This is a genomic window from Pseudoalteromonas sp. SR44-8, assembly GCF_014163635.1.
In the GTDB taxonomy this organism is placed as follows: Bacteria; Pseudomonadota; Gammaproteobacteria; order Enterobacterales; family Alteromonadaceae; genus Pseudoalteromonas; species Pseudoalteromonas rhizosphaerae.
On the sequence record NZ_JACJDS010000017.1, the window covers coordinates 1 to 57671 of the forward strand.

The window sequence follows — 57671 nt, forward strand, 5'->3', positions numbered from 1 at the left end:
AAAACATGCTTGATGACAGGCCTGTTCGCACGTAAACTAAAAAGTATCTAAAAATGAAAGATTTGAGCGTATTGTGTCAAAGCCAACTTTAAGCCGCTACCCAATCACTGACCTCAAAGGCGTTGGTCCAAAGATGGCCGAGCGGCTAAAAAAACTCTGCATTAGCACAGTGCAAGATATGCTCTTTCATCTACCGCTTCGATATGAAGACCGCACCCGTATTTATGCTATCAGTGATTTAGCTGTGCATAGTCATGTCAGTATTGAAGCCACCATAGAAACCAGCCAAATTACCTTTGGTAAACGTAAAATGCTCGTTTGCCAAGTTAACGATGGTACTGGACGACTCACCCTGCGATTTTTTAATTTTACTGCAGCACAAAAGAATACCTTAAGTAGCGGTAAGGTGATCCGCTGTTTTGGCGAGGTACGACGTGGCAGAGTCGGTTATGAAATGACTCATCCTGAATACAGCCTCAGCGATACACCGAGCGAACAACCAACAGCAACCACACTAACGCCTGTTTACTCGACAACGGAAGGGTTAAAACAACTGTCGATCCGTGCATTAAGTGATCAGGCGATTGCATTACTTGAAAAATATCAGGTAGAAGAGTTATTGCCAGTGCAATTCCAACACGCTGGTATGGATTTAACTCAAGCACTGCTACTTTTACATCGCCCCGCTAATGATGTAGATATCACCGCATTAGAGCAAGGCCTGCACCCGGCTCAACAACGTTTAGTGTTTGAAGAGTTACTGGCGCAAAATTTGAGCTTATTAAAATTACGTCAACAAGGACAGCAAGTAAAAGCAGTTGCTCTGAACCCTATTAATCATCTGGAGCATGATTTTTTAGCGCAGCTCCCCTTTGCTCCAACCAACGCGCAAAACAAAGTCGTCGCTGAGATAAAAAACGATTTGCAGTCTCCTTATCCAATGATGCGCTTAGTACAAGGCGATGTTGGCTCAGGTAAAACTCTGGTTGCGGCACTGAGCGCCTTAACAGCTATCGCACAGGGCTATCAGGTGGCATTAATGGCACCCACCGAAATTCTGTCAGAACAACATGGCATTACTTTCGAAAATTGGTTTACGGCTTTAGGTATAACTACAGCATGGCTCGGTGGTAAAACCAAAGGAAAAGAACGCAGCGCAACGCTTGAAAAAATAGCATCAGGTGAAGCGCAAATGATTGTTGGGACTCATGCGTTATTTCAAGAGCAAGTAACATTTAATAACCTAGTGCTTATTATTATTGACGAACAACACCGCTTTGGCGTCCACCAGCGCTTATCGCTACGAGAAAAAGGCCGTTTTGGTGATTGCTATCCCCATCAACTGGTTATGACAGCAACACCGATCCCACGTACTTTGGCGATGACAGCTTATGCCGATTTAGAAACGTCCGTGATTGATGAGTTGCCACCAGGACGTACCCCAATTAAAACCATTGCACTACCTGATACGCGTCGTGATGAAATTATTGCTCGTGTAAAAACAGCCTGTACCGAGCAAGGTCGTCAAGTATATTGGGTATGCACCTTAATTGATGAATCGGAAGCATTGCAATGCCAAGCAGCAGAAGATAGCGCACTGCAGTTAACTCATGCACTGCCTGAGTTAACTATAGGATTAGTTCATGGCCGTATGAAAGCAGCAGAAAAGCAAGCTATTATGGGCGAGTTCAAAGCTGGAAAAATTCATATATTAGTGGCGACAACGGTCATTGAAGTCGGTGTAGATGTGCCGAATGCCAGTTTGATCATCATTGAGAATCCTGAACGGCTTGGCCTTGCACAATTACATCAGTTACGTGGTCGAGTTGGTCGTGGTGCAATCGCATCCCATTGTGTGCTTTTATACCACGCACCGCTGTCTCATACTGCACAAAAACGTTTGGCTGTTCTAAGAGATAGCAATGATGGTTTTGTAATTGCAGAACGTGATTTGGAAATTCGTGGTCCAGGTGAAGTGCTCGGCACTAAACAAACAGGCTTAGCGGAATTTAAAATTGCTGACTTAACCAGAGATAAGCACACACTCAACTTAGTCAGACCTATCGCACTACAAATGCTCCGCCAGTATCCTGAACAAGTAGAACAACTAATCAATCGCTGGCTTGCGGGTAAATCAGTGTATGCACAAGCTTAATAGTAAAAAGCCTTACTGTAATAAGTAAGGCTTTTTCAACAGTCTAAAGACTAAAACTTGTATTCCATGCCAACACCTAAGTAATCTTGATCAACATTGCTGTCCATATCAAAATTAGTGTAGAAGGCAAATAACGTGGTGTTTTTGCTCAAGGAGTGATCAACACCTGCAGAGATGGCAGACTTTTTATCACCCGCATCAAAATCCATTACTTGGTATTGAACTTTAAATGTATTGCTATCAAGGGTGTAAGCCGCATTAACTAAATAACCATCGGCATCACCGCTACCATCCACTTTTTCTTGGCTTTGGTACATTGCACCTAATTTAAAATCAGCTACTTTCCCTTGCACGGTAGCGCGTACAACATCATAACCATTAACTTCACTGTCGGCAGCAACTGATGCATAAACATTGCTTTTCTTCAGTCCAGCATCGCCATAAGTAAGTGCTAATGAATAACCGCTATCGCCATCACTGTCTTTTTCTGCAACGTAAGTTGCAAGCACTTTAAAGCCACTTAAATCCTTTGATGAATAAGTAACTGTATCACTAAGACGGTTTTCACCTTTAAATAAATTTTTGATATCACCTTCAAGGTTATCAAATAAATCCAACTTTCCTTGTGATTGCTTTAAAGCAGTATCATTACGGCCAATCACTAGTTGACCAAATCCACCTTTTAAACCAACGTATTGATTACGTGATGTAACCGTGTCTTTTGAATCATCAGAAACATTAACTTGAAATTCGAACTTATAAATAGCTTCTAAGCCATCACTGATGTTTTCAGAACCTTTAAAACCGATTCGCGATGCATTGCTTTTAATTTCGCTGAATGACCCTTCACCGTCATCCGAAGATTGCACAGAGACATTTGCTTTACCATACACATCAACATCAGCAAATGCAGAAAAAGATAAACCACTTAACACAGCTAGTAATAGGCTCGACTTTGCAAATTTCATATTATTTCCTCAATAAACGCAACAGACTAATTTTTAATTCGCTGCATTTTGCCTGCGGTAAATGACAGAAATATTACAACAGAAATATTTATGACTCATATTATTCATAAAAAGGAACAACAAAAGACATCAAATCAACACAAAACTGTCATATATAGCTTACTTAGCACTAAATTCACTGCTTATTGTTGGTGTTAATTCCAGTAATAAATTAACCAACGTCTCAAGCAAGGGTTTTTGTTCATTATCTCTGTGATAAGCGACAAAAATATCCCGAGAAGTATGTTCCACATCAGACACTCGATGTAGCTCCCCTTTATCTATATGGCTTTTCGCTAAAACTTCAGGAATAAATGCACTACCTCCACATTGTAGTATCAAATCTAATGCAATGCGTCCTGTGCTGGTACGAAAATATGGTGGAGTGTGGCCAGTAAATTGCCGTGCATGCCAAAGTGAGAAGGTAGTTCCCCAGTCAACATAGACATATTGATTATCAAAAAAGTTATCATTAGCAGCTCCTTCAAATGCACTGATAGGTATAATTGGCAAGGTGCAAATACGCTCAACTACTAATTCATCCACTTTTGGTGGATCAAATAAAATCGCTAGATCTAAGGTGCGCTCTAATAATAACCTTGTACTTTCTTGCTGTGCTTTAACTTCAGCCACCAGCGATACCCCTGGCATTGCAGAAACAATATTAGTGATACCAAACTGTAAAAAAGCATCCCAAATATTGGGCGTCCCTGCTAAACTTACTTGCTTATGCATATTATCAGCAAGAGCAACATCGACTTTAGCTCGTTGCATACCAGTAATAATCATTTGCGCATGGGGTAATAAGCGCTCCCCTGGTGCCGTCAATTGGATGTTATTACGTTGGCGGATAAATAAATTAACCCCTAGTCCTTGTTCTAATTGACGAATTCGAAAACTCACCGCAGACTGCGTAATGTAAAGGTTTTCAGCCGCTTTCCCAAAGTGACGAGTACGTACCACTTCGACAAAGGTTTTCAATAAATCTATATCCAATTATTTATCCTCACGATAAAAATTTTTTGTTTAATAAATTGCGCAACTTGATCCATACTCCAGCTTGAAAATAGGGTATGAGGAAACAGCCATGAGCAATGATATTTCACTACTTCGCCAAGCATTTGTAAGCCAACGTCAGTTTTATGATGATCAAAACTTTCCGCGCGGATTCGGCCGCAGCGGTAATTTTACCTTACTAGAAGCCAGTATCCTTGAACAACACGGTGTTGTTCTAAAAGGGTTATATAATAAAACCCTTGAACCACAAAATGAAATCCAAGAACAATTTTTTGCCGTTGTCTCTGGTAATCAAGAACCAACCAACGCAATTGAACGTGCGTGGATTAAATACCTAAAGCTAACGACGTGTAAAGCAAAGTTTCATACTCTGTTTGGGCGTTCTAAAATTTCAAGTCCTGCACCACAAAATCCAGACTACTATTCGGAGTCTGATAGTTTATAAAAGTAATGGTGTTATTTGCTTTTTCGTGTTTTAACAGTTACAACTTGTATAACTGAACAAACTTGGCGATGCCAAAAACAAGGTGTTACGTGACACGAAAAATACTCATCATTGAAGATACGCCAACTATAGCGCGAGTGCAAAAGCACATTGCAATTAAAGTTGGCTATGATGCAGATATAGCCTGTTCCTTAGCGCAAGCAAAAGAGTTAATTAGTAAAAATAACTATTTTTGCGCTGTAGTAGACTTTATTCTACCTGACGCACCACAAGGCGAGGCTGTACCCTGCACTATTGAAGCTCAAATTCCTACTATAGTAATGACCGGCAATATAGATGCAAAGACCCGTGATATCGTCGAAAAATATCCAATAATTGATTACATCACTAAAGAGAACAAGCAAGCCTACCATTATTTAGAAAAGCAACTACAGCGCTTACCTCGCAACGAAAACGTTAAAGTCTTAGTCGTCGATGACTCACCATCAGCACGACTACATATATGCAGCTTGCTTAAACGTCATAAATATCAAATATTACAAGCCTGTGATGGCATTGAAGCACTTGCTGTGCTCGAACAAACACCTGATATAGCAGTTATAATTGCAGATAACGAAATGCCTAACATGAATGGTGATGAGTTATGTGGTGAAATTCGTCGCTTATACAGTAATGATGAAAAAGCAATAATCGGTATTTCCGGCTCAAATGCAGCGCATCTTTCGGCGCGTTTTTTGAAAAATGGCGCAAACGACTATTTACGCAAACCATTTAATAACGAAGAATTTTATTGCCGTTTGAGCCAGAACGTTGACATGCTGGAACAAATTGCCACCATTCGCTTACAAGCGAACACTGACTATTTAACTAAACTACCTAATCGTCGCTACTTCTTTGAAGAAACCACAAAATCATTAAAACAACTGAAGAAAAAAGAGTTAATTCCCTCTTTAGCGATGCTCGATATTGACCATTTCAAAGCAATCAATGATACCTATGGCCACGATGCTGGTGATGAAGTACTAAAAGGACTTTCAATTTGTTTTGCAAAATACTTTACAAAAGACTTGGCGGCTCGTTTAGGTGGTGAAGAGTTTGCAGTGTATTTTAATGACACAAATAAAGATGAAGTATTAAAACGTCTGGATAATTTTCGTCACTTTGTTGAGCTCAATAGCCCTGAATTTAGCAAAGAAAAAATTCAATTTACGCTCTCTATTGGTTACGCACACGGGCCTGTTTATCAAATTGATGAATTATTAAAACAGGCCGATATTAAGCTTTATGAAGCCAAAGAAACTGGCCGCAATAAAGTCATTGCTTAAACAGGCTTAGTGGGTGCAGGGATATTTTCACGTTTACGCTTTTGTGATTGTCGATAGGAATCCCAACTAAAGATAGCCAGCGCACTCCAAATACAAGCAAATGTTACTATTCGTTCAGGACTAAATACTTCACCATAAAATACCACCGCCAACACAAACATTAAACTTGGCCCAATATATTGGAAAAACCCTAAGGTAGTATACTGCAATCGCTTGGCTGCACCTGTAAAGCAAAGTAGTGGCAGTGTGGTAATAACGCCTGCACTGATCAACAATACATTAGTATGCCAATCATTCGCTACGAAATCAGAGCTATTCGATGGCGCCATTAACCACCAATATACTAAAGCAACTGGCAATAATATTAATGCCTCTAGTAGTAACCCCGGCAATGATTCGATAGGTAACTTTTTACGAAGTAAGCCATACACCGCAAATGACCCTGCTAATGAAAGTGCGACCACCGGAAATGAGCCAAAACTAATAACTTGGATCACCACACCACATAACGCCAGAGCAACCGCTAGCGCTTGCCATTTGCGTAGTTTTTCACTTAAAAAAAGCATACCTAGCAGTACGTTTAATAACGGATTGATATAATAACCAAGACTTGCATCAAGCATATGATCATTATTAACCGCCCAAATAAATAGCCCCCAGTTAAAGCCAAGTAAGGTGGCCGTAATAACCAGCATAGCAATGAGTTTAGGGTGTTTAAGCACATGCTGTACTTTATGCCATTGCTTCATTACTGCAACGATGATGACGATGAATAATACCGACCAAACCACACGATGCATCAGTATTTCAAAAGCTGATATATGCTGTAGTAATTTAAAATAAATAGGTGCTAAGCCCCACATAAAAAAAGCCATACAGGCTAAAATAACACCTTTACGCTGTTCAGGATTAGTTGGCATAGATTGTTTCTGATGTAGATGAAAGGCCGCTAGTTTACCTGCCAGCTACGCTTTATCCAACTAAATAAGTTGCCGTGCCAAAAGCTATTTGAGTACCTTGTTCGTTATGGAGCTCCATCCGACATACGCATACTTTATTACCGGAGCGAATTAGCTTGGCACTAGCGGTAAATTCAAGTCCTTTGCCTGGACGCAAGTAATCAGTGCGCAAATCGATGGTGCCGAGCGTCGCTAGCTTGGTTTGAATACTAACTATATTAAGCTCAGTGAGCTTATCTATCATCGCCGCCGCAGCGAGCATCCCCCCCACATTATCAAGCACCGCAGAGATTACCCCACCGTGGAGAATTTTTTGAGCGGGATTACCAATAAAGACATCCTGCCAAGGAAAGCTTATTTGCGCTTGTTCCGCATCTAGTGATTTAACTTTTATTTGTAAAAACTGGTTAAACGGCATTTGCTCTACAAAAACTTTAGCAACTTGGTCAATTAATTGGGCTTTATTCATTATTATTATCCGCGACTTTATAACTGGTAAGATGAGTAAAGCACAACTAAAAAGAAAGTGCGATAAAAAGCACCTATGCAAGGTCGTCTAAAAGCTCTAAAATGTCCGCGATGAATACACCAAATCCCACAGCAAGCACCGTAGTGCGCAGTCCCGCAGCTATACTCAAACAAGTGTTTGGCTATAGCGAATTTCGTGATGGCCAAGAAACGGTGATCAATGCAGCCCTTAACGGCCAAGATTCGCTAGTATTGCTGCCAACTGGCGGCGGTAAATCAGTATGCTACCAAGTGCCCGCGCTTGCCTTAAGCGGTCTGACAGTCGTTATTTCGCCATTAATTTCCCTTATGCAAGATCAAGTATCACAATTGCAAGCGCTCGGGGTGAAAGCGGCGTATATCAATAACAGTTTAAACCGCGACGAACAGCAGCAAATATATCAACAACTGCACAATGGTTTGCTTAAGCTACTGTATGTTGCACCTGAAAAAGTGCTGCAACATGAATTTAAAGAGCGCTTAAGTCACCTTAATATTAGTTTATTTGCGATTGACGAAGCTCACTGTGTATCACATTGGGGTCATGATTTTCGCCCTCACTACTGCCGCTTAAGCGAACTAAAACAACGCTTTGCAGATGTGCCTATGATGGCGCTCACAGCGACAGCTGATAAAGCCACGCGGTTTGATATTGTCCAGCAGCTTGGTTTAAATGCCCCCTATATACACACTGGTAGTTTCGATCGACCAAATATTCGTTACACCATTGAAGAAAAATTCAAACCGCTGGCGCAATTACTTCGCTACTTAAAAGAACAACAAAATCAAAGTGGTATTATTTATTGCACCAGTCGAAAACGAGTTGATGAAATAGCTGAAAAGATCGCTGATGCGGGAATGAACGCAGCGGCTTACCATGCTGGTATGAGTAACGAGCAACGCCAATTTGTACAAACCGGTTTCGCCCGTGATGATATCCAAATTGTGGTGGCTACTGTAGCCTTTGGCATGGGCATCAATAAACCCAACGTCCGTTTTGTACTGCATTATGATATTCCCAAAAGTATCGAGTCTTACTATCAAGAAACTGGCCGTGCTGGCCGTGATGGCTTGGCCGCTGAAGCTATTATGTATTTTGATCCGGCCGATATTGGCCGTGTTAGGCGATTTTTTGAAGACATTGAAGATGAACAACGTCGTCGTGTCGAAGAGCAACGTTTTAACGCCATGGCCAGCTTCGCAGAAGCACAAACATGTCGTCGACAAATACTTCTTAACTATTTTAGTGAATATCAACGCGAACCGTGCGGTAACTGCGATATTTGCCTAAATCCACCAAAAAGTTTTGATGGTACTTTAGTGGCACAACAAGCCCTTTCGTGTGTGTATCGTGCCGAACAACGGTTTGGTTTAGGCTACATAGTTGAGCTACTGCGCGGAGCAAATACCAGCCGCATTAGGGATAACAATCACCACCAACTCAGCACTTATGGCATTGGTAAAGACCACAGTAGTGAATTTTGGCTCAGTATTTTACGCCAACTGATTCACCAAGGCTTACTGAGTCAAGATATCACCCAAGGCTCAGCACTGCGCTTAACCGAAGGAGCTCGCGCTATTTTGAAAGGTCAATACGCGCTGCAAATGGCTGAACCACGTCTGCAAGCGAAGCACGTATACCAAGACAAGCTCGCTCAGTTTAATTACGATAAAAAGCTATTTGCCAAACTACGTGCCTTACGTAAAGAGCTTGCCGATGCGGATGATGTGCCACCATATGTGGTGTTTAACGATAAAACCCTCGCAGAAATGGCGCAACTAATGCCAACCAATGACAGTGAATTTCTCAAAGTGTCAGGAGTTGGCTTTACTAAACTCAATAAGTACGGCAGCCCTTTTTTACACGCCATACGCGACTACTTAGCCCAGTCTTAAATAAAGAGAAAATTGATGACTCAGCTGCAACTAGATAATCAACATAATGCTATTATTATTATCCCCAGCGAAATGCCCAACGATGATGATTTCGAGCTTTGGGCGCAGTTATTTTTACATGGCCCAGAAATAGTAATTGGTGAATTTGCAGCGGGAGCGGATCGCCACCAATGCCGCTTTACGTATGCGCAGCAGAGCTTTAATTTAAACTTTGAACATTACAGTAACAGCATTTGGATTAATGGCGAAGGCATTGAAGCTGAGCATTTATTAGCAGCTTTAGCACACTATTTTCTTACACTATTGCAACAATGAGGTAGACTTATACACTAACTTAGTGTGTAGTGGGTAAACGCTAAAAACCCATAATCAAGGATTTCAATGGTGATAAATAACGCTTATGCACTTTTATTGTCTAGCTGTTGCAGCACTTTGCTCTATTCATCCTATGGCTTAGCGCAATCGTTTGATGACGGGCAGCAAAGTTGCAGTAATCAGCGCACAACTACACCCACTGAAAAAAATCTACGTCGCCAACTTGATGTTGATATACAGCTGCCAGAAAAAACTAATAATGCAAAAATAGCCCAGGTCGAACTTGAGCAACTCAACGTTTTCAATACCAATTTAGAAGCAGAAAATAACGCATTATTTCGCTTTGCTAATCGCGTTCATATGACCACAGAGCCTAATGTTATAAAAAGTATTTTATTGTTCGAACCTGGTGATCACTATGAGCCGAAAAAACTCGCCGAATCAGAGCGCTTATTACGTCACCAAAGTTATCTATACGATGCCAGAATAAAAGCAGAAACTAACTGCGATGGTGACATAGATGTGAAAGTGATCACCCGCGACTTATGGACGTTACTACCAGAAATTAGCTTTAGCCGCAGCGGTGGCGAAAATAAATCGAGTATTGGTTTTCGTGAATCCAATTTATTTGGCTGGGGTAAACGTTTATCACTCGCTCGCACTACTGATGCTGAACGAAATGGTTACCTGTTTGTTTATGATGATCCTAATATACTTTCTAGCCGCTACCGTGGTCGCATAGAATACTCTGATAACGACGATGGTAAACGCCATTTATTCGAGCTTAGCTACCCTTTTTACTCTATTGAGACACCTTACAGCTATGGTTTATTAAGCTTTTCTGATCAACGAACTGAATCTCTTTACAAACGTGGTGAAGTATTCAGTCAATTTATCCAGAAAACAGACTATAATCGCATTCACTTTGGCCACTCTAAACAGCTTGCTAATAATTGGACTCAACGCATTAGCGTCGGTTATACCCATGAACAGCAAGCTTTTGAGAGCACAGTAAATACCGTCACACCATTGGCTGAAAAACGGGAGCTAAGCTATCCATATATCAGTGGTCATTGGTTTGAGGATCACTACATAAAAGTGCGTAATTTCGACAGTATTTATCGTACTGAAGATTTAAATCTCGGTTGGAATGTGCAAGGTTTATTAGGCTATGCAAGTGAAGAATTAAGCAATGACGATAGCCGTGCTATTTACTCTTTTGATGCGAAAAAAGCTCATTTTAGTGGCGATAATACCCTTTGGCGCTTTCATGCTAGCCTAGATGGTAATTGGAACGAACAACAAAGCAAAGTAGAGAACTTACTCGCGAGCACTCAAGTGCAGTATTATTTAAACACCAGTTTTGAACAATCGTGGTATGCCAAAATACGCTTAGACTATGCTAAAAACCTAACCCCCGACAAACAGCTAATTTTAGGCGGCGAAAATGGCCTACGTGGCTATCCGCTAGACTACCAACAAGGCGATCGTAGTTTTTTAGTTAACCTTGAAAAACGCTATTATTGGGAATACGACCTGCTTCAACTGTTTAAAGTTGGTGGAGCTGCATTTTTTGATATTGGTCGCGCTTGGTTTAATGACCAAAATAACGGTAAAAATGGCCAAGTATTGAAAAATATAGGTATCGGGTTACGGCTCGCTCCAAGCAGAGCAAATGCAGGAACTGTGATCCATTTAGATATCGCCGCTCCACTTGATAAAAGTGATGATGTTGATTCTATTCAATGGCTAGTCACTGTAAAAAATTCCTTTTAAAGTGTGCTAAAAACGCTAAACTAGTTGCTCCTAAACCGCATTTGGATTGATTGTGGAACTGTTAGATATTCTTAGCACGCAGTATAAACTCGTCGTCACTTTAGTTGCTCTGTTACTTTTTCCTGTACTATTAAAACTGACTAAAAAATTACTCGAAAAAACTATTAAGGGCAAAGTCGATATTCACCGTAAATATCGTGCCGAACTATTACTGAAAATTATTCTCGCATTTGTAATGCTGTGCTTAGTGTTAGTTTTTTGGGGTATTGAATTACGGGGTTTACTGGTACTTGGCTCATCCTTGTTTGCCATGCTAGGTGTTGCACTATTTGCAGCTTGGTCGCTATTAAGCAATCTGACCTCGTTTTTGCTAATGTTTATTCAAAATGACTGTCGTGTTGGTTATTGGGTTAGAGTTATTGACGGCGCGAACTTTGTTGAGGGGCGTATTGTCGAGATGGGCTTGATGAATGTGGTATTAGAACATGTTGATGGGCACCGAGTTATTTATCCTAATAACCTATTTGTTACTCGTCCGGTGATGGTTTTAAATAAAGAGCCGAAACCTACTAAAGCAATCGCGGTTAAGCGCGCTATTGGACCTAAAAAGCTGCAATAAACTAAAAGCACATAACAAAAAGCCGTTTAAGAATATCCTTAAACGGCTTTTTTGATCAGTTACAATCAGCAATTAATTATTTAATTCCGCTGTTTTTAACTCATCTTCAATATCACTTATTTCATCAATAAAGGTTTCAAGCTGTTGTTCTACCAAGCTGTTTGCGTGAGCAAAATATGCTAAATGAAACACTGCATCCCCTTCATTAACCAGTGGCATAGTTTGTTGACCAATCACTATACCACTTCTTGGCGCTAATAATTCCAGCTCAGAATCACCGAGTGGGCTACTGATATAAGCTAATATTTGCCCTTTCATTACTCGCTCACCCAATGATACTTGCGCACGCACAATGCCATCGACTTCAGCACGCACCCAACTGGTAGAGCTGGCAATAATTGGCTCAGGTAACTTTTTAGCGCGCTTGCCACGGATCATTTTTAAATGACGCATGACATAATCAACGCCTTGCATACCAGCCGCTATTGCAATTGGATCAAACCGCAGCGCTTCTCCAGCTTCGTATGTGATCACCGGAATACCTAAGTTCGCGGCCTCACTTCGCAGTGAACCATTACGAAGTGACGCATCAATAACGGCTGGTGTACCAAATGCATTCGCCATTTGTGCCGTTGCTTCATCACTCAAATCTGCGCGAATTTGCGGTAAATTGGTGCGATGTATTGCGCCAGTATGTAAATCAATAATATGCGTACAATGAATGGCCACTTGCGAAAAGAACATATGTGCCATACGTCCAGCAAGCGATCCACGAATAGAGCCCGGAAAACTACGATTCATATCACGGCGATCAGGTAAATAACGTGACTTATGAATAAAACCAAATACGTTAACAATCGGCACAGCAATCAGCGTACCACGCAGCTGGTTAGCATCTATTTTTGCTAATAATTGGCGTACGACCTCTACGCCATTGAGTTCATCACCATGAATAGCCGCACAGACCATTAAAACAGGCCCTGCTTGAACTCCATTCACTACCTCTATTGGGATATTCAACGGCGAATGGGTGTACAGCTTAGCTGCTTCTAGGGCCAGCGTCTTACGCTCACCGACACCCACCGTTTCACCTAATAAAGTAAACGCACTATTGATTCTAACCTTTGCCACGCGTTGCGGTCCTTTTGGTTGCAGCGGTTTTTTCGATAAATTCGATCACCATGCCTGCAATATCTTTTCCTGTTGCTACTTCGATACCTTCAAGACCTGGTGAAGAGTTAACTTCCATTACCAAAGGTCCGCGAGATGAGCGAAGTAAATCAACCCCAGCTACGTTCAAGCCCATTGCTTTAGCTGCAGCTACTGCTGTTCTACGTTCTTCTGGCGTAATACGCACTAATGTTGCACTGCCACCGCGGTGTAAATTAGAACGGAACTCACCATCTTGTGCTTGACGCTTCATTGCGGCAATCACTTTGTCACCAAGTACGAAACAGCGGATATCAGCACCACCAGCTTCTTTAATATACTCTTGTACCATGATATTAGCTTTTAAGCCCATAAAGGCTTCAATAACACTCTCAGCAGCTTTACGTGTTTCAGCTAACACCACACCAATGCCTTGAGTACCCTCTAACAGCTTAATAACTACAGGTGCACCGCCAACCATTTCAAGTAAGTCTTTAACGTCATCTGGCTTGCTAGCAAAACCGGTTACCGGCATACCAACGCCTTTACGTGATAACAACTGTAACGAACGTAATTTATCTCGCGAACGTGAAATAGCAACTGATTCATTAACAGGAAATACATTCATCATTTCAAACTGACGCAGTACTGCACAACCATAAAAAGTAACTGAAGCACCAATACGCGGGATTATGGTATCAAAATCTTTTAAATTTTCACCGCGATAATGGATCTCTGGTTGCTCAGAGTTAATGTTCATGTAACAACGTAATGCATCGATCACTTTTACTTCATGACCACGCATCTCAGCTGCTTCAATTAAACGACGCGTTGAATATAAATTCTTGTTACGAGATAAAATACCAATTTTCATAGTTAAAACCTTAACTATCTAATAAATGAGATAAAGCCGGATCAACGACTATACGATTTTCCATGGCTGTGCGCCCTAATAACATTCTAAACTTCATACTCGCTCGGCTGGTCAAAGTGACTTCTATTGGCCAACTTTTATCACCAGCGCAGAGCTTAGTCTCAATAAAATACCGCAACTCACGCTGCCCACTTGAGCTGGTTACATATTTCATCTTTTTTACTTTAGCATCACACTCAATTTGAGTGTGCTCATCTTCTTGCAAAGGCTGAGCAATAAATTTAACCCACTTTTCGCCTTCTCGCTCATATTCTTCAATATTAAGAGCATGAATACATGACGTACGGGCGCCCGTATCAATCTTAGCCTTAATTTGATTAATGCCAAGCTCAGGTAAACTTAACCACTCACGCCAACCAACAATTATCTTTGCCGTCATAAATGTGCCCTTTAATAAAAAACTGTCTTATACGCTACACGGATAAAAACACAAATGAAATAATTTTATCCAAATGATAAGCTAATTTAATTGACCTAAGTCACTCAATAGTCAACTATATTAACATACAGGATTAATGAGAATTTACTATGTTCAATGGTTTACTACACGCACTTATACTTGATGAACAAGGCGGCGCACGCACAATTGATAATAGCGCAGACCTACATAACTGGCAGCCTGAGCAAGGTAAATTGTGGGTTCATCTTGATTATAGCCAAAGTGAAGCCATAGATTGGTTACAAAACAGTGAATTGTTGACTGATTATGAACTTGCATCATTAACAGCCGATGAAACACGCCCTCGTATCACCAAAGTAACTAACGGTTGTATGTTGTTTTTACGAGGCGTGAATTTAAATCCTGCGCAGAGCCCTGAAGACATGGTCTCAATTCGTTTATTTATCAATGAAAATGTAGTGGTCACTACCCGAAAACGCCGTTTACTTTCAGTCCAAGATATTTTAGCTGCACTGGAAGAAAAAACTGGGCCAGTTAGCATTTCTGAATTAGTTTGCCAACTTACACAAAATCTTACCTCACGTATGCAAGGGGTAATTGATGGTTTAGATGACACTCTCGATATTTTTGAAGATGAAATTGACGAGCCGACCAAGCGCTTTGATAACCAAGGACTGTCGCAGTTACGCCGTCAATCAATTGGTTTAAAACGCTACTTAAGGCCACAAAAAGAAGCGCTCAGTACTTTAATGGCAAACAAATACAGCTGGCTTAGTGAAAACGACAAAGCCAAGTTAAACGAAACCACCAATCTACTGATCCGCTTTATTGAAGAATTAGACAGCTCTATTGAACGTGCGCAAATTATTCAACAAACCATTACTAATCAGGTTTCTGAACAATTAAATCAGCGTATGTATGTGATGTCGGTGGTTGCGGCACTGTTTTTACCGCTAGGATTTTTAACCGGTTTACTTGGCGTAAATGTAGGCGGTATCCCTGGTACAGAGAGCCCTTACGCATTTAGTTTTTTTGTTATATTTTTAGTCGTGATCACCGGTGCCATCGGCGTTTACTTCAAAAATAAAAAGTGGCTTTAAAAATACTCACGGTTGTTCAATTACATTGATTGGTATAGTAATGATAAAAGTAGTGCCAGTACCTAATTGACTCTGGCACTCTATCGTACCGGCTAGTTTATGTATTACTAAATTATAAACAATGTGCAACCCCAAACCTAAGCTCAGTTGTGCGTTATTCGTAGAAAAGAACGGGTCAAATACTTGCTTGCGGACATCTTCTGGCATGCCTTTACCATTATCGCTGATTATCAGCTGAAGTTGTTCATCATGTTTACTCACTTTAATGTTCACCTCCCCAGGCGTTGAATCATCAAAAGCGTAAACTAAGGCATTTTCCACTAGCTGCCCTAAAATTTGCGAGAATGCACTTGGTGAGGCAAAAAAACGAATTTCTTGCTGGTATTGGCATTTAACTTTATGAGGGGTTTGGTCAACACGTGAGTGGATTGACAGCAGAATATTATCGATATACTCACCTAAGTTAAACCAGCGATTTTCCTGTGTATCGTTGTCTACCGCAACTTGTTTAAAGTTATTGATTAGATTTGTAGCTCTGTGGAGATTAACGCTCAATAACTCTGTGCTTTGTATTATATGATCATAGGCCTGATTAAACTCCTCTCTCGACATGTTACCCGCAGCCGCTTTGCCATGAATAGTTTTCGAGGTGCTTTCCAGTACTGATGCAGCCGTGACGCAAATGCCCAATGGGGTATTTATTTGATGAGCAACTCCAGCAACTAATCGTCCTAACGACGCATGCTTTTCATTTTCAATTAACTGTTGCTGAGTACGTTTTAGCTGTTCCAGCGATAATGTTGCTTCTTTGGTCTTAGTCTCAAGCTCAGCAGTACGCAGAGCCACTTTACGCTCAAGTACCGCATTTAACTGTTTTACTTGTTGCTGTGAAGACATCAACTTGGTATTCGCATCTTCAATCTCACTGACGTAGCTTTTTACTTGTAAGTACACATCATTTAAAGCAGTAATAATTGGGGTAAACTCATTGCGTTTAGCATACTCAACTGGCAGTAGATTAACTTGCTTATTACTACCATAACGAATAGAGCTTTTTATGATATTTAATACCTGATCAAAAGGGCTAAACAAAGCTTTGAGGATAAAAATCATCAGTATAATAAAGCCGAGCCCTATGCCACTGCCTGTGATTAAAGCCCAAGAAGACACTTTATCAACTTGTTTACTTAAATCATTTTTAGGAACTAATGAGCCAAAGATAAAACCGCTCTCACTAAGCTGATAAAAAATATACTTATCTTCAATTGCTAGCTGCTCAAACCCAAAGCTATTGACCTTACTTAACCGACTTTGAGCTACTAATGTTGCCGCCCAAGGAAAGTCATCGGTCAACTGCTGTACCGTTTGAGGCTTGTCTGTAAAGCCAATAATTAACTCAGAATCCCGGTGAAATAAAAATGATTGTGCATTTTCGGTCACTTTAATGCTGACTAAAAACTCACTTAACTCAGCTAAAGACCAGTCGAGCGTCGCCATACCAATCGGACTGCGGTTATCGTCAAGCATCACCGCATCTATGGTCATCATCAACGAGAATGAGCCTGCATCATCGTAATAAGGGTTAGTCCAAAATATAGGACGATAGCTTGATTGGTTTAATCCCCACCCTTGCTGTACAGCAAGCTGGTACCAATCCTGAGAAAAATAATCGTACTGTGGTGTATTGAGATCCCACGTAAATTGCAGCTGTTTATTTTCTTTATATACATATGGGCCAAAATAACGATACTGCTCATCCAGTACCTGCGGTTGATACCAAAGCCCTCCGCCCATAGCTTGCTCAAAACTAGTAAACTTGTTTTGTAACGTGCGCTGAGCCAGTTCCTTGATATCAGCCATGGGAGTAGATTTTTGATGACGCAGAAAGTATAACTGTTCACCACTTAGAGCCAGATCGATCGCATGACCTTGCATTTGTTCTGTAAGATGATTGATACGGGAAATAGTGCCATTAAACACAGCCTGAATTTCATTTTGCTTAAATTCATCCAAAGATTCTTTGTAAATTAGCGTGTTGAATAACTGTAGGGTTGAATAAGCCAATATCTCAAACAAAATGACAAACACCAGAATACGGGTTTTAATATTCATTCAATCTCCAGAGTACCCTTTGCTAAAGAGCTCATTTAACACAACACTCACAGGCATTGCCTAATAACAACTGTGCTCGACTTACTTAGTATGCAAAAGGACATGAAACTGTAATCCCCCCATTTTTAATGGAGGCGAGCTGTAGTGCATAATACAATTCCCTAAGATAATGAATTATGAGTATAGCCCAGTTGTCAGTTTTACCACTTGTGCAATTTATTTAATTCAAAATATTAGTAGGGGTTTATTTACATCATGAGTACTAAAAGAGTGTGATTGAGGGCAAACACAGTGGAGTAAGATAGAGAATTATTATTGATTGCCTTTGATGAAAGGCTTGGCATTATTGCAAATGGCGCTCTCGGTAGGGATCGAACCTACAACTCAGCCTCCGGAGGGCCACGTGATATCCATTTCACCACGAGAGCACATTTGTGCCACCACACCAACTCGCGATATCAGTGCTTAGGCCGAGCAATAATAAAGGCATATGCAATTAAATGCTAGCTTCTATCGCTTAGATGCTTAATAATTCAGCAAATTATAATAAATTACTTCACAAGCAAGCAAAAAACAGCTATTAAATTATACTTAATAAAAATCACTAACCATTTTGCAACATATAAATGCCCGTTTAACGACTTTTTAAGGCGCTTGTAAAAGGTTTAACATGAGGAAGTATCTATGAGTTTAATGTCAACCGAGCAAGTAGCGGAGTTTTTAGGGGTTAAAGTTGAACGTGTAAAGCGTCTTGCCCGGGAAAGTTTATTAATATCGAAATCTGTTGATGAAAACGGCGAACCACTATTTGATGCAGATGAAGTTGCAAAATACAAAGAACTTGCGGCGCGTTTTGGTGGTCTTTAACGATGCTCCATTGAGCTAATCAAACAATCCAACTGCGTACGCAACTCAGTCACTTTATTATCGACTGAGCGTGCGCTATACCAACAAATACACAACACTAAAAACACCAACTGATAGCATTCAAGCTTTTGCAGTGAATAGTGAAATTTTTGAATAGCAGGCAATTGCTGTTGGTAGTTTGAAAGCAAGCTATTTTTTTGCTTATCATTCAACGCAAAGCTAACAGTCAGTGCTGCTAAATCGAAGTATACGTCATTACTTTTAGCGTACTCAAAATCAATTAAAAACATGCCTTGGCTATTCACAATAATATTTTCTTTTACTAAATCATTATGGCAAAAACCTTCATCACGGGGTAATAACGCGATTTGCTTTAATGCATCCTCAACGCTTGCTTGATATTGCTGATATAAGCGAGTTTGTTTATAAAAATCCAGCTCATACTTTATATCCATCGCCTCAGTAACAACATCATGGCAATGAAAAGCAATCAACTTTTGCAGCAACTCTAAAGTGTAATCCCCTTGTGCAATATTCCCCTCTAGGTATTCAAAAATCGCCAGCTTGTTAACTTCATCAGTCCACAGTGGTTTGGGGCATACCTGCTGCTGCGCAAATACAGTTTGTGCTGCCAAGCCCTGCACTGGCCAATGCTCGCGATAGCACTTTAATAAAAAAGCCTGCTGTGCAGTACGCACTAAAAAGTTATCGTTACTTAAACCGCTAAATAGCCGCTCATTGCTCAATACCTTTAGTTGTGGATCAAAAGCGGCAAAAATGCCGCTAATTTCTTTACCTGTCATACTGCTTCTTATAATTGCGCCAAAGGCTTAGCTTGATTTTGCTCATACTCTTCATACCAGGTTTTAAACCCCCATGCTGCCATTATGGTGTAAAAAATAAACAGCGCTAATGTTGGGTAGTAGCCTTTCTCGTAATACAAATACATCGAAGCCGCATCAATTACAATCCAATACAGCCAATTTTCCAGTACTTTTTTCGCAACTAAATACGTTGTAACAACAGCAAAACAGGTTGTAAAACTATCTAAATAAGCAAAGTCTGCATGGGTGTGATTGTTCATCACATAACCAAATATTAATGCCACAATCGAAGTCGCAATAATAATGAATAAGTGTTGATGCAAGCACCATGAGGTAATCACTAATTGATGTTTATTAGCGTCGCCTTTTCGCCATATTACCCACCCATAAACCGCCATATACATATAGTAAAAATGCAATAGCGATTCCATTAATAAAGCACCATTCCAATACATTATGGTATAAATAAGGGTGCTAAAAAATGCCGCAGGCCAACACCACAGATTTTCTTTTATTGCTAATAGCAAATATGCCATAGAGAGCGCCACTGCGATATATTCCCAGTGCGACATTGCAGTAAACCCTGCGAGAGTTTCTGTAATAAATTCCATAATTGATCCACTAAGGCTTTAGCTGCTATTGGGGAGAGAGATCACCATTGAGGAATTTACAAACAAAAATAGCTTTGCCAAACTCTTCGTATGAACGTTTTATCTCTGTACTAAGCACTGACATTACTAAATCGTAATCCCCAAAAATTTGCGTCGACAAGGTATTTGTTATTACTTTTAAATCGTCATATTCATTTAAGCGATCAATAAACCCCTTAATAAATGGGATATAATCTTGATGAAGTGGGTACTTACTGATCTCTACAGATAATTTCATGACAATTCCTTGGTTTATTTAAAAATATGTCCGTTATTGTAACTTGAGCTAAGCTACAAGTCATTCAAAGGTAGAGCGGATGTCGAAGAAGGTGTAAAATTAACGCAATTAAATTATTTTATGGGTGACTCATGGCACGACGCATTACGTACAAATTTAAAAATCAGCCTCGCGAAATTAATTTTGCAAAAGATAAATATCGCGATATGTATCAGGCTATTGCCGCGGCTGAAGGGATTGATTTAACAAATTACTTAAAGATGGAACAGCAAATTGCTATGACTTCAAAAGGTTCTGCGGCAGTGCGTAATTTTCGTGATGAAGAGTTTGCTCGCATGGGTTTTAGCGATGTGTATTTTATCAAAGAGTAACGCTTAGCATTACTCTAAATATTCATAGCTTACCCGTGGGGTAATATTACAGACTAACTCGTAAGGGATTGTCGTGGCACATTGGGCGATTTCTTCAACGGGTAATTCTGGGCCCCACATCACCACCTCATCGCCGACTTTGATGCCATCAGCATTTGCACCAATATCAACACTGATCATATCCATAGAGATGTTGCCAGCAATACCATAACGTTTGCCAGCAATCACTACAGGTGTGCCATGTCTAGCATGGCGCGGATAACCATCACCATAGCCCATGGCCACCACTGCAAGCTTAGTCGGCTGAGCACTTTGCCAACAACCACCATAACCAACACCTTGCGCGGCATCAACATCGCGAATTGCAATGACCTTAGTGGTTAAGCGCATCACTGGCTTCAGCTGATGGTCTTTGCCAGAAGTGTTAAGCATTGGTGATACACCATACATCATCAAGCCTGGACGTACCCAGTCGCCATGACCTGCAGGCCAAGCAATAATACCAGCCGAATTTGCTAAACAATGTGCTTGTTGTTTGCCTTGCACTAATGAATCAAACAAAGCAATTTGCTCAGCTGTTTTGGGATCATTAACATCATCGGCACTGGAAAAATGCGTCATTAAATTGATTGTATCTTTAGCGTTATTCGTCGCTTGCAAGCGCTGATAAAAATCATTCAACTGCGTTGGTGCAATCCCTAAACGATGCATACCGGTATTGATTTTTAACCAGCAACTGATTGGTTCATCGAGCTTTGCATTTTCAAGTGCCCTGAGCTGATTTTCATCATGGATAATGGTTTGAAAGTTATTGGCTAATAAAATCGGCAAATCATCTTGATGGAAAAAACCTTCCAGCAACACAATAGGCTTGGTCAGCCCACCCGCCCGCAGTGCTAGAGCTTCATCTATTCGTGCCACTGCAAATGCGTCAGCATCATTAAGATGCTGCGCTATTTTCACTAAACCATGGCCATAAGCATTGGCTTTTAATACCGCCATAACTTTACTATTAGGCGCAAACTGTCGCACTTGCGCTAAATTATGAGCAAGTGCTTGTAAGTTAATTTCGGCAATAGCTAAACGCATCAGTAATCGTCGTCTACCGCAGGTCCGGCGTAATTATCAAAACGCGAGAACTGACCTTGGAAAGTTAAACGTACTTTACCAATTGGACCATTACGTTGTTTACCTATGATAATTTCAGCAATCCCTTTCTCAGTACTGTCTTCGTTATATACTTCGTCGCGGTAGATAAACATGATTAAATCGGCATCCTGCTCGATAGAGCCTGATTCACGTAAGTCGGAGTTAATTGGGCGTTTATCGGCACGCTGCTCTAGAGTACGGTTTAGCTGCGACAGTGCTACGACTGGGCATTGGAGTTCTTTTGCTAATGATTTAAGTGACCGTGAGATTTCAGCAATTTCTAAAGTACGGTTATCAGAGAGGCTGGGAACGCGCATTAGCTGCAAGTAATCGACCATGATCATACTTATCCCACCGTGATCACGAGCTATACGACGCGCACGTGAGCGAACATCTGTTGGAGTTAGACCTGATGCATCATCAACATACATCTTTCCTTTTTCCATCAGTAGCCCCATGGTTGATGAAAGACGCGCCCAATCGTCATCATCCAATTGACCGGTGCGCACTTTGGTCTGATTAATTCGACCAAGGGATGCCAACATCCTCATCATAATCTGCTCCGAGGGCATTTCTAATGAGTAAATAAGCACAGGCTTATCTTGTGTCATTGCGGCATGTTCAGCTAAGTTCATCGCAAATGTGGTTTTACCCATCGACGGACGGGCGGCCACAATGATTAAATCTGATGGCTGCAAACCAGTGGTCATTTTATCTAGATCGGCATAACCAGTACTTACCCCCGTCACACCATCTTGTGGCGACTGGTACAACTCTTCGATTTTATCGACTGTTTTTTCTAAGATGCTGTGAATACTTTGCGGACCATCGTTACTTTTTGTCCGCTGCTCAGCAATTTTAAACACTTTACTCTCTGCAAAGTCGAGTAAATCGTGGCTGGTGCGCCCTTCCGGATTGAAACCTGCTTCGGCTATTTCATTGGCAACGCCAATCATTTCACGTACCACAGCACGTTCGCGTACGATATTCGCATAGGCGTCGATGTTCGCCGCACTTGGCGTATTTTTAGCAATTTCAGCTAAATAAGCAAAACCACCGATACCACTGAGTAAATTCTTTTTCTCTAAGCTCTCTGATATGGTGATCAAATCGATTGGATCGCCTATTTCAGCAAGCTCGACCATGGCTTCAAAAATAAGCTTATGGGTACGTGTATAGAAATCTTGCGAAACGACCAACTCGGCAACACGGTCAAAGGCTTGATTATCAAGCATTAAGCCACCTAAAACAGATTGCTCTGCTTCAATGGAATGAGGAGGAACTTTAAGAGTGTCGACTTGTTTATCTGGTTTAGCCATAACTTCGCAATACTAACAATGAATGGCCTCTATTCTATCTACTTGGCTACGTTGTGCAAAGAGCAAAGCAGGATTTCTTTTCCTACTTTGCTATGGGAGATTACTTTTGCTTACGTAATTCTATGCGCCCACTGATAGTGTCTATTTCAATATCAGCATCACCACCATTAACCGCAAACTCCAATTCACTTGATGGCCCATATTTCGCTTTTTTAACTTTATCGTCACTCAACTCATTAATAATTTTACCATTGGCATGCGCTTCAATTTCAAACCGCGCAGAAACATCCGTCGGGAAATAAAAATCGGCATCGCCACTAACAGATTCATAAGTAATTTGCGCACCTTTGAGTAACTCATTAATATGTATTTCACTCTCACCATTTACCGTGCTAATACGTAAGCTTTTTAATGCCTGAAAAGCAAAGTCAATATCGCCATTAACATTCTCTAAGCGAACTTCTTGAGCTGCTGTTTTGGATTTAATATCACCATTGACAGCAGTAAAGCGCAGCGTGCCTTGTGAGTCTTTGTCATTAATTTCGCCGTTTACGGTTTCATAGCGTATATCACCTTTTAAGCCTATCGCACTGACATCACCATTAACGGTATCCACACTAATATTGCCACTGATGTTTTTTAAGTTAATATCACCATTAACGACATCAATATCAGCCCCGGCGATCAAATTTTTAGCACTGATAGTGGCGTTAACACCGGTAAATTCAAGTTCGCTGCTCTTTGGCATATAAATAACTAATTGAGAACCATCGCCACTATTCCAACCGTTATTATTGTTACGCGGCATTTTAACGATAAATTCGATACGATCTCCTGCCACTTCTAAACGATACCCTTGTGCTTTATCATCAAGCTCACCGGTGATCTGTAATTGTGATTTATCCCAACCCTCAATACGTACATCACCGCGTTGGTTATCTATAAAAATACGCTTATTAGCGGGCACCTCAATTTGTTCATTGATTTTCTCACCAGCAGAGGCGAAAAACGGCAATAAAGTTAGTGCTAATAGTAATGTTTTCATGGTTGATACTCCTAAATTTGTTGCCACTTCGGTGCATGCACCTTATTGATTAGATCTAATTGCTGCTGATAAACCTGTGCTAGCATTTTTAATAACGCTGGATTCTCAGGCTCATTGTCGAGGGCTTGCTTTATTGCCCGCTCAGCGTCCTCTAATTCTGTTAATTGCTGTTGCCAGTTATCTGTCAATGCAGGCTGATTTTGATATTGCACCAACAAGGTTTGTTTTTGCTGGGTAAAATAGTCACTCATCACCACACTTGTCGCAGGCTCAGAGCCGGAAAACAGCAACTGCACGGTTAATAAAGCCGCCACTGAGCATGCTGCCACACCCGCTAATTTAGGCCACAGCGCAGCTTTACCTTGCGCCTGAGGAGCATGCGTTAATGCTTTTTCGATACCTGGCCATAAATCTTTTTGTGGTGAGATCTCTGACTCAGTGTTATTGATTGACTCAGCTAAAAATGTTTCAAAATTAGGCTTACTCATTTTCATACCACTCTTTTAATAACTGACGGGCGCGATGAAATTGCGACTTACTAGAACCCACTGCCATTCCTAACATAGTGGCAATCTCTTCATGGCGATAACCTTCAATGGCGTGCAGCACAAATACCATACGAGCTCGCTCAGGTAGTCGTAATACTAACTTGTCGAGTCCATTTAGACCTTGGCAATCTGTTGCGCTTTGTTCATCCATACCGCTTTGCTCGAAGCTCACTACTTTTTGCAACCAATTCTTATGTTTACGTAAATAGCTAATCGCAATATTACTGGTGACACTGTGCAGCCAAGTTGAAAACTGTGACTGTCCTTCAAAGCTAGCGATTTTATGCCACAGCTGCACAAATACTTCTTGAGTTGCATCTTCGGCATGTTCGCGATCTGCGAGTAACCGTAAGCACAATCCATAAACCCGCTTTACATGTAATTCATAAAGTGCAGCATAAGCATTTTGATCACCGCTTTTTACACGGGTAATAAGTGCATCTTCGCTTAGCTGTGTAAAAGCATGTTTTGCATCTATCAACATCGTTGATGTTGTCCCTTTATGATTATTATTATGAAATGAGTATACCTAAGCACTCAGGAAATACGATCTTTCAGAATTTTAAGTTTCTTGAATAGTTAGACGTGAGGTGTAAGTGAAAAGGTTTAAATGACATGAAATTATTTTTAACAAAAAACGGCTAACTTATCAGCTAGCCGTTTTATCAAGTGGTTTTATAACGTTGCTTCTGGGGGATCTTCTTCGGGCCCTTCAGTGGTTTTTTCCGGTACTTTATATGACCAGCCAAGGAAAACTAATTTGCCGTCAGACGCGCTGCCCCCACCACTACTTATATTTGCTAGATTTGAATCATGGTGAATACCACCTTTGCCAGACGCTGAAACCGTTTTGCCCCGAATTGAGCCACTGAAACCACCATTAGCGACGACTTTAACATCAGTCTTTGGCGCATAGATGGCTGCATACAAATTAGCATCAGCATCAATATCAATACCATTGGCTTGTTCATTGCTGGAATAAATACTGAATACCGGTTTACCAGTTTTGGTTAACCCATGCTTCATTGTGATCGACCCTGGAGACGCTTTCAATTTTACTTTACCGTTGACATAAAGGCTTAAGCTGCTGCCTTGTGCTATATGGATCTCTGAAGCGCCTTCCATCATGAAGTGACCATTTACTATCAAGGTTACATCACCACCCGCGACTTTTAAAATGCCATTATTTAATGAGAAGTTACCTGCTTTTAATACTTTTACATCAACAACGTTCTCAATTGTGTTTAACGTATAATTAAGTGTCGCAGGACGTGCGCCTAACCACTTTTCCCATACATAATCACCTTGATTTTCAATCTTAGACTGAGCTATCTCAGGCGTTAACTCGTAGATAACACGTGTTTCTGGCTTATCAGAGACTAGTGTTGAACTACCGTGTTTCACAATAATATTTTCGGCGCTAGGATCAACCAGGCCATCAACAACCGTTGTTATATTTATTGAATCGCACTGTGTTTGCCCTGCTGTAAAATTATCAGGATCTTGAAAAGGTACCAACTCAACATTTGGTGATACATTATAACGTGGATCTGAGTAAGGAATACCACCTTGTTCAAGGTGTGGTGCTAAATCTTTTGCATTTAATTTGCCGCCATATAAAACGTCTAAGCCGTCATTATTTCTATTTTCTAGCACAGTACTCGCACTGTTATTAGGGAAGTTAAGATCTTTATTTGCTCTAACTACGCCTAATATTTTTCCTTGCTTCCAGGTAACCCCTCCCGCCGATAAAACATCTCCGCCTACAGCTGTATCAAGTGGAAAACCATCGGGTAAAACAGGATCAGTCGATACTGTAAAATTCGAATCAATTGTAATATGGTTATTTGCACGCAATGTGCCTGTGATTGGAGATGAGCCGGAAAAAGTAATACTGCCAGTCGCATGAACACTCCCCCAAATAGTTGAAGCACCTGATAATGTAACATCCTTATCTTTATAAACCGTGCCTATGACAGCGCCAGCCTCAGCCTTGTCAGGATCGTAATCCCCTTTACTTGAGTCATAGCTATCAATTCGACCACTGGCACTGAGTGACACCCCTTCACAGCCCACAATTGCGTTCTCAAAAACAGAGCCTCCTTTACCTGGCGTAAATCCAAACCGTGCGACTAAATTACTTTGTGCATCACCACCATAACGCTCACCCAAGCTTATGATTTCTAGCTCTCCAGCAGCATTTTTACTAATACTGGCATTATAAGTTGCATCTTCGCCAATCAAACCGCGGCCTGATGCTGTGCCTGTCGCTGCGATCAAGCCATCGATATCTAAGGTTTTATCATCTGAAAAAGCTTGCTGTAATAACTTAGCTTCTTCGAAAACACCTTTTTCAGCGAGTAAACGGCTATTTATTTTCTTTTGAAAATTGCCACTCATACGCTCTTGAATAATATTTTCACGCAATGAATTAAGTACCACAATACTCGCCATACTGGTGAGGATAAGTACTGTTACAAGCGTAAAACCACTTTGTTTTTTAGCCATTACACACCACCAAAAGCATTGTTTAAAATAACATTAGAGACCGCAATATCAATGGCAATAGTGTTTCCAAATTGCGCAGGTAAATTATCTGGGCCAACATTAATAGTGACAATGTTATTATCAATTGCAAAACTCAACCGGGCGACTCCCGTCAATAACCGCTCTGCTGGAGCTGCTCCTAATGTACACATTAAATTATTGCCTACTAGGCTATAAACTTCATTTATATCAGCTGTTGATACACTGCCATTACAGGTGATAACCCCAGCTGGCTGAGTAACAGTAATTGCCGAGCCATCTGCTGCAACCAAAGGTGCGCTTGGTGTTTGTTTAATGCTACGCGTAAAAACCTTACTTGTGTAACGTATTACTTCTTGCGCATTTTCAAGCTCTTTACTAACTGAAATAGTGCCTTTAATAGCTGAGTATGAAAGGCTAACTCCAGCTAGTAGGAATGAACCAGCGGCTAGAGCCACCATCAGTTCTACAAGGGTATAACCTCGCGGACGATAAATTGCCATCATCAAATACACCCAACTGGTAGCTCAGGGTAACTAGCATTTAAGGTAATTTGATTTTCTAATTGAGCAGGGTCTTGTTGCTTGATCCGCTCATCAGCCCATGAAACTGTGATTTGCATATCATGCGCATACGCCGCAGGTAAGCTCAGCTGATAATCATTGATTTGCGGGTCTAAAGAGGCACGAAAGTTAGCATCCGTGAATAAAGCTGGATTCGTCGTTTGTAACTCACACAAGCGAGGCCAAATACGCTCTAAAGTATTTTGCCCTTGCACCAGCGATACAGTGTAATTAAAACTGTTAGTGGCATATTGTAGCGATTTGAGCTGAGCTGCTGCCAACCCTAATAAAGCAATACCGGCGATAACAACTGACAGCATCACTTCTAATAATGAAAAGCCACTTTGTTTAATCATTATGCACATGCCACTGATTTTTCAGCTAACCAATTTTGGCCGCTTTTTAAAATGCACAAGTAATAATCTACCGTTTTATCATTGTCATCTTTAATTAAAATCTCGCTCGCCGCAGAGATTTCGCCACTTGACCACACGGTACGATCAACTAAACCAACTGTTACACCATGATGTTGGATGACGAATTCTTTTAATACTGTATCAACACCATCAACAGCTGCTGTTACCTGCCATTTATCACCACTTACCACTAGCTTAATCTCACGATTACGTTTTACCGCCTCACTGCGCGCATATTTATACACACTATTGAGCTGATTTGCGGTGGTAACAACCCGATCTTGCATGATTTGCTGGCTAAAAGAAGGAAACGCTAATACCGCCATAATCGCAACGATCCCAACCACAATCATCAACTCCACTAATGTAAAACCGGCTGTTCTAGTCATTGTTACTCCCAGCAACTATTAGCATCAGCTGATTGTGTGCCATCATGCTTAATCACTAATGCACCACAGCGATCTCCTGCTTGGGCAGAACCGATTTTTGGGGTTGCAGTTAATGTAAAAGCACGACTTTTAAAATTAGCATCAGCTGCAGCGCCACTAACGCGGTTTAGCGCTGTATAAGTAAAAGTATAAAAATCTGTATTTTTTGCCGTATCAAAAGCATTTGGATAACCACCATTACGCGAATAAATACGCTCTAATACTGCACCATGTTGCAACATTACTTGTTGAATATCGGCACGGCGACTACGCTCCATATGCTCAATATATGAAGGCATAGCTACACTGTATAATATGCCTAGAATGGCAACGACTATTAATAACTCGATTAATGTGAAACCAGAAGAAAGCTTCGCATTTTTTATCATCTGCTCTTTCAATTTAAACATCCTTAACACTATGCCCAGTGCACAAACAATATACAGTGACAACGCTGTCACTGTCAATAATCTGTAACCTAATTACAATGCAGCTACATTTTAATAGGTATAAATAATTAGTTTTTATTTTAAATCAAACTATACCAGATAAAAAACCTAAAAAAGGGACTTTAATCAATATTTATGTGGGAAATGATATGCTAGCTAGTGATATGTGTGAGAATAATAAACAAAAAAGCCGTGCTTTTCAGCACGGCTTTTTTCGCTTAATTAGAAATTAAGCTTCAGCGATTACGATTACTTTGATAGTAGCCGTTACTTCTGAATGAACTGCGATTGATACGTCAAATTCGCCAGTCTCACGGATAGTACCTAGAGGTAAACGAACTTCTGACTTAGCAACTTCAACACCAACAGCTGAGATAGCGTCAGCGATGTCGCGAGTACCGATAGAACCGAATAACTTACCTTCGTCACCGGCTTTAGATACTAATGTAACTTCAGCTAATGCTTCAAGCTTATCAGCGCGTGCTTGTGCAGCAACAAGCTGGTCAGCGATTTTCGCTTCAAGCTCAGCACGACGTGCGTCAAAAGTTTCAACGTTAGCTTTAGTTGCAGGAACTGCCTTACCTTGTGGGAAAAGGAAGTTACGTGCGAAGCCAGATTTAACTACAACCTGGTCACCTAGGCCACCTAGGTTAGCGATCTTATCTAGTAGAATAACTTGCATGTTTCTACACCTTTTAAAAACGTGTTAATCCGCTGCTTACTTATGTAAGTCAGTGTATGGAAGAAGGGCTAAGTAGCGAGCACGCTTGATAGCAGTTGCTAGCTGGCGCTGGTATTTAGCGCTAGTACCTGTAATACGGCTAGGTACGATTTTGCCACTTTCTGTAACATAGTTTCTAAGAGTAGCTAGATCTTTATAATCGATTTGTTGTACGCCTTCCGCTTTAAAGCGGCAGAACTTACGACGTCTGAAATAACGTGCCATGAGATAAATTCCTCAAATAATTCTTTCTATATGCTGAGCATGCAAAACCAATTGGCTAAGGCCGTTACGACCTTCGTGACGATTTAAAAAACCGCTCACTTGCAATGCCTGCCCAACGTGCAAATGTTGAGTCTGTTGTTGCATTTGCTTACCACTAGCAACCACTTGAAGCCGTACATAACTATTACGGTTAAGATCTGCTTCAATTTGCATTGATTTGTGTTCTACAACAAAAATACAATGCGGGATACCAGCAGGGCTTTGGCTAAACTTAGGTGTTTTACAAACAACCCCAGAAATAACCAGCTGATTCATAAAAGGACTGACCATATGGTTTACCTTAAAATTATCGCTGATCAAGTGCCATGCTTGGACTCAAAACAATTAAGCAGCTGGTGCTTCTTTCTTCTCTTCTCTTACAAGAGGAGATGCTTCAGTTACAGCGTCTTTAGTACGCATAACTAAGTTACGAAGCACTGCATCGTTGTAGCGGAAAGTAGTTTCTAGCTCGCTGATTACTTCAGTAGGTGCTTCAACGTTCATAAGAACATAATGAGCTTTATGAAGCTTGTTGATTGGGTATGCCAGTTGACGGCGGCCCCAGTCTTCAAGACGGTGGATAACACCACCAGCTTCAGTGATAGAACCAGTATAACGTTCGATCATACCAGAAACTTGCTCACTCTGATCTGGGTGAACCATGAATACGATTTCGTAATGACGCATGGATATTCCTTACGGTTAATAGAGCCTTCTACCGTTTCAGCCGGTCGGTTTAAGGCAAGGAATTAATATTAAATAGGCCGAAATGAGCGCGCATTTTACGCTTAGTCGGAAAATTAAGCAAGTAGGTTTTTAGCTTTAAGTGGTAAGTTGAAAAATCAGCTATCCGCTCAAAAAGAAAAACCATGCTTATTAAGTCAAGCATGGTTTCAAATTTTATCTCTAAACTGACGGCTACAAGCTTAAAGCTTTTCTTTTATGGCTGTGTCGTATTTCTCTGACGCAGTACTTCAAATAAACAAATACCTGTTGCTACAGATACGTTTAAGCTTGAAACAGTGCCCGCCATTGGGATTTTAACTAACACATCACAATGTTCGCGCGTTAAGCGGCGCATACCTTCACCTTCTGCGCCCATAACAATCGCCATAGGGCCAGTTAGATTGGCATCAAATACATGAACATCGGTTTCGCCAGCAGTACCAACAACCCAAACACCGGCATCTTTAATTTCACGTAAAGTACGCGCAAGGTTAGTCACTTGGATCAGCGGTACTGTCTCAGCTGCACCACAGGCAACTTTACGCGCTGTGCCATTTAGTTTTGCTGATTTATCTTTTGGCACAATAATGGCGTGAACACCGGCAGCGTCTGCACTACGTAAGCAAGCACCTAAATTATGCGGATCTGTTATGCCATCGAGAACCAGTAAAAATGGCGTTTCTTCACGCGCAATGATTGCATCTAAATCTTTTTCATTGAAAGTAGGAGCTGCGATAACATTAGCAATAATGCCTTGATGCTGTTCACCCTTTGATTTGTTATCAAGCGCTTTACGCTGCATAAACTGCACTGATATACCAAATTTACGCGCTTCTTCAATAATTGGAGATAAGCGTTTATCATCACGTCCTTTTAGGGCATAAATTTCAATAAAACGCTCAGGCTCACTTGCGAAAATTGCTTCAACAGAGTGAAAGCCAAAAATTAATTCATTACTCACGTATCACTTGCTCCTGAACTCTTACTTTTACGGGCATTTTTGCCGGGTCTTTTCGGCTTTTTCACGGCCTTTCTCTTTGGTTTTTTTGCAGTCGTTGAAGTGCCAGCATCCGCTGATTTTCCTGCAGGCTTCTTTTTACCTCTACTGGCACTGTTTTTTTTTGGCTTTGGTTTTCCCTGTTCAGAACGACCGCTAAGTTCACCAGGCTCTTTCGCGTCAGCTTTTTTACCTGGTATTTTGCCACGTTTTAGCTGCGAACGAACACTTGCCGGCTGATGCCCTTTTGCATCACCACGACGACGGGCGTATCTGTCTTGTGCTACATCGCCACTGAGCGTTAAATTGATGCGACGCTCATCTAAGCTTACCGATGCCACCTGAACAGTGACTTTATCGCCTAAACGATAAACTTTACGAGAATGCTCACCAATCAAGCAATGTTTAGCGCCATCATATTGAAAATACTCATCGCCTAAATTAGTGACATGGATAAGGCCATCAATTTGTAAATCAGCTAAGCGAATAAATAAACCAAAGTTAGTAACCGATGAGATCACTCCTTCAAATTCGTCGCCCACATGATCTTGCATGTATTCACATTTCAGCCAATCAGCTACTTCACGGGTTGCATCATCTGCACGACGCTCCGTATTCGAACACTGCTCGCCCAATTGCGCGACTTCTTCGTCACTATAAACATACGCCCCTGACGTAACCATACCTTGGGCTTTCAAAATGCCTTTAATCGCACGATGTACGACTAAATCTGGGTAACGACGAATTGGCGAGGTGAAATGTGCATATTCACCTAATGACAAACCAAAGTGACCGATGTTTTCAGCTTGATATACTGCCTGCTTCATCGAACGCAGTAGCATAGTTTGGATAAGTTCAGCATCAGGGCGGTCGCCAAGCTTGGCTAACACATGGGTGATTTCTTTTGGTGTTGGCTCATCACTGAGTGTTGATTCAATACCCAACTCTGATAAAAACTGTCTAAAGTTAGCCAGTTTTTCACCATCTGGTTCAGCATGAACACGATAAAGCGCGCTGGCTTCGTGTTTTTCAAGCATTTTAGCCGCAGACACATTGGCTAAAATCATACATTCTTCAATCAGCTTGTGGGCGTCATTACGCAGCACCGGCACTATTGATTCAATCTTACGCTGAGCGTTAAATACAAAGCGTGTTTCAAGGGTTTCAAACTCAATCGCTCCGCGCTCTTGGCGGGCGGCTTTTAATGCCATATACATTTGCTGTAAATCAGTTAAATGTGGCACGACCGGTGCGTATTCAGTACGTAACTTCTCATCACCTTGTAAAATAGCGTTTACTTTGGTGTAGGTTAAGCGAGCATGCGAATTCATCACCGCTTCGTAAAAACGATAGCCTGATAATTTACCTTCAGCCGATACCAGCATTTCTGCGACCATACATAAACGGTCAACTTTTGGATTTAATGAACACAAGCCATTGGACAATACTTTTGGCAGCATAGGAATAACTTGCTCAGGGAAATACACTGAGTTACCACGTTCGATTGCCTCGGCATTAAGTGGGGTATTCATTGCGACATAATGGGATACATCAGCAATCGCAACCCATAACCGCCAACCACCCGATTCAACAGGCTCACAATACACCGCATCATCAAAATCGCGAGCATCTTCACCATCAATCGTAACCAATGGTAAATCACGTAAATCAACTCGATTTTGCTTGTCACCTTCTTCGACAAACTCACCTAAGTGTTCAACCTGCTTTTCAACCGCTTCTGGCCATACATGCGGGATATCGTGATTACGCAGTGCCACTTCAATTTCCATACCAGGGGCTAAATGCTCACCCAGTACATCAATGATTTTCCCTACCGCATTCATATTACGGTTAGGGTTTTGGGTAATTTGCACTTGCACCATTTGGTTGTGACGTGCGCCGTTTTCACTGCCCGGCAAAATAATAATATCTTGGGTGATACGTGGATCTTCCGCCACCACCACTGCTATGCCATGCTCAACAAAATAGCGACCAACAATCGGTGCTCGCTCGCCAGCCAGCACTTTAATAATACGCGCATCGCACTTGCCGCCGGAGCCTCGTTTGGTGCCTTTAGCCAGTACTATGTCGCCATGCAGCACCGAACTCATTTGATGCTTGGCAATAAACCAGTCTTTACTTTCGCCTTCGACTTCTAAAAAGCCAAACCCGTCACGGTGACCGATTACTTTGCCTTTAACAAGCCCAGCTTCATCAATTAAGGCGTAGCATTTAAATTTATTAAAGAAGAGTTGACCATCACGCTCCATGGCACGTAAACGACGCTTAAAAGCAATTTGACGCTCATCATCGTTTACCGCTAACTCCTCACATAATTGATGAAAATTAGCAGGCTTGGCACGGTCTTTTATATGAGTAAGTATAAACTCACGACTTGGGACAGGGTTTTCGTACTTTTCTTGTTCTCGACTGAGATTAGGATCTTGGTTTGACATTCACTATCTTGTTAATTGGTTATGATGTTATTTTAACCCATAACCGATCAATGAGACAGGCAAAAGCTATGAAACTTTTAAGAAAGCGCTTTTACTTGCTTTAAACAGCTTATTACGGCGTTATAACCAGCCTTTTTGTTTGGCTATACGCGCTGCATCTACTCGGTTTATGGCATTTAATTTAGCAATAGCGTCTGATAAGTAATTACGTACCGTGCCCTCGCTTAAGTATAACCTTGCGGCAATATCGGCTGTTTTCAACCCTTCACTTGCGAGTTGTAATGCTTTTCGTTCTTTATCTGTCAGCGGATCAGTATCATCTAATGCGTTAATAGCAAGCTCAGGATCAATAACCTTTTGCCCGTGCATTACTTTTTTAAGCGCGCTAATTAATTCATCGCTCGGGGCTTCTTTTAAAATAAAGCCCTTAACGCCAGCACTTAAAGAACGCCTAATATAACCTGCTCGCGAAAAGGTGGTCATAATAACTATTTTTATAGCAGGGTATTTTGATGCAATTTGCTCACTGAGTTCGATGCCGTTCATGCTAGGCATTTCGATATCGGTTAAAATAATATCAGGAAGAGAGTTACTGTCTAGCATGTTTATGGCTGTTAATGCATCTTGCCCGTTACTTGCTTGACCAATTACCTCAATATTAAAATCTAGACTTAATAATGCTGCGATTGCGTCGCGCACAAGCCCCTGATCTTCTACTAAATACACCTTGATCATCAGAAACCCTTCGCTGTTAAAGGCAGCATCACATTTAAACTAAAGTTATCCCCACAGGTAAATGTAGCCTTACCATCTAGCTGCTCTGCTCGTTCTTTAATGCCATTTAAGCCATTTCCAGGTTTTATTGAGCTGCCTGGTGCATGATCAATCACATTGATTATTAATTGCTGCTGATTTTGCGTTATGCTAATTATACATTTCTTGGTGCTGCTATGGCGTAGTAAGTTAGTAACAACCTCCTTAATTATAAGACTTGCTATGCCTTCTACTTTCGCAGGTAACGCATTTAACTTCACGTTAAAATCGGCCTCAAAACCTTGCTCGATTAGCCTTTGTTTTAATTGTGAAATTTGACTCGCAAGATTGAGCTGTTTTAAATCACTGACAGCACTTCTCACATCACTCAATAGCTGCCTTGCAAGCTCTGCAACTTGGGCAATTTCAGTATTTGCTTGTGTGTAACGTTCACCTTGATTTAATTTATTAGCAAGCTCTGCTTTTAAAGCAATAGATGAAAGAGAATGGCCTAGAATATCATGTAAATCGCGAGCAATACGCTCGCGCTCAGCAATAGCTGCTAATTGCTCTAATTGTTTTGCACTTTCTTGCTCACGAATTTTATGAATATGCTCTTTACGCGTAGCGACACCAAAACTAAAAAGTGCAATACTCAATATTAATGAGCCACCTAAAAAATATTGTGGGTTATCAATATCTGTAATATAAGTACTAAACACCACACCAATAAAGACCCCTGTAACTGACATCGCTCGAGATAATTTTGCAAAACTAAAACCGGCAATAAAAGCTGAAAAACCAAATAATGTAGAGCTACCTGTCGTTAAAAAGCTTGCAAAAATACACACTAAGAGCATCGCAATAAATAATTTCGTTACTTCCCCTTGTTTTTTATTTACAGCCTGAATATACAGTGTAATAAATGTTATATAAAAACCTAAAGTAGCACTGATATTAAGTGTACTTAAGTGGGAAAAATTAAAAATGGTAGGCAATAAATAAAAAACCGAAAAAAGTAAATGCCCCCAACTCCAAAAGGATTTTGCTTTAGTCTTTGGGGTTAATTTATTAAGTAGCATACTCATCCTTAATTTAATTGCCTTGCACTTTCAGACCAACAATACCTATAAGAATCAAAATAATACAACCAATTTGAAAAGCAGATAATGGCTCTTTAAACCACACAAAGCTCATAATCGTTATTCCTAAAGTACCAATTCCTACCCATACAGCATAACTAATACCCAAAGGTAAAGACTTTAAAGCAAATGATAAAAATGCAAAACTTACCCACATCGCTAAAAAAGTAATCACACTTGGCCATAATTTAGTGAAACCATTGGATTGCTTCATAGACAACGCCCACACGACCTCAAATATACCTGCTATTAGTAAACTAACCCACGCTGCAATATTCATCAATTTATCACTCCTTAGTTATTAAATTTATGGTGTTTATTACCTTTAATAACTTAACTATCCCTTTTAATGATGAGTGAGTGTAGTGTAAATTGTCATGAATAAAACTGACTTTTGTCATACATAAAGATACACAATACCTAGTCATAACACCTAGACACTAAGCTCTTTGATAACAGGCAAAGTGCTGGTATTAAAAAAATAAAAAGGTTCATAGATGCAGGCTCAACAGCAAAGTTTAGTTTATTTACACATTGCGGTATTACTTTTTGGTGGCACAGCACTATTTGCCAAATTAATAAATCTAAACGCATTAGATATTACCGTGTACCGCGCAGCCATCGCGGGTCTGGCTATTATGATATTGCTGTTATGGCAAAAAAAAGCAATTAAACTCAGCTGTGCTAAAGATTACTTAATTGCTTTGTTGTTAGGAGCTGCTGTAGGTATACATTGGGTCACCTACTTTGCTGGTATGCAAATGGCTGGGATTGCGGTTGGCATGATTGCATTTTTTACCTACCCTGTGATCACCGTATTTATTGAACCATTCTTTAATGGTAGTAAACCCAAAGTAAACGATTTGCTCAGCGCAGGTGTAGTAATAACTGGGATCTATTTGCTGACCCCAAATGCAGATATGGGTAATGATGTCACCTTAGGCGTGGTAACAGGTGTTATTTCAGCATTTTTTTTCGCATTTAGAAATATTGTTCATAAGCGATACTTTAGCCACTACGGTGGGCCACAAACTATGTTTTATCAAACATTAGTGGCTAGCTTGTTATTATGTGCTTTTATTGAAGTACCAGTGATTAATATATCGAACCAAGATCTAGGGTTATTGCTCGTCGCTGGCGTAATTTTTACTGCAACTCCGCACTCTTTATTTGCAGCAAGTTTACAGTATTTATCAGCATCAACAGCGGGACTTATTTCTTGTTTACAGCCTTTATACGGCACATTTTTAGCTTTTTTGCTGTTGCATGAACAACCTTCACTACAGACCCTGCTTGGCGGTGCTTTAGTGATCAGTGCAGCATTTTACGAAACATGGTCAGTTACTCGGAAACACACATTATGATAAAAGTTTTTGCTCATCGCGGCGCCAGTGGCACTTATCCAGAAAATACCCAGAGTGCGATAACCGCAGCAGTCGAAATTGAAGTCGATGGTATTGAAGTCGATGTACAAAGCTGTTTGGATGATTACATGATCATCCATGATACTTGGCTAGATCGCACCACCAGCGGCCGTGGCAAAATAAATAAACTCACCCGAGAGCAAATTCAATGTTTTGATGCTGGCAATGGCGAATTTGTCCCAACCCTACAGCAAACTATTGATTGGACAGCCAATAAAGTGCTCTTAAACCTTGAGTTAAAACACACTTTCTCGTTGGATAAATTTGTTGAGCTGATTGAGTTAAATATCGTTAATAACAAACTATCTCAGGATATGCTGTTAGTCTCTTCATTTGATCATCATCAATTAATGTGGCTTAAACAAAAACTACCTTGGCTAAAAATTGGCGCGTTAACGGGCTCCATTCCTATCAACTATGCCGAATTTGCCCAACGCTTACAGGCGTTTAGTATTCATGTTGATAAAAACTTTATTAACCATGAGTTTGTCGCGGATGCCAAACAACGCGGCTTACAAGTTTATGCATACACGGTTGATAAACAAGAAGATATTGAGTTAATGCTGAGTTTTGGTGTCGACGGAATTTTTACTAATTACCCATGCAACACGAAAATGATTTTAAACTCACTGTAGTTATCAAAAATGGCTGCCGTTCATCCTATATTCTTGAATTAAAGTGAATTTGAACGATACTGAGTAAAACAATACAACAGCCGAGCGGGCAATTGATGAGTGGGTATATGCGTATTTATAACTTTATAGAACAAAGCTTCTTTTTTACTTTAACCCGAAAGATTGTTGGCAATCTTAGCTTTGTATTTTTTTTCCAAGCTATTACTTTGATTTGGTTATATAAAAGTCTAACTACGCAAGACGCAGACACTAGCCTATTTTGGTTACTCACGGTGATTATTATTGCCGGCTTTGCCTTTACACTCTTTTACATGCGCTTTCTGATCGTGCGCCCAGTTACAGCAATGCGTGATACTTTAATAAAAATTAACCGCCAAGATGCAAACTTAGCAGCTAAACTCCCCCACTTTACCTATGATGAATTTCGTGAGATCAGCCAACAGTACAATACCTTTACTGATCATCTAAGCCAATTACTCGCTACCACTTACCAAAGTTCGCAGGCCAGCGCACAAAGTAATAATCAAGTGACTGAGTCAATGCAACATACGGCGCAGCTAAGCGAACAACAAATTGATTTTAGCCAAACAATAACCGCAGCCAGTAATCAAATAACTGATAGTCTGCAAAGTATCGTTACCAATACCGATGATGTTCATCAAGTAAACGCAGAGCATTTAAACTTTGTTACACACTCTGCACAAGAACTCACAAAACTAGTCACTCAAGTTAAATCGATTAGTCATGTATTGAGCAGTTTTTCAGAAACGATTTCTGGCTTAAAACAAAACAGCGAGAATATTCGTAGCATCCTGAAAATGGTTGAAGAGTTTTCAGATCAAACTAATTTGTTGGCGCTCAATGCTGCAATAGAAGCCGCTCGTGCGGGTGAAGCAGGTCGTGGTTTTGCGGTTGTAGCAGATGAAGTAAGAACTTTATCGGTTAAAGTAAGTGATGCAACTCGCCAGATCAGCGATTTCATCAACCAAATGGATTCTTTAGTAAATCAAACAAATAAAGAATCTGAGCAACTTGTCAGTTATTCACATAATGCAGAAACAACCATTAGTAATACATCCCATGGATTTACCGATCGGCTTGTTGAATTTGAACACAATCAACAACAATTACAGCAAATTGTAAGCGCTGTGCACTTACTCGAACAGACACAAAATCAAACCCATCAATCAGTTGAACAAATCGTTGCATTAGGCAGCCAAGCAAAAGCACAAATTGATGTAGCGTTAGGTGATTGTCAATTATCACAACAACTAAGTGAGCAAACTCAGCAGCAGTTAAAGCGTTTTGTCTAAGTACAAGCGTTTTAACTGCGCTGTAAATGTGTTAAATTGCGCCGTTATTTTTTCTTAATGATGTACCCATGTGAGTAGCTCAATATCCGATCACACGCAGTTAGCCCTTGATATAAAACAGTGGGGTAAAGAACTTGGCTTTGCTGAAGTTGGCATCACTGACATTGATTTAAGCAAACACGAAGCACAATTACAGCGCTGGCTTGATTTAGGCTATCACGGCGATATGGAATATATGGCCGCTCATGGAATGAAACGCGCTCGCCCTGCGGAGCTAGTCCCTGGTACTGTGCGGGTTATATCAGTAAAAATGAATTACCTGCCCCCCGATGCAAGCTTTGCTAAAACCCTCAAAAATACCGATAAAGCGTATATTAGTCGTTATGCATTAGGGCGTGATTATCATAAACTGATGCGTAATCGATTAAAGAAATTAGGTCAAAAAATTGAGCTGCAAATCGGTCAATTAGGCTATCGGCCATTTGTTGATTCAGCACCAGTATTAGAACGTCAACTTGCTGAAAAAGCAGGTTTAGGCTGGCGTGGAAAGCACAGCTTGCTAATCAATAAAGAAGCCGGTTCTTGGTTCTTTTTGGGTGAGTTATTTGTTGATATCCCTTTACCAATTGATAAGCCCAATGAGTTTGAGGGATGTGGAAAATGCGTAGCCTGCATTACTTTATGCCCAACCGGCGCAATTGTAGAGCCTTACGTGGTTGATGCACGCAAGTGTATTTCTTATCTTACTATTGAGCTGCAAGGACCAATCCCTGAGCAGTATCGCTCACTATTAGGTAATCGCGTTTACGGCTGTGATGATTGCCAATTAGTTTGCCCATGGAACCGCTACGGGCAAATTACCGATGAAGCCGACTTTCACCCACGAACACAACTAAAAGATAAAGATTTACTTGATTTATTTAGTTGGGATGAAGCTACCTTTTTAAAAAATACCGAAGGCAGTCCGATCCGTCGAATTGGCCATCAGCGCTGGCTACGAAATATTGCTGTAGGTTTAGGTAATGCGCAATTTAGCCAATCGATCGTTGACGCGCTCAGCGCCAGCTATGATCAATCAACCGAGTTGGTAAAAGAGCATATAGAGTGGGCGCTTAAGCAACAATGCTCAAAACAAGATAAATTGCTACGAAAAACCGCCCGTTTGATACGTATCGTAGAAAAGGGCTTACCAAGAGATGCGTAGCTTCACACCCCTTGATTATTTACTGTTACTTTTTCAATAAGATAGATAGGTCTTGCTCAATTTCATGAAAAGCGGCTTTCACTCCCTGCACAGACTCTTCACGGGCAACTGAGTTTTGAATCGCTTGATCTACCTTCTGATAAATAAACACTTCTTGATCTTCGTCTAACCCCATTGATGGAATACGCTGTTCTAACTCTTCTTGTAAACGCTTGAACACCGCTTCATTACTCTTACGGTTTTCATTTAACAGCCCAATTAAGCCATGAAACTTGCTATTCACCATAGTAATTGCATCATTTAGCTTTGTTTGTTGCGACTGTAAAGCTTCACGAGTCATGATTGCTCGTAGCTGTTGCTCTGTGACACTGACAATAAAGCACACATGGTCACGGATCCGGCCATGCTTATCAGGATCGTGATCTGGCATATTTAAAATCAATAAACTAATTAATTCATAGTTAACTAAGATACGGTGAGAAAACTCATGTAAGCGGCCCTTATTTTTGAGCATATCAAACAACTCAATTACAATTGGCGAACACGTACCATTGAGGGCAAAGTGCTCAGGAGCATCAGCAATAACTCTAAACTCAATATTACTTTGTAAATCAAACGATCTTAAACAATGAACTAGGGCCTCCCCAAGCGCTTTGGTGTTGTTAATCATACCAATCTTCTCAATATAATTAACTATTTGCCCCATTTCACTACTGTTTGCCATAGCATTGAATGCAGTTGATGTGGCCTCTTCAATTTGCTGTTCTAACGATTTTTTTTCAATCAGTACTTGATTAAGAATTTTCAGTTTCGATTTAAGTTCATCCTGTCCAAATGGCTTAACAATATAATCTTCAGCACCTACAGCATACCCTTCCATCCGCTCCTCTACTGTGCCTCTGGCTGATACAAACATGACTATGATATGAGCCGTACGAGGGTTTGCTTTTAGTCTTCTACATACTTCATAACCATTCATTTGTGGCATACTCACGTCAAGTAAAATTACTTGTGGCGCAAACTCTTCCACGATACTGAGGCACTCAGGGCCACTGCTAACCATCTTTAATTCAAAATCAAGATCTAATAATATTTCTTCTATAATTTCTAAATTAAAGGGCTCATCATCAACAGCTAGAATTCTCGTTACAGGCATAATTGTCATCCATTTCATAATTCATATTAATAGTTTAGTCGTAAAAAAAACTCTTACCAGTAAGGCTAAGTAATTTATTATTGCTTAGCTGAAACTTTTTATTTCTAAAGGCAGAGCGATGTGAATCGTCGTGCCTCCTGAGCTATTGTTATGAGCAGAAATAACTCCTTCATGTAATGAGACAAACTCACGGCATAAGGCTAAACCAAGCCCTGTTCCACCAGCACCGCTATTAGTTGTGCTACTCTGCACGAATTTTGAGAACACATACTCAAGTTCATCATCAGGTATCCCTATACCACTATCAATCACTTCAATAATTGCCTGCCCTTGTTGATTAGTTAAAACGACTTCAATACGGCTATGCTGATCACTAAATTTCAACGCATTGCCGAGGATATTACGTAATAATTGATTTATTTGCTCTTCATCACAGTCAATTATAATAGGCGGTTTTGGTGGCAAATACTGTACTTCAATCTCTTTTTCCATAGCGGTACCTGACACATCATCAATACTGGTTTTAATAATATTACTCAGGTTATGCGGGCGCGGATTAAAAGGGAACTTACCAACATCGAGTTTAGATAGGTCGAGTAAATTATTAAGTAATGAGAGCAGCCGCTCGCCACTACACTCTATGCGAGATAAATATTTCTGTAGCTTTTCAACTGAAATATCACCTCTGCCGAGTTTATCTAAACCAAAGCGAGCAAAACTTAATATTGAATGCATAGGAGTACGTAATTCATGGGACATATTAGCAAGAAACTCTGATTTACTGTGATTTGCTGCCTCGGCGACATTTTTAGCATGCTCAAGCTGCGATGTTCGGGCACGTACTTGCTCTTCAAGCATATCTTTTGCCTCGAGCAACAGCTCCTCTTTAAGTTTAAGATGAGTAACATTCTTAAAAATAACCGCGAGTGCAATATTACCATGATGGTCAATCTCATTAAACGAACCAACTAATGGGATAGCCTCTCCCTCTTTCATTGGCAGATATACATCACAACTAAATTGACGATTTTTATTTAACGTCGCTATTTTTTCTTTAATTTGCTCAGCAGACATCGTATCTAATAAAGTAAAAACTGAGCTACCTTTAAGTATTTTTGCAGGTAAATTAAAGAGTTTAGAGCAAGCATCGTTTGCTTCAATCACTTCACCATTGCGCTCAAATAACATAATCGCATCAGGTGTATGCTTATAAATAACGCGTAACAAGCTATCCTTTTCAATAAGTGCATCAACGGTATCTTGCAGACGTTCAACTAACTCTGTGTTATGCCGTCTTAACAACTCAGTTTGCCAAAGTTTATGCACAGATTGCAGTATCATATTTTCATTGATCGGTTTAACCAATACGTCTTCCACCCCTTGACGAATTGCTTCAATCATCGACACTTGATTTGGTTTTGAGGTAAATAACAAACAGCGACATTGCGGATATAATACTTTGAGAGCGGCGAACACTTCTAAACCTGAGCCATCAGGCAGACTAAAATCACTCAATAACAGATCAATTTCATGCCCTTGCGCTTGAGTTACCGCAGAGCTAATACTATGAGCTGTAATCGTTTTAATATGGGCGCCTAACAGGCTATTTGCTATTTTTTCAAGCCGCTGAGGGATATGATCAACCAGCAATACCGTTGGTAATACTAAAACACTATCGGAGCCAAGCTCTAAAACACTCTCCAGCAAGGTGCTGATTTCTTTATTCGCAAAAAATGGATAAATTACAATAGCATTTGGCACCAGCCGATTAAGATCACTAAATGAAGAAAGTTGTTCATTGTTTTCAACTTTAGGGGCGAGAAGCAAAAAGCGATCTTGATTGATCTGCGTTACTAAAGAATTTGCGGTAGCTAATGGAACGCCATGAGCCACAGCCACTAAATCATAACAACTAAACGCAGTGCACTCATGTAGCATTGAAAAATGAATCAACTCAACTTCACAGCCAATCAATTCGAGCAATACTTTTATTCGCATCGCTAAAATGCTACTGCTATCAACTATCAATATTTTCCGCACAGCTTTGACCACGCTTTTCATCAACTTGAGATTGTAAAAGCGTAGCCTAAGTTTTCTGCATTAACATAATCAAAGAGGTTATTTTTTGGGAGTACCGCTACCCTAAGTGCTTACCTAAAATAGTTAAGCTGTAGTGATTGCCATCCATAATTGCTACATTAGGCAACTCTCCCCACCGTTGATAACCAAAACGCTCAAACAATTTAACACTCGGTATATTATGACTAAATATAAATGCCAGTAGTACTTTAATATTTAATGGCTTAGCTTGCTCTTGGGCAAAAGTAAGTAAACGTTTACCAAGCCCTTGACCTTGTGCATTGGCTGTAATGTAAATACTGACCTCTACCGTACCATCATAGGCTGGACGGCCATAAAATGACTTATAACTAAGCCAAGCTATCACCTTCGAGTCTTGCTCATAAACGTAAATAGGCCGCTGCTCGGTATGGCTATTAAACCAACTTTGCTTGTCTGCTATGCTTACTTGTTCGGTGTCGGCTGTAACCATTCTACTTGCGATTGTTTCATTATAAATTGCAACTATAGCGGCTAAATCATTACTATTTGCTAATCGTATTGTCATTTTGTTTTTAGCGGTTGTTGATCAATTCATTGCATAGTAACGTATGAGTTAAACTGACACTACTGCAAAATAAACGGTAGACTGCCATCTAGGGTGATCAGCCACAACAAGTTAAGGAATCGGTATGTTTAAAAAATTATTATTATGCTGCGCAATACTCAGTTGTAGTGTTTATGCACAGCCAGAGCAAACAAGCCAACAGCAGGTTGAGGCTACATCATGTGATGACTTCACTAATGTTACTATGCGCAAACTTCGCTCTAAAGAGAGCATTAATTTATGTCAATTCAAGAATAAACCCTTATTAATAGTCAATACGGCAAGCAACTGCGGTTTTACGCCACAATTTGAAGGTCTAGAAGCGCTATATCAAAAATACCAAGATCAAGGTTTAGTGATACTGGGATTTCCTTCTGATGATTTTTTCCAAGAAGAAGATGACGAAAAAGACACCGCTAAAGTTTGCTTTGTAAATTACGGCGTAACTTTCCCGATGTTTGCCACCAGCGAAGTCAGAGGCAGTGATGCTAATGCTATATTTAAACATTTAAATGCCCAAACGAGTTCGCCAAATTGGAACTTTTATAAATATCTTGTATCTGCAGATCGCAAACAGGTTGAACGTTTTAATAGCAAAACCAAGCCTGATTCAGACAAGTTAGTTAAAGCAATAGAACAAGCAATTTCAGATATTTAATTTTATACTGGTACAAGTAGTTATTATTGAACTAGAATAACGTAAGATTTGATTAAAAAAACACCACCTTGAAACGGGAGATTTTATGACAGTGGCAAGTGCAAGACACATATTAGTAGACAGCGAAGCGCAGTGCTTAGATTTAAAAACCAAGATTGAACAAGGCGAAGATTTTGCTGAGTTAGCTAAGGTACATTCAAACTGCCCTTCAGGTCAGGATGGCGGTGCATTAGGTGAGTTTGGTCCTGGTATGATGGTTCCTGAATTTGATAAAGTGGTATTTTCAGCACCGATTAATCAAGTACAAGGTCCTGTGCAAACTCAGTTTGGCTACCACTTACTTGAAGTGACTAGTCGTACAGAATAACGTTGGTTTTATTACTAACCTAAAAGAAAGCCGCCTCTGCGGCTTTCTTTTTATCCTAAGGAAAGCACATGCAACTATTAGGCTCAACAACCTCGCCATTTGTACGCCGCATTCGTATTTGGGCACTGTTAAATCAATGTAGTCTTGAGTTTATCAAGTTAGATATTTTTTCAGACACTGATCGTCAGCTGATGATACAAAATAATCCAGCCCGAAAAATTCCAGTGCTAATCACTAAGCAGCAAACTTTAGCTGATTCAAATAACATCATCCGCTTTTTGCTCGAACAACACAGTCAAACTCGTCTGAATTGGCAACAAGAGCACCTACTAACAATCATTAATGCATGCAATGATTCGCTGGTTGAGCTATTACTTTGTCAGCGTTCAGGATTCGATACACAGGATGATAAATTATTTTTTAATCTACAAAATGAACGCATTGCTGAAACATTAAGCTATTTAAATAACCATTTTGCAGATGCAGAATTTAAAAGCTGTGAATACCTGTGCATCAGTTTATACTGCTTACTTGATTGGATTTGCTTCCGCGAGTTAACGGATCTAACGGCACATACCGAGTTAATGAATTTCTATTATTCATTTGCTCAGCAACAGGCAGTGCAGCAAACCGATCCACGTAATTAACATTTAAGGGTAAACACATGAGTGATATCGAAATTGAATCAGAACTAGTTAGTTTTGTTGAAAAAGTACGTCAAAGTGAACAAATCTGGGCGCTAGGTGCTGAAGATGGCGGTTTTGTGGTTTGTGACTCTAACCAATTTGAAAACACCGATGTACTACTATTGTGGGAAAGTGAAGCAACAGCAAAAGCCCAGTGTAAAGAAGAATGGGCCGATTACAGCCCACTGCAAATCACCTTGGATGAGTTTTTAGATGACTGGGTTGAAGATCTAAAAGAAGATGACGCACTGGTTGGCCTAAACTGGAATGACGACCAAGTATGTGTTGAAATCGAGCCGGTTGGATTAGCACGCGCACTAAGCGAATAAGCATTATTTAACATTGCTTTACTGCGCTGGTTTATTTGCTATAAACTAGCGCAAATCTTTACTTTCAGGGTATTACGTTGAAGTCCCATCTTGGTCGCCGCCCTTTTTCCGCTATGGAATTACATACGCTTTACCATGGCTATATATATGGTGATCAACGCTTACCTCGCGAACAGCCGAAACACTGGCATTTTTGGCTCCCTTTAATCGCTTATTACAGCGGAGCTTACAGTGATGAAATTGGCCATTTACAACTGTGCGATATTGTTGAACATCAACAGATCCTTTGTTTTCATTTCCATACCCACGGTAAAATAAAAGCCCGTATTGTGCCTATCCATCAAGCACTTTTTGATGCTGGCTTAAACGAGTATATCGCAGCAGTTAAACAACAAGGACACAATCGCCTATTGTTTGACTTACCATCTAAGTCAGGTCGCTATAGCGAGAAAGTTCGCATTTGGTTCTCTGGTGAAGGAGAGCGTGCCGGCTACTTACAAAAGTGTGATATTCCCAATATCGATCAACTTGGTATGAAAACCGCTGTCAGCAGTCTCAGGCTCAATTTTGAGCAGCAAATCCGCATTTATGCAATTCAAGCAGGCAATAAAGATGCTTTTAATTATCTGCTGGGTTTTAATGAATATGAATTGACTGAATTTAGCGATGTAATCACCCTTAATCAGATCTGCCAACAAATACGCGTGATCAACCAGCACATTGATTGGCACCGCTTTAATCAGCGCCACACCATTTGACAAACTTTGTTACCAACTAGCTCATTACTCACTGCTTAAAAACTGTTACGATAACTGAGCACAAAACTCTAACAAGAAAATATCAGGGATATCTATGTTTATTAAAAGCCTACTCACACTCAGTGTGGCCGTTGCAGTAAGTTCAGCTCATGCTAATGAGTTTGTCCTAGAAAAGCTCGCAAAACCAAGTTCTCAACACGTATCTCTAACGCTTGATCCAGCTCAAGAAACCTTTAGCGGTATGACCGAAATCGCCCTTGAAGTACTTAAGCCAACTAACTATATCGAGCTAAATGGTGTTGCTTACGCAACGCAAATGGCAAAACTGCTTGGGGCAGAAAACTGTGACTTAAGTGCTGAAATGCTAAAAACAGGTAAAGTAAAATTTAGCTGCGATGAGCAAATTCAACCAGGTAAATACACGCTTAAAGTCGACTTCACTGCCCCCTATAATCGCCAAAGTGTTGGCCTGTATAAAACCTTAGATCAGGGTGTGCCGTATTTATTTACCCAATTTGAAATGAGCGATGCCCGCCGCGCATTCCCTGTATTTGATGAACCAAGTTATAAAATTCCATTCCAATTAACGATTACAGCACCTAGCTCTCAAAAAGTGTATGCCAATACACCTGAGTTAAAAACGACCGTTAATGGCGATATGACCACTCACTTTTTTGATAAAACACCGCCAATTCCTTCATACTTAGTGGCCATGGCTGTCGGTCCATTTGAGGAGCGTGAAGTCAAAGGCATGCCAATTCCAGGTCGTGTGATCACGCCACAAGGTAAAATTCACTTAGGTGAATATGCCGAGCAAGCAATGCCAAAAGTATTGGCCGCGCTTGAAGGCTACTTTGGTATTCCTTACGTTTATAAAAAACTAGATTCAGTCGCTGTTCCAGAGTTTCCATTCGGTGCCATGGAAAACGCAGGCTTAGTTACCTACCGTGAAGATATTTTGCTGCTTGATTTGGCTACAGCGACTCGCAATAAAAAACAACGTAATGTATCTATCATCGCTCATGAACTTGCTCACCAGTGGTACGGTAACTTAGTAACCATGAAATGGTGGAATGACTTATGGCTAAATGAAGCGTTTGCAAGCTGGATGGCTGCTAAAATCACAGCCCAGCTTAACCCTGAATTTGAATCACATTTAGACCTGCCGCAAAATAACGTTATGGCGTTAGATGCTCGTTTAAGTACTAAGCCAATTCGTAAACCAATCAAAACCGAAGCCGATATTATGGACGGCCTAGGCTTAGCTTATAGCAAAGGCAGCTCGGTATTAGCTATGGTTGAAAACTGGATTGGCGAAGAGGCTTTCCAGCAGGGTATTCGTGCTTATTTAAAAGAGTTCTCGTATAAAAACGCCGAAGCAGCCGACTTATGGCAAGCCCTTGGTAAAGCATCAAATAAAGATGTGGCAGCGGTTTTAAAATCGTTTATCGAACAATCTTCATTCCCACTGATCAAAGTAACTCAGCAAGGTAAAACGATTACCATTAATCAAAGCCGCTTTACTAACGCGGGCGTTGATGCTCCTGCACAGCTTTGGAATGTGCCAGTTGCAATAAAATACGGTGCTGGCGATAAAGTTAAAACTGCCAATGTATTACTAACTAAAGCCAATCAAACTGTTGAACTTGAATTTGAACCTGAGTGGATTTATCCAGATCAAGGCGCTTTAGGTTATTACCGCTGGGTGATGGATGACAAACAATTTGCTGCATTGATTGATAACGCCGCACAGTCATTGACAGTACGAGAACGTTTAGCGTTATTGTCTGCCGCTGATGCATTACTAGATGCTGGTGTTATTTCTGCTGCACATTTAATGCAAACACTAGAAGTTTTTGTAAGCGACAAACACCCACGCGTTGCTAATACCGCTTTGGGTTATTTAGCCGCACAAAAGCGTACCTTTGAAGATGAAAGCAACCAAGACCTGTGGCCTGAATTTATTCGTAAAAGCATCATGCCTGCAGCTAAACAGTATGGTTTAACTGCAAAAGTTAAAGAAGATGCTGCAATCTCGCAATTACGTACTCAAGTAGTTGCGCGTTTAGGTTTTGATGGTGAAGATCAAAGTGTGATCAATACCGCCAAGGCACAAGCCCGTGTTTACTTAAATAACCCAGAAAAAGTTGATCCGTACCTTGCGTCAATCTACTTAAACTTAGCCGCATTCCATGGTGATAAAAACCTACTCGATGCATATATAAATACCTTTAAAACTACCAAAGATCCGCAAGTGCGTACAAAAATGCTAGCGGCTATGAGTTACTTTGGCACGCCAGAGCTACAAACTAAGGTATTAAATTACAGCTTAACTGACGATGTCACTGCATCTGACATGCGTACGATTATGTCAGGACAGGCTTACACGAAAGCCCGTGAAGCTTTGTTTATTGAATGGATATACGCGAATTACGATAAGGTAGTTGCAAACTTGCCACCTTTCTTCGTACCTAACCTGCCTAACTTTACCACCTCAGGTTGTAGCGCCAGCAGCTTAGCAAAAACGCAAACTTTCTTTATGAGCAAAATTGCTGATGAGCCAGGTTATGCCCGTACCTTAAGCAAGCTTGAAGAAAGCGTAAATAATTGTATTGCACTTAAAGAACGTGAATTAGCGTCTGTAAATAGTTTCTTAAAACGTTAATTTGTACGGCAAGCCATTGGCTTGCCGTTTTTTATCAACAGCGTTATTTATCCATTGATAATTTTTACTAGCTGAGAAATAAACTCTTTTGCTCCTTCAACGCTGGTCATTTTAAAACCTATTCCATAATGTATTGGATTCGTGCTTTTAAAAATACGCGTTGGAAACCGTGTCATTTCACTACTATGAAAAAAACCGCTAATGCGGTTAACGCCTGCTATTTTATTAAAATCATCACTAAAGACTTCCAGTACAGGACGAAGCACAAGCTTAGCTTGGCCACCTTCTATATGCAGATAAATTGCTTCTTTGGACTTAGGTAACATATATTCAGTGATATTCTTAATTCTAAAATTACTACGGCACTCTAATGCAATAAGTTGCTCGTTGATTTGCTCTGGACTAGCTGACATGGATATCCTTGATTTTCATTAAGCTCTTAGCTGTAAACTACAGCACAGCCAAGAACCTGCAAAGTTTTATATTATAGTTATTTAACGCAGACAAAAGCGAGTTGATCATTTAAGTAGCTCATACGGGTAATATTGGTATCACAGAAAGGCGTTAAATCAAGCCATAGCGAGACCTGCTCAGGGCTATTTAGCTTGCGCTGGTAAACACGATTATCGACCGCATAAATGACCGTATTAGCGTCTTTAAATGCGTAATCTTGTACAGTCTGCGGTAAACGAAAGAGGTCAGTGACGGTATTTTCTTGCGGATCATAACTTGCTAACCAGTGCTGCTGCGCTTTGCTATAACTAAATGTATAGGCAGCTAATGCATGATTAAATGTCAACGTACGGCCAATATGCTCAGCAACCACTTTTGGCTTCGCTGCAGCAACCTGAGTATATTGTAAAGTATGTGGTTCGCCTAAAATAAACATCACCATATCATTTTTGGCGCCCCAGGCATGATAACCAACTGGTTCTACCCACTCAAAAATACGACTTGGTTTAACATTATCGTCAAACGGATATTGCCATAACTTTTGCTTACCATCCGCCTCGACTACGATAGCTGACAGTGCCTTACCATTAGGTGTTAAAGTCGGCGAGTATTCACTCACAGCAGTATTTGTTAAATTAGTTACTTGCTTATTGGTAAAATCATAAAAAGCTAGATCTGTTTGACTTTGCCCTTCACTTTGCACTTCTTGGGTAAAATAAATACCCTCTTTGGTAAGTAAAGGCTGATTATTATAAACATCATTATTAGTGATACGGCTTACTTGTAACCCATATTCTGTGTTAAGTTTAGCAAGTAAAATTTCGCTTTTTGGCATCGCAGCTAAAACGCTATTAGGGGTAACTGCAAGGGTGGCAACAAAACTTAGCCAAGGTAAAGTCAATTTCATATCATTCTCTAATTATTTTTATCGCCCTTATAATAGCGCTATTTTATAGTTATTCCCAAGTCTGTTATTGATATGTCACTTGACCTACCCCCTTACTACGCCTTATAACTACAGAGCTACTTAAAACGAGAAAAATTATGTCAGCTAAACATCCTATTATTGCGATCACTGGTTCATCTGGTGCGGGTACTACCACCACGACAAGTGCTATTAAGCATATATTTCGTAGTCTTAATATTGAGGCCGCATTTATAGAGGGCGACAGTTTTCATCGCTATACTCGTCCTGAGATGGATAAAAAAGTTCGCGAAGCGCAGCAAGAAGGTAAACACATTAGTTACTTTGGTCGTGAAGCTAATGACTTTGCAGCTCTTGAAGGTTTGTTCAGCACCTATGGCGATACTGGAGCAGGTAAATTACGTCGTTATTTGCATACCTTTGACGAAGCCGTGCCATACAATCAACTACCAGGTACCTTTACTCCGTGGCAAGAACTGGAAAGCAGCACCGATATTTTATTCTACGAAGGACTGCATGGCGGTGTTGTCGATGAAGATCATGATGTAGCTAAGCATGTTGATTTACTAATTGGTATGGTGCCTATCATTAACCTTGAGTGGATCCAAAAGTTAATCCGCGACACCTCTGAACGTGGTCACTCTCGCGAAGCTGTTATGGGCTCAATTGTCCGCAGTATGGATGATTACATTAATCACATTACGCCACAGTTCTCACGAACTCACATAAACTTTCAGCGCGTGCCAACCGTTGACACCTCAAACCCATTTAGCGCAAAAGATATTCCGTCCCTTGATGAAAGCTTTGTGGTTATTCGTTTTCGTGGCATAGATGACGTCGATTTTCCGTATTACCTACGTATGATCGAAGGCAGCTTTATGTCGAGGATCAACACTTTAGTGGTACCAGGCGGAAAAATGGGACTCGCCATGGAGTTAGTATTAACCCCACTTATCAAAGATATTATCCTTAAAAAGCGTGCGCTTGCCGAATTAGCCCCCGTTGATTTGCCTATTTAAGAAATACGCTTGCTGAAATACATAGCTTATGTAAACTGCTGACTTCATCATAAAAGGAGATATCAGCATGACAGAGCCATTACGCATTCTCGTCGGTTCCAAAAATCCGGTAAAAATAAATGCTGCCCGCAGTATTTTCTCTCTCTATTACCCTGATATGACGATTGATTGTCAAGGAGTTGATGCACCTTCACAAGTACCTGATCAGCCAATAGGTGAAGATGAAACACGAATAGGCGCACAAAATCGTGTCTTGTATTGCCAACAGCATTACCAAGCTGATTTTTATGTTGCAATGGAAGGTGGTGCTGAGCAATTTAGCTACGGCCCCGCTACCTTTGCATTTGTAGTCGTTGCTGATAACCAACAACGTGCTATCGGTCGTAGTAGTAACCTTCCTTTACCCCCAAGCCTGTATAATGCGTTATTGCAAGGCAAAGAACTTGGCGATGTAATGGATAACGCATTTAATACTACCAATATCAAACAGCAAGGCGGTGCTATTGGTTTATTAACTAATCATCATGCCACCCGAGAAAGTACCTATACGCAAGCGCTGACACTCGCTATGGCGCCTTTTCTTCATCCCGCGCTTTACTCTAAGGAAGTTTAATGAAGTACACCCATGTTTTATTTGATGCCGACGAAACCTTATTTAGCTTTAATGCCTATGCAGGCTTAAAAAGAATGTTTGCAGTTTATGGCGTTGATTTTAATGACGCTGATTACAGTCATTATCAAGCAACAAATAAACCGTTGTGGCTTGAGTATCAAAACAATACTATTTCCGCTACTCACCTACAAGTCACTCGATTTAGTGAGTGGGCTAATAAGCTCAATGTTCCAGCTCAACAGCTTAATGATGATTTTTTAACTGCCATGGCTGAGATCTGCGAACCATTACCTGGTGCTATTGAACTGCTAAATAAACTAAAACCGCATGCTAAATTAGGCATTATCACTAATGGTTTTACCCAGCTACAAGCACGCCGCTTAGAGCATACCGGATTAAAAGAGATGTTTGATTGTTTAGTTATCTCTGAGCAAGTGGGAATTGCAAAACCAGCCGCAGAAATTTTTTATCACACTTTTGAACTGTTAGGTAATCCACCAAAAGAACAGATCTTAATGGTCGGTGATACCGCAAGCAGTGATATCTTAGGTGGCCAAAATGCCGGGATTGATACCTGCTGGCTACAGCATCCCAACACAGTTCTGCCAGAAGGCATTGAACCAACATACCAAGTGACTGAGCTGGTACAGTTACAACAGCTGTTAGGATTGTAAAAAGGTTTAATACCAATCGACTTAAATATTTAACCATTCTAGCGAGCTAAATAAAGCGCTAACTGCGTTATAATTTTTTAAGTAGAACAACTACATGTCAAAATTTACGCCTTGTTATCACTCCATTTATCTGTCGCTATAAATGGTCAGTAACTTAACACGATTGGTATAACATTAAAAAACTAAACCGCAATATTTAAACAAAAAAATGACGCTAGATAGCGTCATTTTTTATAACTGTTTTAAGCGTTTGCGATTAAGCTGTGGCTACTTCTAAACCTGGTGCTGGCATGTATACTGGGGTATCAAATGTTGCCCATTCCCATGCTGACTCAGTCGCCATAATTTTACGAAGTAACTTATTGTTCAGGTCATGGCCTGATTTATAAGCTGTAATTTTTCCTAAAATGTTGTGGCCTGTCATAAACATGTCACCAACACAGTCTAGAATCTTATGCTTAACAAACTCATCGCTATAACGCAGACCGTTAGGATTAAGTACTTTAAACTCATCCAATACCACGGCGTTATCCATGCTGCCACCTAAAGCTAGGTTATTAGCATGCATATATTCAATGTCTTTCATAAAGCCAAAAGTACGTGCGCGGCTGATTTCTTCCGTAAAGCTTTGTGCCGTAATATCTAAACCGATACGTTGGCGGCTTTCATTGATTGCCGGATGATCGAAAGCAATTTCAAAGTCGATATGAAAACCATCATATGGTTCAATCTCGGCCCATTTATCACCTTCTTCAATACGTACTTTTTCTTTAATACGAATAAAGCGCTTAGCCGCATTCTGCTCTGCAATGCCGCCTTTTTGTAACAAATAAATGAATGGTAATGCACTACCATCCATTATTGGTACTTCTGAGCTATCTAATTCAACGATCAAATTATCGATACCCATTGCCGCTACCGCAGCAATAAGGTGCTCAGTCGTAGATAAGCGAACGCCATCTTTATTAGTTAAACAGGTACATAATTGCGTATCGCCAACGGCTTCAGGTGTTGTTTCAAAATCAACAACCGGATCAAGGTCGACACGACGAAATACTATCCCAGTATTTGCGCTCGCAGGTCGGAGAGTAATAGTGACCTTCTCACCTTTGTGAAGTCCAATTCCTATGGCTTTGACTATCTCTGCAATGGTACGCTGTTTAATCATAGCTTCGCTCACTTATAGTTACAGTTAGACCGCCGATTATATCACATATACGACCAGCTGCCAAATTCGTTCGCTTTTTAAACAAAAACAATTACCTTTTTGCTTAATCTGCTTGTTTTCTTAAAAATGCAGGGATGTCGAAATAATCGCCACCTTCTGATTTATTAGACTTTTTACCGCTATCATTAGTTTTAGATAAACCACTATTGCTTTGCGTTGTCTTGCTCGATTCATGCTTTTCAATCGCTGGAGCAGCAGTCATTTCATCGCCACTACCTTGGCTTGCAAAGCTTGGTACATACATACTGCTAGTTTGGTTTGTTGAACTGCTAACATCAGAACCTGACGCTTTTTTAAAGCCGTTATCGACAATACCAAACTGTGGACGACGATCGCCGCCTAAACCTGTAGCGACTACAGTTACACGTAGTTCATCAGTCATTTCAGGGTCAATAACCGCACCAACCACCACAGTCGCATTTTCAGATGCTAATGCTTTAACGTGATTACCAACAATTTCAAACTCTTCAATTGCGATATCCATACCTGCAGTGATGTTAACTAGGATGCCTTTCGCGCCAGTTAAATCAACGTCTTCAAGCAGTGGGCTTGAGATTGCAGCTTCTGCAGCTTCTTGCGCACGATCAGGACCCGATGCAGACGCTGTGCCCATCATCGCAGTACCCATGGCTGACATTACTGTACGTACGTCGGCGAAATCCACGTTAATCAAACCAGAACGAGTAATTAGTTCCGCAATACCTTGCACGGCACCAAATAATACATCATTAGCTTTAGCGAATGCGTCTAATAGTGTAGTCCCTTTGCCTAAAACTTTAAGCAATTTATTGTTAGGAATTGTAATAAGTGAATCTACAATTTCTGACAATTCGTTAATACCTTGTTCAGCCGCTGCTGCGCGCTTTTTACCTTCAAAGTCAAACGGACGTGTCACTACAGCAACCGTTAAAATACCTAACTCTTTAGCAATTTTGGCAACCACAGGCGCAGCACCTGTGCCAGTACCACCGCCCATACCCGCTGCGATAAATACCATATCAGCACCTTCAAGGCTGGCACGAATAGTATCGGCGTCTTCTTCTGCTGATTTACGACCTACATCAGGGTTTGCACCCGCACCTAGCCCAGACGTGATCTGAGTACCTAGTTGCACCGTAATATCTGCTGATGAGTTACGTAATGCCTGAGCATCCGTATTAGCGGCAATAAAACGCACGCCTTCAATTTGTTGCTTAACCATGTGCTCAACAGCGTTACCGCCGCCGCCGCCCACGCCTATTACTTTTATAACAGCTTCTTCGCTGTGTTGTTCCATTATATCAAACATGTTTACTCTCCGACTTGAGTATTAAAACTCGCCTTGAAACCACTTCGTTATGCGGTTCCACCAATTATTATCGCCTTCAGGTTTCGATTTTTGTGCATTCATCGATTGCATTGTGCGGCCATATTGTAATAAGCCAACCGCCGTTGCATATGAAGGGTCATCTACATAATCTGTCAAACCAACTATCCCTATAGGTTTGCCTATTCTCACTGGCATCTGGAAAATGTCTTCAGCCACTTCCATCGCGCCAGCCATTTTAGCACTACCGCCAGTAATGACGAGTCCTGCTGCAATTTGGTCTGCTAATCCTGAACGATGAATTTCTTCCATCGCTAATTCAAATAATTCTCTAAAACGTGGCTCAACCACCTCTGATAAGGTATGACGCGACATTAACCGCGCTGGTCGCCCGCCTACACTAGGCACTTCAATAGTTTCTTCGCTGCTGGCCATTTGGCTACTTGCACAGGCATATTGTACCTTGAGTGATTCAGCATGGGATATCGGTGTACGAAATATTTTTGCAATATCGCCAGTAACTTGGTTACCCGCTACAGGAATAACTGCAGAGTGGCGCAACGCACCATTGATATAAATAGTGATATCCATCGTACCGCCACCGATATCAAGTACCGCAACACCAAGCTCTTTTTCGTCATCGGTTAATACCGAATAACACGACGCTAATGCGGTGAAAATCAGTTGGTCAACTTCAAGACCACAACGCTCAACACATTTTTCAATATTTTTCGCCATATCGTTTGAGCAAGTTATGATGTGAGCACGGGCTTCCATTCGTACACCACTCATACCACGCGGGTTTTTAATCCCTTCTTGCATATCGATACTATATTCTTGCGGCAGCGCATGCAGCATTTTACGTTCGGCTGAAATAGGCACAGAGCGCGCAATATGAATAACATTTTCAATGTCTTCATCAGTCACTTCAGTGTTATTAATTGCCACAACACCACTTTCGTTTTGGCACTGAATATGTTTACCTGAGATCCCCAAATACACGGAGCTAATACGGCAATCAGCCATAAGTTCAGCTTCATCGATTGCACGACGAATAGACTCCGACACCAAGTTAAGGTCGTTTACGCCGCCTTTATCCATACCATGGGACACTTGGCTGCCAACCCCAACAATGCTGAGTTTGTTATCTGCGGTGATTTCACCAACCGTGGCCACCACTTTTGAGGTGCCAACGTCTAATCCAATCACTAGGTTTCTTTCTGCTGACTTAGTCATGCCTTACTCTTATTTTGTAATTGCGCTTCTTCCAGGAGCTTCCAGCTCACTGCAAGGCCGGTATCATACCGTAAATCCACTACATCTACTTGTGCATCTGCACGTTTTTCCATCCGCGGGTAAACATCTATAAACCGCTGTACCCGTTTAGCTTTTTCTTTACGCCCTAATTTAAGGCGAATACCGTTA

General features: G+C 40.7%; 62 protein-coding genes and 1 tRNA gene (1 of these 63 running past the window's edge). 23 read left to right on the forward strand and 40 right to left on the reverse strand.

Annotated features, from left to right (window positions below):
- The first annotated feature begins 73 nt into the window (after positions 1 to 73).
- Positions 74 to 2155 (forward strand): ATP-dependent DNA helicase RecG, encoded by a 2082-nt coding sequence (gene recG, locus H5183_RS10075; protein ID WP_182731612.1) that lies wholly within the window; start codon positions 74 to 76, stop codon positions 2153 to 2155.
- 50 nt (positions 2156 to 2205) lie between these two features.
- Here recG and H5183_RS10080 read toward each other — a convergent pair whose 3' ends face one another.
- Both H5183_RS10080 and H5183_RS10085 read right to left on the reverse strand, forming a co-directional pair.
- The gene (locus H5183_RS10080; protein ID WP_149980650.1) at positions 2206 to 3123 is read right to left on the reverse strand and encodes a porin; all 918 of its coding nucleotides are present in this window, start codon (positions 3121 to 3123) and stop codon (positions 2206 to 2208) included.
- A 159-nt stretch (positions 3124 to 3282) separates the two neighbouring features.
- Positions 3283 to 4158, reverse strand: a complete 876-nt coding sequence (locus H5183_RS10085) for a LysR family transcriptional regulator (protein WP_145237078.1) — start codon at positions 4156 to 4158, stop codon at positions 3283 to 3285.
- A 91-nt stretch (positions 4159 to 4249) separates the two neighbouring features.
- Between H5183_RS10085 and H5183_RS10090 the strand changes: the two genes are divergently transcribed.
- Both H5183_RS10090 and H5183_RS10095 read left to right on the forward strand, forming a co-directional pair.
- Positions 4250 to 4624 carry a DUF413 domain-containing protein gene (locus tag H5183_RS10090; protein ID WP_145237075.1) on the forward strand — a complete coding sequence of 125 codons (375 nt, stop codon included), beginning with the start codon at positions 4250 to 4252 and terminating at the stop codon, positions 4622 to 4624.
- 89 nt (positions 4625 to 4713) lie between these two features.
- Entirely contained in the window at positions 4714 to 5949 is a 1236-nt protein-coding gene (locus H5183_RS10095; protein WP_182731613.1) for a response regulator, read from the forward strand.
- On the opposite strand, the gene rarD is transcribed toward H5183_RS10095, so the two are convergent.
- A complete protein-coding gene (rarD, locus tag H5183_RS10100; RefSeq protein WP_149980647.1) occupies positions 5946 to 6869 on the reverse strand; it encodes an EamA family transporter RarD in 924 nt (307 codons plus the stop codon). The two genes, H5183_RS10095 and rarD, sit on opposite strands and share 4 nt — an antisense overlap.
- A 52-nt stretch (positions 6870 to 6921) precedes the next feature.
- Positions 6922 to 7377, reverse strand: coding sequence for a thioesterase family protein (locus tag H5183_RS10105; protein WP_182731614.1), 456 nt, complete (start codon positions 7375 to 7377; stop codon positions 6922 to 6924).
- 110 nt (positions 7378 to 7487) lie between these two features.
- Here H5183_RS10105 and recQ point away from each other — a divergent pair, with 110 nt between their 5' ends.
- From recQ to H5183_RS10125, 4 genes are all read left to right on the forward strand, one after another.
- The gene (gene recQ, locus H5183_RS10110; protein ID WP_182731615.1) at positions 7488 to 9311 is read left to right on the forward strand and encodes a DNA helicase RecQ; all 1824 of its coding nucleotides are present in this window, start codon (positions 7488 to 7490) and stop codon (positions 9309 to 9311) included.
- Positions 9312 to 9326: 15 nt separating this feature from the next.
- Positions 9327 to 9626, forward strand: coding sequence for a DUF3630 family protein (locus H5183_RS10115; RefSeq protein ID WP_145237057.1), 300 nt, complete (start codon positions 9327 to 9329; stop codon positions 9624 to 9626).
- 69 nt (positions 9627 to 9695) lie between these two features.
- Positions 9696 to 11402 carry a hypothetical protein gene (locus H5183_RS10120; RefSeq protein ID WP_404936103.1) on the forward strand — a complete coding sequence of 569 codons (1707 nt, stop codon included), beginning with the start codon at positions 9696 to 9698 and terminating at the stop codon, positions 11400 to 11402.
- Positions 11403 to 11454: 52 nt separating this feature from the next.
- Positions 11455 to 12021 carry a mechanosensitive ion channel domain-containing protein gene (locus tag H5183_RS10125; protein ID WP_145237051.1) on the forward strand — a complete coding sequence of 189 codons (567 nt, stop codon included), beginning with the start codon at positions 11455 to 11457 and terminating at the stop codon, positions 12019 to 12021.
- Between the two features lie 72 nt (positions 12022 to 12093).
- Here the strand turns inward: H5183_RS10125 and H5183_RS10130 are convergent, their stop codons facing one another.
- Genes H5183_RS10130 through H5183_RS10140 form a run of 3 tightly spaced genes read right to left on the reverse strand, consistent with a single transcriptional unit; the run spans position 12094 to position 14483 of the window.
- The gene (locus H5183_RS10130) at positions 12094 to 13152 is read right to left on the reverse strand and encodes a succinylglutamate desuccinylase/aspartoacylase family protein (protein WP_145237048.1); all 1059 of its coding nucleotides are present in this window, start codon (positions 13150 to 13152) and stop codon (positions 12094 to 12096) included.
- Positions 13139 to 14044 carry a 30S ribosomal protein S6--L-glutamate ligase gene (gene rimK / locus H5183_RS10135; protein WP_145237045.1) on the reverse strand — a complete coding sequence of 302 codons (906 nt, stop codon included), beginning with the start codon at positions 14042 to 14044 and terminating at the stop codon, positions 13139 to 13141. Before rimK ends, H5183_RS10130 begins: the two co-directional genes overlap by 14 nt.
- A gap of 10 nt (positions 14045 to 14054) precedes the next feature.
- The gene (locus H5183_RS10140) at positions 14055 to 14483 is read right to left on the reverse strand and encodes an ATP-dependent zinc protease (protein ID WP_145237042.1); all 429 of its coding nucleotides are present in this window, start codon (positions 14481 to 14483) and stop codon (positions 14055 to 14057) included.
- Between the two features lie 149 nt (positions 14484 to 14632).
- On the opposite strand from H5183_RS10140, the gene H5183_RS10145 reads away from it, so the two are divergent.
- Positions 14633 to 15604, forward strand: a complete 972-nt coding sequence (locus tag H5183_RS10145) for a zinc transporter ZntB (RefSeq protein ID WP_145237039.1) — start codon at positions 14633 to 14635, stop codon at positions 15602 to 15604.
- A gap of 6 nt (positions 15605 to 15610) precedes the next feature.
- Here the strand turns inward: H5183_RS10145 and H5183_RS10150 are convergent, their stop codons facing one another.
- A complete protein-coding gene (locus H5183_RS10150) occupies positions 15611 to 17716 on the reverse strand; it encodes an ATP-binding protein (RefSeq protein ID WP_182731617.1) in 2106 nt (701 codons plus the stop codon).
- Positions 17717 to 18069: 353 nt separating this feature from the next.
- Positions 18070 to 18144: transfer RNA gene (locus H5183_RS10155), tRNA-Arg, on the reverse strand.
- Between the two features lie 256 nt (positions 18145 to 18400).
- On the opposite strand from H5183_RS10155, the gene H5183_RS10160 reads away from it, so the two are divergent.
- The gene (locus H5183_RS10160) at positions 18401 to 18583 is read left to right on the forward strand and encodes a helix-turn-helix domain-containing protein (protein WP_145237033.1); all 183 of its coding nucleotides are present in this window, start codon (positions 18401 to 18403) and stop codon (positions 18581 to 18583) included.
- Here the strand turns inward: H5183_RS10160 and H5183_RS10165 are convergent.
- Genes H5183_RS10165 through H5183_RS10175 form a run of 3 tightly spaced genes read right to left on the reverse strand, consistent with a single transcriptional unit; the run spans position 18580 to position 20295 of the window.
- Entirely contained in the window at positions 18580 to 19386 is an 807-nt protein-coding gene (locus H5183_RS10165; RefSeq protein WP_182731618.1) for a phosphotransferase, read from the reverse strand. The genes H5183_RS10160 and H5183_RS10165 overlap by 4 nt on opposite strands.
- Before the next feature lie 8 nt (positions 19387 to 19394).
- Positions 19395 to 20018, reverse strand: coding sequence for a nicotinamide riboside transporter PnuC (gene pnuC / locus H5183_RS10170; protein WP_145237027.1), 624 nt, complete (start codon positions 20016 to 20018; stop codon positions 19395 to 19397).
- A gap of 25 nt (positions 20019 to 20043) precedes the next feature.
- On the reverse strand, positions 20044 to 20295 hold the full coding sequence (locus tag H5183_RS10175; RefSeq protein WP_145237024.1) for a hypothetical protein: 252 nt from the start codon (positions 20293 to 20295) through the stop codon (positions 20044 to 20046).
- 131 nt (positions 20296 to 20426) lie between these two features.
- Between H5183_RS10175 and H5183_RS10180 the strand changes: the two genes are divergently transcribed.
- Positions 20427 to 20666 (forward strand): DUF2960 domain-containing protein, encoded by a 240-nt coding sequence (locus H5183_RS10180; RefSeq protein ID WP_145237021.1) that lies wholly within the window; start codon positions 20427 to 20429, stop codon positions 20664 to 20666.
- Between the two features lie 9 nt (positions 20667 to 20675).
- On the opposite strand, the gene alr is transcribed toward H5183_RS10180, so the two are convergent.
- The 19 genes from alr to H5183_RS10275 all read right to left on the reverse strand — a co-directional run bounded on the left by alr (position 20676) and on the right by H5183_RS10275 (position 36448).
- Positions 20676 to 21755 carry an alanine racemase gene (alr, locus tag H5183_RS10185; RefSeq protein WP_145237018.1) on the reverse strand — a complete coding sequence of 360 codons (1080 nt, stop codon included), beginning with the start codon at positions 21753 to 21755 and terminating at the stop codon, positions 20676 to 20678.
- Positions 21755 to 23134: a replicative DNA helicase gene (dnaB, locus tag H5183_RS10190; RefSeq protein WP_145237015.1), complete on the reverse strand. Its 1380-nt coding sequence runs from the start codon at positions 23132 to 23134 to the stop codon at positions 21755 to 21757. The genes alr and dnaB overlap by 1 nt, the downstream gene beginning before the upstream one ends.
- Before the next feature lie 100 nt (positions 23135 to 23234).
- The gene (locus H5183_RS10195; RefSeq protein ID WP_182731619.1) at positions 23235 to 24179 is read right to left on the reverse strand and encodes a DUF4097 family beta strand repeat-containing protein; all 945 of its coding nucleotides are present in this window, start codon (positions 24177 to 24179) and stop codon (positions 23235 to 23237) included.
- An 11-nt stretch (positions 24180 to 24190) separates the two neighbouring features.
- Positions 24191 to 24673 (reverse strand): hypothetical protein, encoded by a 483-nt coding sequence (locus tag H5183_RS10200; RefSeq protein WP_182731620.1) that lies wholly within the window; start codon positions 24671 to 24673, stop codon positions 24191 to 24193.
- Positions 24660 to 25211: an RNA polymerase sigma factor gene (locus H5183_RS10205; RefSeq protein WP_182718069.1), complete on the reverse strand. Its 552-nt coding sequence runs from the start codon at positions 25209 to 25211 to the stop codon at positions 24660 to 24662. The genes H5183_RS10200 and H5183_RS10205 overlap by 14 nt, the downstream gene beginning before the upstream one ends.
- A 191-nt stretch (positions 25212 to 25402) precedes the next feature.
- Complete coding sequence (locus H5183_RS10210) at positions 25403 to 27235, reverse strand: hypothetical protein (protein WP_182731621.1); 1833 nt, start codon at positions 27233 to 27235, stop codon at positions 25403 to 25405.
- Positions 27235 to 27759 carry a PilW family protein gene (locus tag H5183_RS10215; RefSeq protein ID WP_182731622.1) on the reverse strand — a complete coding sequence of 175 codons (525 nt, stop codon included), beginning with the start codon at positions 27757 to 27759 and terminating at the stop codon, positions 27235 to 27237. The genes H5183_RS10210 and H5183_RS10215 overlap by 1 nt, the downstream gene beginning before the upstream one ends.
- Complete coding sequence (locus H5183_RS10220; protein ID WP_182731623.1) at positions 27759 to 28172, reverse strand: prepilin-type N-terminal cleavage/methylation domain-containing protein; 414 nt, start codon at positions 28170 to 28172, stop codon at positions 27759 to 27761. The genes H5183_RS10215 and H5183_RS10220 overlap by 1 nt, the downstream gene beginning before the upstream one ends.
- Complete coding sequence (locus H5183_RS10225) at positions 28172 to 28621, reverse strand: GspH/FimT family pseudopilin (RefSeq protein WP_182731624.1); 450 nt, start codon at positions 28619 to 28621, stop codon at positions 28172 to 28174. Before H5183_RS10225 ends, H5183_RS10220 begins: the two co-directional genes overlap by 1 nt.
- 2 nt (positions 28622 to 28623) lie before the next feature.
- Complete coding sequence (locus tag H5183_RS10230; RefSeq protein WP_310736427.1) at positions 28624 to 29061, reverse strand: type IV pilin protein; 438 nt, start codon at positions 29059 to 29061, stop codon at positions 28624 to 28626.
- Between the two features lie 277 nt (positions 29062 to 29338).
- A complete protein-coding gene (gene rplI / locus H5183_RS10235; RefSeq protein WP_145236982.1) occupies positions 29339 to 29791 on the reverse strand; it encodes a 50S ribosomal protein L9 in 453 nt (150 codons plus the stop codon).
- A 36-nt stretch (positions 29792 to 29827) separates the two neighbouring features.
- Positions 29828 to 30055: a 30S ribosomal protein S18 gene (gene rpsR / locus H5183_RS10240; RefSeq protein WP_002962753.1), complete on the reverse strand. Its 228-nt coding sequence runs from the start codon at positions 30053 to 30055 to the stop codon at positions 29828 to 29830.
- 12 nt (positions 30056 to 30067) lie between these two features.
- The gene (gene priB, locus H5183_RS10245; RefSeq protein WP_182731625.1) at positions 30068 to 30385 is read right to left on the reverse strand and encodes a primosomal replication protein N; all 318 of its coding nucleotides are present in this window, start codon (positions 30383 to 30385) and stop codon (positions 30068 to 30070) included.
- A gap of 54 nt (positions 30386 to 30439) precedes the next feature.
- Entirely contained in the window at positions 30440 to 30781 is a 342-nt protein-coding gene (gene rpsF, locus H5183_RS10250) for a 30S ribosomal protein S6 (protein WP_145236974.1), read from the reverse strand.
- Between the two features lie 253 nt (positions 30782 to 31034).
- Entirely contained in the window at positions 31035 to 31781 is a 747-nt protein-coding gene (gene rlmB / locus H5183_RS10255) for a 23S rRNA (guanosine(2251)-2'-O)-methyltransferase RlmB (protein WP_145236971.1), read from the reverse strand.
- Positions 31778 to 34273 (reverse strand): ribonuclease R, encoded by a 2496-nt coding sequence (gene rnr / locus H5183_RS10260; protein WP_182731626.1) that lies wholly within the window; start codon positions 34271 to 34273, stop codon positions 31778 to 31780. Before rnr ends, rlmB begins: the two co-directional genes overlap by 4 nt.
- Positions 34274 to 34393: 120 nt before the next feature.
- Positions 34394 to 35008 carry a DNA-binding response regulator gene (locus H5183_RS10265; protein WP_182718062.1) on the reverse strand — a complete coding sequence of 205 codons (615 nt, stop codon included), beginning with the start codon at positions 35006 to 35008 and terminating at the stop codon, positions 34394 to 34396.
- The gene (locus tag H5183_RS10270; protein ID WP_404936102.1) at positions 35008 to 36108 is read right to left on the reverse strand and encodes a sensor histidine kinase; all 1101 of its coding nucleotides are present in this window, start codon (positions 36106 to 36108) and stop codon (positions 35008 to 35010) included. Before H5183_RS10270 ends, H5183_RS10265 begins: the two co-directional genes overlap by 1 nt.
- A gap of 13 nt (positions 36109 to 36121) precedes the next feature.
- The gene (locus tag H5183_RS10275; RefSeq protein ID WP_182731628.1) at positions 36122 to 36448 is read right to left on the reverse strand and encodes a multidrug efflux SMR transporter; all 327 of its coding nucleotides are present in this window, start codon (positions 36446 to 36448) and stop codon (positions 36122 to 36124) included.
- 217 nt (positions 36449 to 36665) lie between these two features.
- On the opposite strand from H5183_RS10275, the gene H5183_RS10280 reads away from it, so the two are divergent.
- The 4 genes from H5183_RS10280 to queG all read left to right on the forward strand — a co-directional run bounded on the left by H5183_RS10280 (position 36666) and on the right by queG (position 40744).
- Positions 36666 to 37532, forward strand: coding sequence for a DMT family transporter (locus H5183_RS10280; protein ID WP_182731629.1), 867 nt, complete (start codon positions 36666 to 36668; stop codon positions 37530 to 37532).
- Positions 37529 to 38227, forward strand: coding sequence for a glycerophosphodiester phosphodiesterase family protein (locus H5183_RS10285; protein ID WP_145236954.1), 699 nt, complete (start codon positions 37529 to 37531; stop codon positions 38225 to 38227). Before H5183_RS10280 ends, H5183_RS10285 begins: the two co-directional genes overlap by 4 nt.
- A 95-nt stretch (positions 38228 to 38322) precedes the next feature.
- Positions 38323 to 39540: a methyl-accepting chemotaxis protein gene (locus tag H5183_RS10290; protein WP_182731630.1), complete on the forward strand. Its 1218-nt coding sequence runs from the start codon at positions 38323 to 38325 to the stop codon at positions 39538 to 39540.
- Positions 39541 to 39610: 70 nt separating this feature from the next.
- Entirely contained in the window at positions 39611 to 40744 is a 1134-nt protein-coding gene (gene queG / locus H5183_RS10295; RefSeq protein ID WP_182731631.1) for a tRNA epoxyqueuosine(34) reductase QueG, read from the forward strand.
- A 25-nt stretch (positions 40745 to 40769) separates the two neighbouring features.
- Here the strand turns inward: queG and H5183_RS10300 are convergent, their stop codons facing one another.
- From H5183_RS10300 to H5183_RS10310, 3 genes are all read right to left on the reverse strand, one after another.
- A complete protein-coding gene (locus H5183_RS10300; protein ID WP_182731632.1) occupies positions 40770 to 41900 on the reverse strand; it encodes a PleD family two-component system response regulator in 1131 nt (376 codons plus the stop codon).
- Positions 41901 to 41984: 84 nt separating this feature from the next.
- Positions 41985 to 43961 (reverse strand): ATP-binding protein, encoded by a 1977-nt coding sequence (locus H5183_RS10305; RefSeq protein WP_182731633.1) that lies wholly within the window; start codon positions 43959 to 43961, stop codon positions 41985 to 41987.
- Between the two features lie 76 nt (positions 43962 to 44037).
- Positions 44038 to 44526 carry a GNAT family N-acetyltransferase gene (locus tag H5183_RS10310; protein WP_182731634.1) on the reverse strand — a complete coding sequence of 163 codons (489 nt, stop codon included), beginning with the start codon at positions 44524 to 44526 and terminating at the stop codon, positions 44038 to 44040.
- A 124-nt stretch (positions 44527 to 44650) separates the two neighbouring features.
- Here H5183_RS10310 and H5183_RS10315 point away from each other — a divergent pair, with 124 nt between their 5' ends.
- The 6 genes from H5183_RS10315 (at position 44651) to H5183_RS10340 (ending at position 50028) form a co-directional block, all read left to right on the forward strand.
- Positions 44651 to 45223 carry a glutathione peroxidase gene (locus H5183_RS10315; protein ID WP_182731635.1) on the forward strand — a complete coding sequence of 191 codons (573 nt, stop codon included), beginning with the start codon at positions 44651 to 44653 and terminating at the stop codon, positions 45221 to 45223.
- 85 nt (positions 45224 to 45308) lie between these two features.
- Entirely contained in the window at positions 45309 to 45590 is a 282-nt protein-coding gene (locus tag H5183_RS10320) for a peptidylprolyl isomerase (protein ID WP_149980623.1), read from the forward strand.
- A gap of 68 nt (positions 45591 to 45658) precedes the next feature.
- On the forward strand, positions 45659 to 46237 hold the full coding sequence (locus tag H5183_RS10325) for a glutathione S-transferase family protein (protein ID WP_182731636.1): 579 nt from the start codon (positions 45659 to 45661) through the stop codon (positions 46235 to 46237).
- A 17-nt stretch (positions 46238 to 46254) separates the two neighbouring features.
- Positions 46255 to 46605, forward strand: a complete 351-nt coding sequence (locus H5183_RS10330; RefSeq protein WP_145236925.1) for a DUF2750 domain-containing protein — start codon at positions 46255 to 46257, stop codon at positions 46603 to 46605.
- A gap of 77 nt (positions 46606 to 46682) precedes the next feature.
- The gene (locus H5183_RS10335) at positions 46683 to 47363 is read left to right on the forward strand and encodes a hypothetical protein (RefSeq protein ID WP_149980621.1); all 681 of its coding nucleotides are present in this window, start codon (positions 46683 to 46685) and stop codon (positions 47361 to 47363) included.
- A gap of 94 nt (positions 47364 to 47457) precedes the next feature.
- The gene (locus H5183_RS10340; protein ID WP_182731637.1) at positions 47458 to 50028 is read left to right on the forward strand and encodes a M1 family metallopeptidase; all 2571 of its coding nucleotides are present in this window, start codon (positions 47458 to 47460) and stop codon (positions 50026 to 50028) included.
- A gap of 47 nt (positions 50029 to 50075) precedes the next feature.
- Here H5183_RS10340 and H5183_RS10345 read toward each other — a convergent pair whose 3' ends face one another.
- The gene (locus H5183_RS10345; RefSeq protein ID WP_182731638.1) at positions 50076 to 50441 is read right to left on the reverse strand and encodes a hypothetical protein; all 366 of its coding nucleotides are present in this window, start codon (positions 50439 to 50441) and stop codon (positions 50076 to 50078) included.
- A 77-nt stretch (positions 50442 to 50518) separates the two neighbouring features.
- Entirely contained in the window at positions 50519 to 51388 is an 870-nt protein-coding gene (locus tag H5183_RS10350) for a hypothetical protein (RefSeq protein ID WP_182731639.1), read from the reverse strand.
- 137 nt (positions 51389 to 51525) lie between these two features.
- On the opposite strand from H5183_RS10350, the gene H5183_RS10355 reads away from it, so the two are divergent.
- The 3 genes from H5183_RS10355 to yjjG all read left to right on the forward strand — a co-directional run bounded on the left by H5183_RS10355 (position 51526) and on the right by yjjG (position 53712).
- A complete protein-coding gene (locus H5183_RS10355; protein WP_145236910.1) occupies positions 51526 to 52425 on the forward strand; it encodes a phosphoribulokinase in 900 nt (299 codons plus the stop codon).
- Between the two features lie 67 nt (positions 52426 to 52492).
- Positions 52493 to 53038: an inosine/xanthosine triphosphatase gene (gene yjjX / locus H5183_RS10360; RefSeq protein ID WP_182731640.1), complete on the forward strand. Its 546-nt coding sequence runs from the start codon at positions 52493 to 52495 to the stop codon at positions 53036 to 53038.
- Positions 53038 to 53712 (forward strand): pyrimidine 5'-nucleotidase, encoded by a 675-nt coding sequence (gene yjjG / locus H5183_RS10365; RefSeq protein ID WP_145236903.1) that lies wholly within the window; start codon positions 53038 to 53040, stop codon positions 53710 to 53712. The genes yjjX and yjjG overlap by 1 nt, the downstream gene beginning before the upstream one ends.
- Before the next feature lie 256 nt (positions 53713 to 53968).
- Here the strand turns inward: yjjG and lpxC are convergent, their stop codons facing one another.
- The 4 genes from lpxC to H5183_RS10385 all read right to left on the reverse strand — a co-directional run.
- Positions 53969 to 54880, reverse strand: coding sequence for a UDP-3-O-acyl-N-acetylglucosamine deacetylase (gene lpxC / locus H5183_RS10370; RefSeq protein WP_182718054.1), 912 nt, complete (start codon positions 54878 to 54880; stop codon positions 53969 to 53971).
- A gap of 103 nt (positions 54881 to 54983) precedes the next feature.
- Entirely contained in the window at positions 54984 to 56228 is a 1245-nt protein-coding gene (gene ftsZ / locus H5183_RS10375; protein WP_182731641.1) for a cell division protein FtsZ, read from the reverse strand.
- Positions 56229 to 56249: 21 nt separating this feature from the next.
- Positions 56250 to 57482 carry a cell division protein FtsA gene (ftsA, locus tag H5183_RS10380; RefSeq protein WP_145236894.1) on the reverse strand — a complete coding sequence of 411 codons (1233 nt, stop codon included), beginning with the start codon at positions 57480 to 57482 and terminating at the stop codon, positions 56250 to 56252.
- Positions 57479 to 57671, reverse strand: the 3' portion of a protein-coding gene (locus H5183_RS10385) for a cell division protein FtsQ/DivIB (protein ID WP_182731642.1). 587 nt of this gene lie beyond the right edge of the window; 193 of the gene's 780 nt are visible here — the last part of the coding sequence; its start codon lies beyond the right edge, outside the window; its stop codon occupies positions 57479 to 57481. The genes ftsA and H5183_RS10385 overlap by 4 nt, the downstream gene beginning before the upstream one ends.

What these genes read in the sequence shown, in the direction of transcription:
- H5183_RS10080 (WP_149980650.1), bottom strand. Translation starts at nt 3,123, where the DNA reads ATGAAATTTGCAAAGTCGAGCCTATTACTAGCTGTGTTAAGTGGTTTA.
- H5183_RS10090 (WP_145237075.1), top strand. Translation starts at nt 4,250, where the DNA reads ATGAGCAATGATATTTCACTACTTCGCCAAGCATTTGTAAGCCAACGT.
- rarD (WP_149980647.1), bottom strand. Translation starts at nt 6,869, where the DNA reads ATGCCAACTAATCCTGAACAGCGTAAAGGTGTTATTTTAGCCTGTATG.
- H5183_RS10105 (WP_182731614.1), bottom strand. Translation starts at nt 7,377, where the DNA reads ATGAATAAAGCCCAATTAATTGACCAAGTTGCTAAAGTTTTTGTAGAG.
- recQ (WP_182731615.1), top strand. Translation starts at nt 7,488, where the DNA reads ATGAATACACCAAATCCCACAGCAAGCACCGTAGTGCGCAGTCCCGCA.
- H5183_RS10115 (WP_145237057.1), top strand. Translation starts at nt 9,327, where the DNA reads ATGACTCAGCTGCAACTAGATAATCAACATAATGCTATTATTATTATC.
- rimK (WP_145237045.1), bottom strand. Translation starts at nt 14,044, where the DNA reads ATGAAAATTGGTATTTTATCTCGTAACAAGAATTTATATTCAACGCGT.
- H5183_RS10140 (WP_145237042.1), bottom strand. Translation starts at nt 14,483, where the DNA reads ATGACGGCAAAGATAATTGTTGGTTGGCGTGAGTGGTTAAGTTTACCT.
- H5183_RS10145 (WP_145237039.1), top strand. Translation starts at nt 14,633, where the DNA reads ATGTTCAATGGTTTACTACACGCACTTATACTTGATGAACAAGGCGGC.
- H5183_RS10150 (WP_182731617.1), bottom strand. Translation starts at nt 17,716, where the DNA reads ATGAATATTAAAACCCGTATTCTGGTGTTTGTCATTTTGTTTGAGATA.
- H5183_RS10160 (WP_145237033.1), top strand. Translation starts at nt 18,401, where the DNA reads ATGAGTTTAATGTCAACCGAGCAAGTAGCGGAGTTTTTAGGGGTTAAA.
- H5183_RS10165 (WP_182731618.1), bottom strand. Translation starts at nt 19,386, where the DNA reads ATGACAGGTAAAGAAATTAGCGGCATTTTTGCCGCTTTTGATCCACAA.
- pnuC (WP_145237027.1), bottom strand. Translation starts at nt 20,018, where the DNA reads ATGGAATTTATTACAGAAACTCTCGCAGGGTTTACTGCAATGTCGCAC.
- H5183_RS10175 (WP_145237024.1), bottom strand. Translation starts at nt 20,295, where the DNA reads ATGAAATTATCTGTAGAGATCAGTAAGTACCCACTTCATCAAGATTAT.
- H5183_RS10180 (WP_145237021.1), top strand. Translation starts at nt 20,427, where the DNA reads ATGGCACGACGCATTACGTACAAATTTAAAAATCAGCCTCGCGAAATT.
- alr (WP_145237018.1), bottom strand. Translation starts at nt 21,755, where the DNA reads ATGCGTTTAGCTATTGCCGAAATTAACTTACAAGCACTTGCTCATAAT.
- dnaB (WP_145237015.1), bottom strand. Translation starts at nt 23,134, where the DNA reads ATGGCTAAACCAGATAAACAAGTCGACACTCTTAAAGTTCCTCCTCAT.
- H5183_RS10195 (WP_182731619.1), bottom strand. Translation starts at nt 24,179, where the DNA reads ATGAAAACATTACTATTAGCACTAACTTTATTGCCGTTTTTCGCCTCT.
- H5183_RS10200 (WP_182731620.1), bottom strand. Translation starts at nt 24,673, where the DNA reads ATGAAAATGAGTAAGCCTAATTTTGAAACATTTTTAGCTGAGTCAATC.
- H5183_RS10205 (WP_182718069.1), bottom strand. Translation starts at nt 25,211, where the DNA reads ATGTTGATAGATGCAAAACATGCTTTTACACAGCTAAGCGAAGATGCA.
- H5183_RS10210 (WP_182731621.1), bottom strand. Translation starts at nt 27,235, where the DNA reads ATGGCTAAAAAACAAAGTGGTTTTACGCTTGTAACAGTACTTATCCTC.
- H5183_RS10215 (WP_182731622.1), bottom strand. Translation starts at nt 27,759, where the DNA reads ATGATGGCAATTTATCGTCCGCGAGGTTATACCCTTGTAGAACTGATG.
- H5183_RS10220 (WP_182731623.1), bottom strand. Translation starts at nt 28,172, where the DNA reads ATGATTAAACAAAGTGGCTTTTCATTATTAGAAGTGATGCTGTCAGTT.
- H5183_RS10225 (WP_182731624.1), bottom strand. Translation starts at nt 28,621, where the DNA reads ATGACTAGAACAGCCGGTTTTACATTAGTGGAGTTGATGATTGTGGTT.
- rplI (WP_145236982.1), bottom strand. Translation starts at nt 29,791, where the DNA reads ATGCAAGTTATTCTACTAGATAAGATCGCTAACCTAGGTGGCCTAGGT.
- rpsR (WP_002962753.1), bottom strand. Translation starts at nt 30,055, where the DNA reads ATGGCACGTTATTTCAGACGTCGTAAGTTCTGCCGCTTTAAAGCGGAA.
- priB (WP_182731625.1), bottom strand. Translation starts at nt 30,385, where the DNA reads ATGGTCAGTCCTTTTATGAATCAGCTGGTTATTTCTGGGGTTGTTTGT.
- rpsF (WP_145236974.1), bottom strand. Translation starts at nt 30,781, where the DNA reads ATGCGTCATTACGAAATCGTATTCATGGTTCACCCAGATCAGAGTGAG.
- rnr (WP_182731626.1), bottom strand. Translation starts at nt 34,273, where the DNA reads ATGTCAAACCAAGATCCTAATCTCAGTCGAGAACAAGAAAAGTACGAA.
- H5183_RS10265 (WP_182718062.1), bottom strand. Translation starts at nt 35,008, where the DNA reads ATGATCAAGGTGTATTTAGTAGAAGATCAGGGGCTTGTGCGCGACGCA.
- H5183_RS10270 (WP_404936102.1), bottom strand. Translation starts at nt 36,108, where the DNA reads ATGCTACTTAATAAATTAACCCCAAAGACTAAAGCAAAATCCTTTTGG.
- H5183_RS10275 (WP_182731628.1), bottom strand. Translation starts at nt 36,448, where the DNA reads ATGAATATTGCAGCGTGGGTTAGTTTACTAATAGCAGGTATATTTGAG.
- H5183_RS10280 (WP_182731629.1), top strand. Translation starts at nt 36,666, where the DNA reads ATGCAGGCTCAACAGCAAAGTTTAGTTTATTTACACATTGCGGTATTA.
- H5183_RS10285 (WP_145236954.1), top strand. Translation starts at nt 37,529, where the DNA reads ATGATAAAAGTTTTTGCTCATCGCGGCGCCAGTGGCACTTATCCAGAA.
- H5183_RS10290 (WP_182731630.1), top strand. Translation starts at nt 38,323, where the DNA reads ATGAGTGGGTATATGCGTATTTATAACTTTATAGAACAAAGCTTCTTT.
- H5183_RS10300 (WP_182731632.1), bottom strand. Translation starts at nt 41,900, where the DNA reads ATGCCTGTAACGAGAATTCTAGCTGTTGATGATGAGCCCTTTAATTTA.
- H5183_RS10305 (WP_182731633.1), bottom strand. Translation starts at nt 43,961, where the DNA reads ATGAAAAGCGTGGTCAAAGCTGTGCGGAAAATATTGATAGTTGATAGC.
- H5183_RS10310 (WP_182731634.1), bottom strand. Translation starts at nt 44,526, where the DNA reads ATGACAATACGATTAGCAAATAGTAATGATTTAGCCGCTATAGTTGCA.
- H5183_RS10315 (WP_182731635.1), top strand. Translation starts at nt 44,651, where the DNA reads ATGTTTAAAAAATTATTATTATGCTGCGCAATACTCAGTTGTAGTGTT.
- H5183_RS10320 (WP_149980623.1), top strand. Translation starts at nt 45,309, where the DNA reads ATGACAGTGGCAAGTGCAAGACACATATTAGTAGACAGCGAAGCGCAG.
- H5183_RS10325 (WP_182731636.1), top strand. Translation starts at nt 45,659, where the DNA reads ATGCAACTATTAGGCTCAACAACCTCGCCATTTGTACGCCGCATTCGT.
- H5183_RS10330 (WP_145236925.1), top strand. Translation starts at nt 46,255, where the DNA reads ATGAGTGATATCGAAATTGAATCAGAACTAGTTAGTTTTGTTGAAAAA.
- H5183_RS10340 (WP_182731637.1), top strand. Translation starts at nt 47,458, where the DNA reads ATGTTTATTAAAAGCCTACTCACACTCAGTGTGGCCGTTGCAGTAAGT.
- H5183_RS10345 (WP_182731638.1), bottom strand. Translation starts at nt 50,441, where the DNA reads ATGTCAGCTAGTCCAGAGCAAATCAACGAGCAACTTATTGCATTAGAG.
- H5183_RS10350 (WP_182731639.1), bottom strand. Translation starts at nt 51,388, where the DNA reads ATGAAATTGACTTTACCTTGGCTAAGTTTTGTTGCCACCCTTGCAGTT.
- H5183_RS10355 (WP_145236910.1), top strand. Translation starts at nt 51,526, where the DNA reads ATGTCAGCTAAACATCCTATTATTGCGATCACTGGTTCATCTGGTGCG.
- yjjX (WP_182731640.1), top strand. Translation starts at nt 52,493, where the DNA reads ATGACAGAGCCATTACGCATTCTCGTCGGTTCCAAAAATCCGGTAAAA.
- yjjG (WP_145236903.1), top strand. Translation starts at nt 53,038, where the DNA reads ATGAAGTACACCCATGTTTTATTTGATGCCGACGAAACCTTATTTAGC.
- lpxC (WP_182718054.1), bottom strand. Translation starts at nt 54,880, where the DNA reads ATGATTAAACAGCGTACCATTGCAGAGATAGTCAAAGCCATAGGAATT.
- ftsZ (WP_182731641.1), bottom strand. Translation starts at nt 56,228, where the DNA reads ATGTTTGATATAATGGAACAACACAGCGAAGAAGCTGTTATAAAAGTA.
- ftsA (WP_145236894.1), bottom strand. Translation starts at nt 57,482, where the DNA reads ATGACTAAGTCAGCAGAAAGAAACCTAGTGATTGGATTAGACGTTGGC.